The organism is Lentimicrobium sp. S6 (assembly GCF_013166635.1).
GTDB lineage: Bacteria > Bacteroidota > Bacteroidia > Bacteroidales > UBA12170 > UBA12170.
In genome coordinates this window covers 1-56,530 of sequence record NZ_JABKBZ010000035.1, presented here as the reverse complement: position 1 = coordinate 56,530, position 56,530 = coordinate 1, and the positions used below count along the sequence as shown (strand labels likewise).

Genomic DNA, 56,530 nt, shown 5'->3' with positions numbered 1-56,530 from the left:
TCTTCTGTTTTTGAGATATCTTCGTAATGTAGCATGTTTTGTACTTTTTGTGTGGTAACCTAAAGATACAATAAAACCAAGGGATTCCCAAGGTTTCATGCTGCATTTTTTCTCTAAAATGCTCAGTATATAACGGTGCGAAACTTCAGTTAATAAGCTATCAATATGACGAATTTCTCTTCCCAACAAATAAGAAATCTCCCAGGAGTAGATAAGGTTTTGCAATATGCTAGCATAAAGCCGTTGATTAAAAAATACAGTAAGAACTTGGTGACTGCTGTTATTCGAGAGGTGATTAGTAATTATCGGCGACAGATTTTAGCTGGAGAGGAATCTTTAAACATGGACAATATTGGAGAAGAATGTGTTTCTCGTATTCAGAAAATTGCAGAGCGAAGTTTGAAACCCATATTGAATGGTTCAGGAATTATTATCCATACCAATCTCGGAAGAGCTCCCTATGGAGAAGAACTTTTAGAGGAGGTCTTCGACGTGTTGAAAGGCTATAATAATCTAGAGTTTAATCTGGCGAAAGGAAGCCGAGGACAAAGAAACGATCATGCCAGCGAAATTTTAAAATACCTGACCGGTGCCGAAGATATAGTGATAGTAAATAATAACGCCGCTGCTGTTATGTTGATTCTTCGAGCCTTTGGTAGAGGAAAAGAAGCTATAGTATCACGAGGAGAATTGATAGAGATAGGCGGTTCTTTTCGCATTCCAGAAATTATGGCGGCATCAGATTGTGGAATGGTAGAAGTAGGAGCAACCAACAAAACCAAGGTGGCAGATTATGAAAAAGCCATCAATGAAAATACAGCTTTGCTTTTTAAAACTCATACATCTAATTATGTAATTAAAGGTTTTACTCAGGAGCTTTCTTTAGAGGAGCTCTCCGGATTGGGAAAGAAGTATGATATTCCAACAGTCTACGATATAGGCTCAGGCTTGTTAAGGAAAGTAGACGAGAAGGCTTTGATGAACGAGCCGGACGTGAAGCAAGCTTTAGCCTCAGGAGTCGATATGATTTGCTTTAGTGGCGACAAGCTGCTTGGTGGTCCTCAGGCTGGCATAATTGCCGGTAAAAAGGAGTTCATCCAAAAACTGAAAAAGGAGCCCATGATGCGCGCCTTAAGGGTTGGGAAAACCACACTCGCCATACTCGAAAAGGCTTGTTCTTACTATCTCAACGATCAGGATCTGTTCAAACATAATGTGCTCTTTAGAACCTTAAATACACCAAAGCTTGAAAGAAAAGAATCCTCAGAATATTTACAAAGTTTATTGGCTAAAAAGAGTATCTCTAGCAGCATAGAACCCAGCAAAGGTCAATATGGTGGGGGAACTTTACCCGATCTAGTTTTGGATTCCTATTCTGTGAAACTAAATTTAGGAAAAGGAAAAAGTACAGGAAAACAATTCTATCATGAATTGTTGAATCAAAAGCCTGCGCTATTGACCAATTTAAAGAGTGGAAGCATATATGTTGATTTACTCTGCCTGCAAGAGAAAGATTTAGATGATGTAGCCGAATTAATCAAAAAGGCATATAAAAAATTAGGTTTATGAAGCATTTAATAATGGGGACAGCGGGCCATGTGGATCATGGGAAAACTTCGCTGATTAAAGCTTTAACAAATATAGATTGTGATACCCACAAAGAAGAAAAGGAGAGGGGAATCACCATCAATCTGGGATTTTCTCATATCGATTTGCCATCGGGTCATTCTGTGGGTATTATCGATGTCCCCGGTCATAAAGATTTTATAAATACTATGGTAGGAGGCGCTTGTGGCATCGACTTCGTTTTACTGGTGATTGCTGCTGATTCTGGCGTGATGCCACAAACCAAAGAACATTTTAATATCATCAGAGCCTTAAAAGTGAAGAAAGCCATCATTGCGCTGAATAAGATTGATTTGGTGGATGAAGAAATTGCTGAATTGGCCAAGCTGGAGATTATGGAGTGGCTCGAGGGAACGGAGTTTGAAGAAGCCCCAATAGTAGGAGTGAGTAGTATAAGTGGACAAGGACTTGATGAGTTGAAGCAAGAAATAGAAAATATAATACCTCAAATAGAAACTCAAAAACAAGACCAATTCTTCCGCATGTTTATCGATAGAATATTTACGGTAAAAGGAATGGGTTCTGTGGTAACGGGTTCTGTTTTAAATGGAGAAATTGAAGTGGAAGAAGAGGTTTTTCTCTTGCCTGGAAATAAAGATAAATTACGATTAAGAGGAATCCAGCGTCATGGAAAAAAGGTGGAGAAAGTGGTGGCTGGAGATAGAGCCGCTTTTAACTTGACTGGATTAAAACCCGATGATTTTGAAAGAGGCATGCTTTTGAGTAATCAAGAATTGGAAAATACCTTGATGATAGATGCTTATATCACCTTATTTGAGAATTCTGTGGATTTGGGTATTTGGTCAACAGTAGTTTTTCATTCAGGTACTTTCGATACTCAAGCAAGGATGCATTTACTCGACAAAGATAAACTCAAACCTGGGGAGTCTGGGCTAGTTCAATTGGTTTTGGAGAAAGAAAGTGTATTGATTCATAAAGATAAATTCATCTTAAGAAACTCCTCTGGCGATAAGAGCATAGGAGGAGGAATTATCATCGATGCCAAACCTTTGCATCACCGTAAAAGAACCAAAAAGCTACTCCAATCACTGGAATTACTCGTCGATGGAATCCTCAATGAAGGAAAAACGGCAGAGCTGATTCTCATCGAGCTTAAGAAAGAAAACCTTCCTCTAAATCTACATTTATTGAAAGATAAATTAAAGATGACAGAAGAGGATTTGCTCCAAGAAGATAAAAATTTGAAAGGCATTTCTCTATATCCCAATCATATCTATATGGCGGAAATAGCGGAATGGGAAATCATTAAAAAAGTAAAAGCTTTAATACTAGAATTTCATGAGAAAAACCCCATGCTCACCAAGGGTTTAAACGAATTGGAACTTCTAGGAAAGTTAGGTTTAAATAAAAACAAAGTTTTCAAAGAATACCTTCCTCATTTATTATTAAAAATGGAGGAGGATAAACATATAAAATCCATTGCTATGACTTGGGCTTTGTCTTCGCATGAAGTCAAGTTGAGTAAAAAAGAAAAAGCAGATATAGAGTGGTTAGAGCAAACTATAAAAGATTATGGTCCTCAAAAACCCATCTATGTGGATATCAATCAGGCTGCCTATCAAAGAATGATAAGTAAAGACAAATTGGCTTCTTATATTGATTTCCTCATTCAAAATGGTAAACTGAGTTATTATAAAAATGAATATGCCCATGCTTCTTTGGTCATGAAATATCGCAAGGAATTACTTCAGGTTTTAGCCAATCATAAAGAGGGCTTATTCCTTCAACCACTAAAGCAGGAAACAGGTTTGTCAAAGAAAATGTTGCCTTTTTTGATAGAAATGTTTGAAGCAGAGAAAATACTCATTACTTCAGAACATAAAAAGGAAAACTATAGGACGCAAATTACGGAGTTTGGATTGAGAATACTTAGTATGTGATTTTGATTGGTTGCTCTAAGTAATATTGGGGAATAATAAAATATTTCTTATAACGTTATAAGAATGCTTAAGTATTCCCTAAATCATTTGAAATGAAAAAAAACATCAAAAACATTCCTATTCTGATTTCCTTTGTGTTAATTGTTTTTTCAAGTTGTAATCAGGCTAAAGAAAAACCATTAAGTATTGATATGATTTATGGAGATTGGGTTGGTGGCTTTAATTCTAAATTAGGGGTTTCAATTAGTCCAGATTCACTCTTTTGGACACTTAGAGATAAGTTTAGATTAACTCAAAGCTATCATTATAGAATATCCGAAGACTCCATTTTCTTATTTTCTGAAGATGGAATGATTGATAAACTTCTTTTGATGCCTAGGGAAGACATAATGGTTTGTTGTAATTATAAGACCTATATTGATTCTTTCCGAATTGATGAAGTAACTGCCTTGCGAAAAGTGATTAATAGTCAGAACTTAGAAGAAAGTAATTCTCAAATTAATAACTTAAAGAAAGATATTATCATTGTCCCAGAAAACCAGATAGGAATCTTCCTGATTGCATTTTCTCAAAAAGATGGAAATGAAGTGACTTTTGATAAATTGGGTAATAGAGTTTTTACTTTTAAGAATGGTTCGAATATTCTATTTTCTCAAGGCCAAGAAGATATTGAAAAAATGGCCTTTAATCAGTTTGAAGTCTATCAGCAAAGCCCAAATGGAGAATTAATTCTTTTTCCAATAATTGCTAAATGTGAACTGAAGAAAGGAAAGGAAGAGCAAGGTTTCATGGCTATTATGGAAGGTTTTAATCAAGAGCCCAGGAAACAACTTAATAAGCTAGTGGGTAAAGACGTTTCTGGAAATGTGTTATGGTTTAATATTGGTTCTGAAGCCGAAATACATAACAATCGTGATAGTATCATGTATAATGGAAAGTACCGTATACCGGATTATAAAGGTATTTGGAAGTGAAGCCTGAATGTTTTTATGGCTTCTAAATTTAAGATATCGCCGCATTCCTTTCATTCCTATTTGAGCTATAAAACTGGCGGCTTAAAAATTTTCATTTCTTACTTGTTTTTATAGAGATTTCGCTCCTCTGGAGCTCTTTTGCTAGTTTTTCGAACGAATAAATTGTGTTTCAATAATTGCTATTTTCAGAAATAAATATTTTTTCAAAGCTCCAGAGGAGCGCAATATTTATAGAAAATCTACAGCGTAGATTTTTATAGAGCCGCCAGAACCATCTTAGATTTGAAACGGGAAGTAGAGCGGCGATCTAGGTAAAAAAGAAAGTGTTTATCTCTCATTAGCTAGATTTAAACCCGACCTATATTCTCCCACAGCTCAAAAACTCATCAAAACGGAAATAAGCCCACAATTTGATCCTAATCCCTATTAGCTTACTTTTGCCAGCACATAATCACCAAAAAATATATCCATGAAAACAATAGATGCTAAAGGAAAGCTATGTCCTCAACCTTTAATCATGACAAAAAAGGCACTTCTGGATATGGAGGAGTCTGAAACACTACAAATTCTTGTAGATAATGAAAGTGCCAAGTTTAATGTAAGTCGATTTCTCTCCGATAATAAAATGGAAGTACAAGTAAACCAGGATAATGGAGTTTACGAGATTCTGGTAGTGAAAAAAGGAGGAAGCTTTGAGCAAAGTACTCCAGAAGAATATTGTGAAATTCCCACTTCAAACAAAGGCGATTACATGGTTTGCGTGAAAAAAGAAACTTTTGGGGATGGTGATGAAAAGCTTGGAAAAATTCTTTTAACAGGTTTTTTCAATACTTTACCCAATGTTTCTAAACTACCATCTGCTATTGTGTTTGCTAATATTGGAATTCATTTGGTTTTAAAAGATTCTATCGTATTAGAACCTTTGCTAGAACTTGAAAAGATGGGTGTGGAGATTCATATTTGTGGTACTTGCCTCGAGTATTATAATAAAATGGATGAGGTTGGTGTTGGTCGGATTTCAAACATGCTGGATATTTTAGAGAAAATCACAGCTGCTGGCAATATCATTTATCCTTAAGACTTAAATTATGACTTACGATTTATTAGCCTCAGGACAAGAAGGTGGCTGCTCAGCCAAGCTTCCTGCCAAAGAATTAGATAAAGCTTTAGCCGATTTGCCTCATATTACAGGCCCTGAATTAATGGTGGATATTAGTACCCACGATGATGCTGGTGTCTATAAGATAAACGAAGAAACGGCACTCATTCAAACTACTGATTTCTTTCCTCCAGTTTGTTCCGATCCTTATGAGTTTGGCCAAATAGCGGCAGCCAATGCTTTGAGTGACGTTTATGCCATGGGAGGCAAGGTGATTACTGCCATGAATATATTAGAGTTTCCTGCTGATAAACCTATGGAAGCATTGAAAGAAATCATTAGAGGAGGTCAGGATAAAGTAATTGAATCTGGCGGTTATTTAGTCGGAGGTCATACCATCACTGATAAGGTGCCCAAATATGGTTTGGCAGTGAGTGGATTGGTTCATCCAGATAAAGTGATTACCAATTCTAATGGAAAGCCAGGTGATGTTTTAATACTTACCAAGCCCATTGGTGCCGGTGTGATTTTGGCCGGCAAAAAAATAGGGGAGGTTAATCAAGAAGATTATCAAGCTTGTTTGGATAATATGAAGCTTCTGAATAAAGAAGGTGCCGAAGTGATGCAGAAATATGGAGTAAAATGCGCTACCGATGTCACTGGTTTTGGTTTAATTGGTCATGCCTATAAACTAGCCTTAGCCAGCGAAGTCTGTTTGCATTTGAATACAAAAGATATTCCCTTACTCGGAGGGGCTTTCGAATTGGCAGAGCTGGGTTGCTTGCCTGGTGCTTGCTTTAGAAATCAAGAATTTGTTGAAGAGTTTTGTCATTTTAGCGATGAGGTAGTTTACGAGCACAAAATGCTCATTCACGATGCTCAAACCTCAGGCGGATTATTGATGTGTGTCCCAAAAGATGCTGTAAATGATATACTTCAAGATTTGAGAAGTTCAGTTTATCCCCATTCTGCTGTTGTGGGAGAAGTAAAAGCTAAGGGTGATTTCTTAGTGGAAGTGTCTTAAGTACTTTGAGTTCATAAAGTGCCTAAAGTCCGTAAAGTTAATTCGTTAAACGAATCAGCTCTGGGTTTATTCGTGAAAATAGAAACTACCGTTGTTTTATTCTAATTCGTGCATTAGTGGCTAACAAGTGGTCGGATATCGAACTTTTTTACTATCATAATGACTTTGCGCCTTCGCGGCTTTGCGTGATAGTTTTAATCATAGAACATTCTTGTCCTTCAAATGGCAATCTCCTATCAGCATAATCGCTTTTTGCAACGCAGTAAATTCAAAACTAATGGACTTCTCTATTTTCTCACTCGAATAACTATAGGAACTCATAAACGAACGCGCTGTAGATTTCGTGAGTTCAGGTGTTTTTCGGGTGATTAAGCCTTTTATATAGGCTCCTCTCCATGCCAAATTCATCATCCAAGCTTTTGCTTCAATACTAGGAAATGGTTTGTTGAGGCTTTTGGCCATCATATTAAAAAATTCTAGGTAAGTGAGATCTTCTCCGTTTAAAACAAATCGTTCTCCATTGATATCAGATTCCATGAGCTCAATCATGGCTCTGGTCACATCTCTCACATAAACGTAGCCATTCATTCCGTGGCTATAATACTTCATACCTTTGGCCATCATGTTAAAGAATGAAGGGCTTCCTTTACTCCAATCGCCAGGGCCTAAAATAACAGAGGGGTTTACGATGACAGCATTTAGTCCCTCAGCAATTCCTCTCCAAACTTCCATTTCCGACTGGTATTTGCTAATAGAATAAGGCGAATCCTTATCGCTATCTTTCCAAGGTGTTTTTTCGCTGGCACTTTCTCCAGCTTCTGCTCTCCCTAGAGCGGCAATAGAACTCACATGAACCAACTTCTGAATCTTGTGGTATAAACAAGCATTGACCAGGTTTTTTGTTCCTTCAATATTAGCAGTCATCATTTTTTGCTTGTCTTTCTTCTTAAAAGAAACCATGGCGGCACAATGATAAACTTGTGTAATTCCTTTTAAAGACTCCTCAAGGGAAAAGTAGTCTAATAATTCAGCTTCTCTCCATTCTATTTTAGCAAGGAGGCTTATGGGGTCGGAGGAATAAAATGAGAATATCTTTTCTATTTGATTTAAAGAGGAGTGGCTTCTTTTTATAGCACAGACTTTGTCTTCTTTTTGTAAAAGATCAAAAAGTAAATGTGCGCCTACTAATCCTGTTCCTCCTGTTACTAGTATCATTTTTATATTCTCAATTATTTTTCGACTTGTGTTTTGAAATATTAATTATCTCCTAGATATGTTCGATATTATTGCTTGAAGCATGAAGTTTGAAGCATGAAGTGAACTGCTTCCGCCTTCCAACTATAGAGCTTGTAATCTTGTCTTTCTATTTTATATCCATCTGAGCTTGTAAATAATCCTCCGGAATTCCGATATCTATAAAGTAAGCTTCAGAAATAAAGCCCTGAACTTTAAATTGCTCCAAGCCAGATTCCATAATATCGGTTTCAAAGGAGAATTTCTTTTGGTCTTTGGCTAATTCAAAGATGCTTGTATTCAAAGCATAAACTCCACCATTAATCAATCCTTCCTCCATTTGTTTTTTCTCTTGGAAAGCTATGATTTGATTTCCTTTTAAAGTCACTGTTCCGTATCTGTCGAAGTTTGTCATAGCTTTTAGTGAAAGACAAAGGTCAGATTGAGTATCTTGATAATGGGTTTCCAAAGCTCTCAAATCTACTTTGAAAAAGGTGTCGCCATTGAGTAAGAAGAAATCTTTATTTTGTAAATGGGCCATAGCATTCTTAATGCCTCCTCCGGTTCCAAGCGGTTCATGCTCTATGGCATAAATGATTTTCATACCCATAAACTCTTGACCAAAATAGTCCTGAATCACTTCCCATTTATAACCTACCGCTAAAATGATTCGCTCAATTCCATATTGATGAACATCCTCTAGTAAATATTTCAAAAAGGGGATGCCATTGATCGGAGCCATTGGTTTTGGAATATCATTAACTACACCTTTTAATCTGGTGCCCAATCCTCCTGCTAAAATGATGGCTTCTTTGATCATACTATGAATCTATGGTCCAGGTTTGTAATCCTTGAGTGACGAACTCGTAACGCTTTACATTGCCCCCGATATCATCTAAGGCTCTAATTACCTGATGACGTGTGTTCTTTGGGCAATAGAAGAACATAAAGCCTCCACCTCCTGCGCCACTCACTTTACCGCCATTGGCTCCGGCTTTTATTACGCTATCGTATAAATGGTCAATTTCAGAATTGGTGATATTATCTGCCATTTTCTTTTTATGCTGCCAGCCAAAGTCTAGAATTTCTCCAATTTTTTCTAATTCACCTTTTAGTAAGGCTTCTTTCATGCTGGTGGCTTGTTGTTTAATCTTGTGCATGGCGTCGATAGAAGTCTGTTTCTTCTGATTCACATTGCTACGTTGGGCTTCAATAATTTGAGCAGAGACTCTACTTGTTCCTGTATAATACAAAACCAGATTGTGAGCCAATTCATTTAGAATGGTAGGTTTTATGCGCAATGGATTCACTATTACTTTATCATCACCATAAAATTCCATAAAGTTAACTCCTCCAAAAGTAGCCGCATATTGGTCTTGTTTTCCGCCTGCCATGTCTAAGTCTATTCGCTCAATTTCATAAGCTAGATGTGCTAAATCATATTCTCCAAGAGGTAATTTTAACCATTCTACAAAAGCACCTAGAATAGCGGTAACCAAAGTGGAGGAGGTTCCTAGTCCAGAACCAGGAGGTGCATCGACATAGGTAGTTAATGTAAAAGATAGGGCTTTCTTTGTAAAGTCTTTCACCACTCGGTTATAGATTCCTTTGAGCAAATCCAGTTCGCCATTAATCTCTAATTCTTCTATACTTTCTAGCTCAATATATTCGCCTTTATCTTCAGAATTTAAAACGATTTTCCCATCATTTCTTTCCTCAATAGTAGCATGTGCATACATATTGATGGTGGCATTTAAAATGGCTCCTCCATAAATATCGGAATAGGGAGATACATCAGAGCCTCCGCCTGCTAATCCTAATCGTAATGGTGCTTTACTTCTTATAATCATCTTGTCTTATTATGCTGTATGTTTTTGTTAGTTCTTATGATATTCTAATAGAACTTGAGGCAAATTTAAAATAGTTTATAGGAATATCGTCAATTAAATTGACATGTTTTTTAATCTTGCTTAGATGCATGCTGGCTAAGAAATAAGTCGATGACAATTCTCTACTCAATGCGTAGACAATTTTTTCTTTTTTATTGAATTTCCTGATACAAATCTAATATAGTTTTAGTCATGGTTGACCATTCGTATTTTTTCTTTTCTTGTAGCAAGTTTTTATTAAAATCTTCGGCTCTATTTTTAGCAAAGAAATCAAATAGCTTGTCAGCGATGGCTTGTGGTTTTGGTTCTACCACGTAGCCCACCTTCTCATCTGGGATGATTTCTGCTAAACCACCAACATTAGTTACCAGCATAGGTTTTTCAAAGTGATATCCTATTTGCGTCACCCCACTTTGAGTGGCTGTTTTGTAAGGTTGTGCAATAATATCTGCAGCTCCAAAATACAATCCAACTTCAGGATCTGGAATAAACTTGTTGGCTAGAATAACTTGTTCTTCCAAATTCAACTCTTTTATAAGCTTAGTATACTTTTCCTGATCTGAATAGAATTCCCCAGCTACAATTAACTTGATATTTTCTTTAGCAAAATCCTTCTTCGAAAACGATTCAATTAATAAGTCGAGGCCTTTGTAATCGCGTATTAAACCAAAAAATAAAACATATTTCTGTTTTGGGTCGAGATTTAATTTTTTAATGGCCTCCTCTTTTGATACTTTCTTGCCAAAATTATCATAAAGAGGATGAGGACAAAAAGCACGAGGTTTAGTTGTATTAAACTGATTTAACTCACTCAGTACGCTCTTCGACATTCCAACAAAAGCATCCACTCCTCCTACAAAATATTTTGAGAAAATACGATCCACAATATTTTTCTCATGAGGAATGATATTATCGAGGATGGAAATCACTTTGGTATGTTTGTTCTTTTTCACGATTCTACCAATAGAGCCAAAACAAGGAGCCATAAAAGGAAGCCAATATTTCATGATCAGAATATCAGGCTTCATCTCTTTTATCTTCTTTCCAACATTCAGCCAGTTAAATGGATTGATGGAGTTGACTGAGACTTCAATATCTAAGTCTTTTGGACCTTCCCAATCAGCATATTGTGTTTTTCCAGGAAAAAGGATGGAAGGATATTGTAATTTGAAGGTATGAATTTTAACTTGGATATTTTCTTCTTGAAATGCTTTGGCCAATCGTTCATTATAAACAGCCAATCCACCACGAAAGGGAAAAGCAGTTCCGAGTATCACTATATTCATATTCTTTTTGTCTTGCTTAATATGGGCGGTAAAAGTAGTGAAAAACCAAATAGGTTTTGGCAGAGATGTGATTTAGTGAATTCAAGTTTTTTGCATAAAAAAGAGGAGTCTGAATAAATCAAACTCCTCCATATATTTGAAATGGTATCCTGATAGGAGACCAATTTTCATTTATTTAATAACAACTCTTTCTTTGAATTGTGTAAGGCCATTATTGGCACTAATCACATAAATACCATCTGTTAAATTAGAGATATTTAAGCTGTTGTTTTCAGAAGTTAAGGTAGTGGTATAAACTATATGTCCAGCGATATCATAAACTTGAACTTCAAAATTACCTGCTTTTGGAAGATTCACTTGGAAGTTTCCATCACCTGGGTTTGGAGAAATTCTCATTTTATTTAATGCTAAAGAACCAATACCAGTACAATTGTGAACTGTGATATAAGATTCCTCAATCACTTCAACTTCATTATCGCCATTTATAGCAGATAGAGTCACTGAATAAGTTCCAGCAGTATGATAAGTGACCGATGGGTTTGCTTCATCAGAAGTAGCAGGGTCTCCACCTTCAAACGTCCACTGTAATTCTTCTGAACAAGTTGTGGAGCTAGAGAACTGAATCATTTCAGTATCGCAAATATCCACTTCGTCGGCTTCAAAACTAGCAGTTAAATCCATAACAGTAATATACCCTTCCATTATAGTTTCATCTTCTTCTACGTCGTTAGAAACTGTAAGGGTTACATCATAACTTCCAGGAGTTTCATAAGTTACAACTGGGTTTTCTTCATCAGAAGTAGCAGGCTCTCCGCCTTCGAATACCCAAGCATAAGTAGTAATGTCTCCAAATGAATTATTTGTAAACGTTACTGTACTTCCAGCACAAGGATCAGTCATGTCTGCTTCAAAATCTGCAGTCATTGTACTTCCACCATCACAATCGTTAGCTTCACAGCCAGCAGCTTCTAATGGATCGATAAAGTCACTGGGACTTGAAACAGGCCAAATGTCTTGTGCAATGATAGTGTGATCTGGAGCAATGATAATGTGTGTTGGGTAAGCTCCAATTTGGTAGGAAGAGCAGATGGCATTTCCACCACCATCTATTCCACTAATTGAAGGATAAAGTACACCTAGGTTTTCATCATAGGCAATGACTTGTGCGTCTGTGTCTCCGTTATCAACGGATAATATTGTTACATCATAATCTCCACAACCAAAATGTTCATAGGTTGCATTGAGAAGGGGTACTGATGCTGGGCAATACGCTCAAGTAGTAAAGAAAAAATCAATCACAACATATTTACCTTCATCTAATAAATCGAAGAGATTCCATGTGTGACCTTCTGTGTCGGTGGCTGTAAAGTCCACCGCTTCAGTCAATGGTGTTTGTGCAAACGATGTGTTCATCGTTAACGCAGCCAGCATGACAAAAGCAAAACGTAAAAGTTTTTTCATAAGGCTTAAATTAAAATTAGAACTTTGTAAATTATTTCTCAAAGATAACAGGAATATCGTAAATATCAAGGAAAGATTGGCCCCAAAACTGTTAAAAAAGAGCTGTAATCTATCTTGATTCAATTAGTTCTGTGAAGATTGAAGCTTGATTATCGTGATATCAATATTCTATTTGGCTATTTTCTCGGGATAAAATTCATATCATGTATCGGGTTTTAAATATAGATTTTGATAGATATTTATTATTTCCGTGCATTATTACTCATTTCATGCGTTTTTTACTTAGAAAATCAAAAATATTTTAACTCGTTTTAAATTACAAAAGTATTCAGTCAATCAGTATGTTACAGTGATTCTTATTTGGATTATATATAAATTCTATCAAAAAGCTCAATATTGTGAAAAATATAACAAAGTTGTTTGGAGTATACGATTCTTGAAACTAATTTTGCCCAATTGTTAGTAGAATAACAAGCGCTTAAATAGAATCAAATACGAAATAAATATAATTACAATGGCAAAAGTTAAAACGTTAGCAGATTTACGAGCAATGAAGAGTGAACTGCAATCGAAAATCCAACTCAGGGAGAACGCAGAAAATCCTGAATCAGTAGTCCAGATTAGAGTAGGTATGGCCACTAGCGGCATCGCCAGTGGAGCCAAAGAAGTATATCATTACTTCACCGAAGAAATGGCCAAAAGAAATATAAATGGTATTACTACTCAGGTAGGCGATATGGGATATTGCTATGCTGAACCAACTGTAGAAGTTTTGGTTCCTGGTAAAGATCCTATTGTTTTTGGTTATGTTGATGTGAAAAAGGCTGACCAAATCATTGAGAAGTATATCAAGCAAGGTGAGTTGTTGGACGGTATCATTCCTCCAAACTATCAAAACATTAATGAATAGTCAATAGGTTTATTAATCAGAAAAACAAAGCTAATGTCAGAATATAAAATGCATATGATGGTTTGCGGCGGAACAGGTTGCCGTGCTTCTCAAAGCGATACCATAGTTGAAAAAATGAAGAAAGAACTGGAATATAGAAATCTGGACGAAGAAGTTCAGGTGGTCATTACCGGTTGTTTTGGCTTTTGTGAAAAAGGGCCTATTGTAAAAATGTTACCAGACAACACTTTCTATACAGAGGTGAAGCCTGAGAACGTTACTGAGATTATTGATGAGCATATCATCAAAGGTCGTAAAGTTGAAAGCTTATTATATGTTGATCCTAATAAAGGAGTAACAGAACCAGATAGTAAGCATATGGATTTCTATAAGAAACAAATCCGTATCGCATTAAGAAATTGTGGTTTCATTAATCCAGAAGTGGTAGATGAGTATATCGCAGCCGATGGTTACGAAGCTTTAGGAAAGGTATTATCAGAGTATACTCCAGAGCAAACTATCGATATCATTAAAAAATCAGGTCTTCGCGGTAGAGGAGGAGGGGGATTCCCAACTGGTCTAAAATGGCAGTTTGCTGCCCAAAACGAAGCCGATAAGAAATATGTAGTTTGTAATGCCGATGAAGGTGACCCAGGTGCTTTTATGGATCGTTCTATTTTAGAAGGTGACCCACACTCTGTATTAGAAGCTATGGCTATCTGTGGTTATACCATGGGTTCAGATGAAGGTATTATCTATATTAGGGCTGAGTATCCTCTAGCTATTGAGAGATTACACGTGGCTATTAAGCAAGCTCGTGAATATGGTTTATTAGGAAAAGACATTCTTGGAACTGGATTTGATTTCGATATCACACTAAGATACGGAGCTGGTGCTTTCGTTTGTGGTGAAGAAACTGCACTTATCCATTCTATGGAAGGTCATAGAGGTGAACCAACTGTTAAGCCTCCATTCCCAGCAGAATCTGGCTATAATGGAAAGCCAACAAACGTAAATAACGTTGAGACTTTCGCTAACATTCCAGCGATTATCCTTAAGGGAGCTGAATGGTTCTCTTCTATTGGAACTGAAAAATCTAAAGGAACTAAAGTATTTGCTTTAGCTGGTAAGATTAATAATGTTGGTCTTATTGAGGTACCAATGGGAACTACACTAAGAGAAGTTATTTTCGAAATTGGTGGTGGAATTAAAGATGGCAAGAAATTTAAAGCCGTTCAAACCGGTGGTCCTTCTGGTGGATGTTTAACGGAAAAGCATTTAGATACTCCAATTGACTTTGATAACTTGATAGCAGCTGGCTCTATGATGGGGTCTGGTGGTATGATTGTTATGGATGAAGACGATTGTATGGTAGCAATGGCTAAATTCTACTTAGAATTTACTGTTGAAGAATCTTGTGGTAAATGTGCTCCATGTAGAATTGGTAACAAAAGATTACACGAAACACTACATAAAATTACTGAAGGAAAAGGGACCATGCATGATCTAGATTTACTTAAAAATATGAGTAATGTCATCAAGGATACTTCTCTTTGTGGATTAGGTCAAACTTCTCCAAATCCAGTTTTATCAATGCTTGATAATTTTTATGATGAGTTTTTAGCTCACGTATCAGATCATAAGTGTGAAGCTGGACAGTGTAAGTCATTATTGAAATACAATATTATTGATGAGGAATGTGTAGGCTGTACAGCTTGTGCTAGAGTTTGTCCTGTAGGTTGTATTTCTGGTGAAAAGAAAGAGGTTCATCTCATCGACCAAAGCATTTGTATCAAATGTGGAGCATGTATGGACAAGTGTAAGTTTAACGCCATTGAATTAATATAAGGAGGCTCGAAAATGGACATGATCAAATTAACAATAGATAATAAAGTGATAGAAGTAGAAAAAGGTACTACTATTTATCACGCAGCTAAAAAATTAAATATCGAAATCCCAATTTTGTGTTACATGAATTTGGAGCATTTAGATATCGAAAATAAACCTGGTGGTTGTAGAATTTGTGTTGTAGAAGTAGAAGGCCGTAGAAATTTGGCTCCTTCTTGCTCTACAAAAGCAGATGACGGAATGGTTGTTCGTACCAATACAATGAGAGTGATTAACGCTCGTCGTACTGTTATGGAATTCATTTTAAGTGATCACCCAAAAGAGTGTTTAACTTGTTCTAAATCGGGTCATTGTGACTTGCAAGATATGGCGCAAAAATTAGGAGTTCGTGAAATTCCTAATGAAACTACTTGCGAAATGTCGTCATACCGTTTAGACACTTCTCCAAGTATTATTCGTAACCTTGATAAATGTATCATGTGTCGTCGTTGCGAAACCATGTGTAACGAAGTCCAAACTGTTGGTGCGCTTTCTGCTATCAACCGTGGTTTTGAAGCAGCTGTTGGTACAGCTTTCGAAATGAACTTAGAAGCCAGTACTTGTACTTACTGTGGGCAGTGTGTAGCTGTATGTCCTACTGCTGCATTAACAGAAGTAGACCACACTCCTCAAGTGATTAGAGCAATTGCCGACCCAACAAAAACTGTTGTGGTACAAACTGCTCCTGCTGTTAGAGCTGCACTTGGTGAAGAGTTTGGAATGGAAGCTGGAACTTTAGTTACTGGTCAAATGGTAACTGCTTTAAGAGGTCTTGGTTTCGATCACATATTTGATACTGACTTTGCTGCCGACCTTACCATTATGGAAGAAGGTACTGAGCTATTAGGTCGTTTAAATGCACATTTAGCAGGTGATAAGAATGTGAAACTTCCTATATTAACTTCTTGCTGTCCAGGTTGGGTTAATTTCTTCGAAACTCAATTCCCAGATATGAAGGACATTCCTTCAACAGCACGTTCTCCACAGCAAATGTTTGGCCCTATTGCTAAAACTTATTTTGCAGGAAAATTAGGAATTAAGCGCGAAGATATGGTTGTGGTTTCTATCATGCCTTGTTTAGCTAAGAAATATGAAGCTCAACGTGACGAGTTTAAAGTAAACGGAAATCCTGATGTTGATTTCTCTATTTCTACTCGCGAATTAGCTCATCTCATTAAGCAAGCTAATATGGACTTAAATACCCTTGAGAAAAGTGATTTCGACCAGCCAATGGGCGAATCTACTGGAGCGGGTGTTATCTTTGGTGCTACAGGTGGTGTAATTGAAGCTGCTGCTCGTACTGCTTATGAAGTTCATACTGGTAAAACTTTAGAAAAAGTTGACCTTAAACAATTAAGAGGTATGGAAGGTATCAGAGCTGGTAGTGTTGACTTCGATGGTTTAGAAGTTAAGATTGGTATTGCTCATGGTCTTGGAAATGCTCGTAAATTATTAAATGATATTCGTGATGGTAAATCACATTTCCACGCTATTGAAATCATGGCTTGTCCTGGTGGATGTATTGGTGGTGGTGGTCAACCTCTACACCATGGCGATTCTGAGATTCTTCAGAAACGTGCTGCTGCTTTATATCGTGAAGATGCTGGTAAACCAATCAGAAAATCTCATGAGAACCCAGCTATCAAAGAATTATATGAAACATTCTTAGGTGAGCCTTGTGGTGAGTTGTCACACGAATTATTACATACTCATTATTTCGATCGCAAACGCAAAAGAGATATTGAAGAATAGTAATTAAAGTCTAGAGGAATCTAACGAATTAAGAATCATTTAAATTTGAAAAAATGTCAGAAACTAAAATAAAATTAAAAGAAAAAGACATCGCAAAAATCGTTGAGATTTGTGACTTTTTCGGCAACGAGCCAGGTGAGTTAATCAATGTTTTACACAAATGTCAAGGCGAGTTTGGTTACCTACCTGCAGAAGTGCAAGAAGTAGTAAGCGAGAACTTAAATGTAGCTTTAGCTAAGGTTTATGGAGTAGTTACATTCTATTCTTTCTTCACCATGAAGCCTAAGGGAAAACATCCAATTAGCATTTGTACAGGAACAGCTTGTTATGTTCGTGGTGCAGAAAATGTAATGGTGGAATTCGAAAAAGAATTAGGAATCAAGCAAGGTGAAACTACTGCTGATGGTAAATTCTCACTAAGTAGCTTACGTTGTGTGGGTGCTTGTGGATTGGCTCCAGTGGTTTTGGTAGGTGAAAAAACTTACGGTCGTGTTGCTCCTGATGGCGTTAAAGAAATTCTTGCTGAGTACGATGCTTAGAATAGAAGTACTTAAAGTTGACTAAAGTGCCTAAAGCCTGCCTGGCTTGCGCAGTCAGACAGGTACTTAGAGTTGACTTCTAATATAAATCCCAGGTCATGTTTTATGGCTTGGGATTTTTTATTTGGTCAAGAATATTTCGATCTAGAGTTTGTTTCAAAGTACCCTGAGCCTGTCGAAGGGTACGGGATAAAATTAGTATTTAAAGTGAGCTAAAGTGCCTAAAGTACTTAAAGTTTGCTTCTAGTATAAATCCCAGGTCCTATTTTAGGGCTTAGTATTTTTTTTGAACAAAAGTAACACAAGCAGTATTATTAATATGGCAGCAAATCCTTTTTGATAGAATAGATCATTTTCTAATTTGGATATTATGATTTGTTGGTTGTTAAGAATTTCCCCTATTTTTTCATTTTGCACATGAAATCTTAATGATATAATTTCTTCATTATTAGTCAAGTTTTGTGACAAACGATTTATTTTCCTGAGGAGGAATCTTTCGTCAACTATAATTTCGTAAGGAGGAGGTGGGGATTGATATCTTTGTGTTCCTGTTAATTGAAGTGAATGACCACAACAGTCTGCAAATAAGCTGTCATTTTTATATTTTGATGCATAAATAAGCCAAAAATCAAATCTTTCAGGGTGTATGGTTGAAGAATATTTGTTTCCCATGCTAAGGGTTGCGATTTCGTCAACACTACCTTTTATGTTTTCTGTTACCTCAACCTTATAATATCCTTTGGGATAATTAACTTCAATTATTCTCCCTGTAAAAATATAGTCTGCTCTTTCATATTCAGAATATTGTAGGTTTGTTTTGCAATCATAAGAATAAGCGATTGAAATTGTACTAAGAATAAAAATGAGAATTAATATTGACTTTTTCATTATTAAAATGTTGTGATTATCAATCAATATATCAAGCCATAATTACTCTCAAAAGAATAAGTAATCAATGTTTTAGTTTGGACATGAACCAAATTGTAAATAGATGATTTTTCTAAAATTTGAAATTTTGATTCAGTTGTTTTTCTTCCTGCTTCAAGCTTCTAACTTCCAACTAATTTCCCTCTTTAAACCCCTTTTAAATTAGCCTAGAATCTGTGTTATCTGAACAATATAATCCACTAAAGCCTTAACTTTGTCCCCGAAAAATTTAATATATAATGCGAACAATACAAAACCTATTAGAACCCCTTCAGGCTAAGCTGCATACTGGATGTACCGATGTGGCAATTCCTGAATATGCATTTGGCTCCGATTTAATGAGTGATGTGCTGACCTTGGAAGACCAAGTACCTCTACTCATTACTGGGCTTGCCAATACTCAAAGTATTCGAACGGCTGAAATGGCTGATATCGAAATTGTACTTATTGCTAGGGGAAAAGAAGTCACCAAAGAAATGATTGATTTAGCCAACGAGAATGATATTGTTTTATTATCCTCCCCATTTTCTCTTTATAAAGTATGTGGAATTTTATATCAAAATGGATTAAAAGCTCTTTATTAGTACATGGAAACTTTAAAACTGAAATATTCGATTAAAGATGGTGATTTTTCTAATGCAGGAAATGCCAGCAGCAATATCAAAAAAAATTTGAAGATGTTGGGTATCGATGCTGCTGTGATTAAGAAAATGGTAGTCTCCGTTTATGAAGCAGAAGTGAATATGATTGCTCATGCCAATGGGGGTAAGATTGAAGTTTTTATCGACGAAGAAAAAATAAAAGCTATACTTGCAGATGTGGGTCCTGGAATTCCTGATATCGATCAGGCCATGAAAAAAGGATATACAACCGCCTCAGAGGAGGTAAGACAAATGGGATTTGGAGCTGGTATGGGATTGCCCAATATCAAAAAAAATTCCGATGATTTACAAATAGAATCTATAGTAGGAGTAGGAACCACTTTAACTATTACATCATATTTTAAAAGCTAGGACTTATCATGATAAAAAACGAGGTATTCAATCACATGATACAAATTGACGAAGTCCAGTGTATTGGTTGTTCGCATTGTGTGAGAGTATGCCCTACAGAGGCGCTTCGTGTTTGGAATGGAAAAGCAACACTCGAAGATCCAAAGTGTGTAGATTGTGGCGATTGTGAACGAGTTTGTCCAGTAAAAGCCATTGTTGTAAAAGAGGATTTAACAGAATTTCATCTGGATGAAACGGTTCATGTGGCCTTATTACCTGCAGTATTCTGGGGGCAATTTTCTCCAGACATCTCTAGAAGACGAATTACCAAGGCCATCTTAAAAATGGGTTTTGATGATGTTTTTGAGGTAGAAGAGTCTGTAGAATACCTTTCCGAAGAGTTGGAGAATTATTTATCAGACAAGAAAGGTCAGAAAACTATTTCTTCCTTTTGTCCAGCAATTGTTCGACTCATTCAAACTCGTTTCCCCGAATTAGTTTCTTCTATAGCTCATCTTAAATCGCCAGTAGATATTTCTGCTTTGCATATTTCTCGTTCCATTAAGAAGGAAAAAGGAGAGGATGCCAAGTTCCAAATATTCTATGTGACACCTTGTGCCGCTAAAGCAGCAGCCATCAAAAACGCGCATAACGAAGAGGAAATTCCTATCACTGGTAGCATCAATATGGATGTGTTTTTTAATAAAGTTACACAGCTTTTGCAAGGAAACGAGGAAGAGGAGGCTGAAGATATTGAAGATCATTTAAGTGGGAAAAGTGTTGGGTGGAGTTTACGAGGAGGAGAAAGTAATCATCTTTCTGGTCGTTGTTTAAGCATCGATGGGATGAACCACAGTATAGAATTCTTAGAAAATATCGATAAAGATGATTTTAAAGATATTGACTTTCTCGAACTCAAAGCTTGTGATCAGGGTTGTGCTGGAGGAATACTCAATCCTCAAAATAGATTTTTATGTGTAGAAAGCTTGAAGAAACGCGCTGAAGGAAATCAACAAAAGCAGACTCCTCTTCCTAAACTATTATTGGAGAAAAAAGACTTGCAGTTAGAGGAGATAGAAGAAATGTCGGTTTTGGCTTTGGATAGTAACCCCAGTCAAGCACTGAAAATGATGAATAAAACACGCAGGATGATGTGCTATTTGCCAGGTTTCGATTGTGGAGCTTGCGGAGCACCCACTTGTAAGTCTTTGGCCGAGGATGTGGCCAAAGGAAATGCCATTTTATCCCATTGTGTGTTTATGCAGCGCGAAATGGAAAAGCATCACCGCCTAAGCCCAGAGCATGCTTTTAATATTATTGAAAGCATCTGGGGAAAAGATAGATTAGATAAAGATTGTAATAAAAAAGGAGCCATAAATGACTATTCGTGATATAGTAGAAAAATTAGAACTGAAGGTTTATTCCGGTGAAAAAGGATTAGATAAACTAGTTGAATCAGTTTATTGTAGCGATTTATTAAGCGATGTGATGGGGAATGGAGATGAAAATCAATTATGGATTACACTCCAAACTCATAAAAATGCCATGGCAGTAGCTGCTTTAAAAGATATGAGTGGAATTTTATTGGTGAATAATCACCAACCCAATGCCGATACTTTGGAAGCCAGCAACGAAGAAGACCTTCCTGTTCTAGGTAGTGATAAACCTGCTTTTGAACTCTGTGGCCTCATTTATCAATTGATGGAAAAGTCATGATCAAGTTTAGGGCCGATTTGCACCTTCATACGGTTCTTTCGCCCTGTGGAGATTTGGACATGAGTCCGTCTCAACTAGTGGAGCATGCGCATTTGCGCGGTATTCAAATCATGGGTATTACTGATCATAATTCTACCAAACATGCCAGATTGGTGCGTGACTTGGCTGCTAAAGTCAATATCTTTACCCTTTGTGGAGCCGAGCTAACTTCTAAAGAGGAAGCCCATCTTTTATGTTTTATGCCCAATGATGAGAAACTCCAACTACTGCAAGATTTTATTGATGAAAACATCCTCAAAATCCCAAATAATCCAAAATACTTTGGAGAGCAATTGGTGGTGAATGAAAAGGAAGAAATCATTTCGGAGGAGGAATATTTATTAATCAATGCCATTGATAAAGACGTAGACGAGATAGGGGAGTTTGTGATGCATAATGGTGGATTCTTTATACCTGCTCATGTGGATAGACCCGCTTTTAGTTTGACAAGTCAATTGGGTTTTATTCCTCCAGATATAAAGTGTACAGCCATTGAAATTAGCAAACGAAGCAGTGAAGAAGAATTGCTCTCTCAGTTTCCGTATTTAAAAGGAAGGAGCTTCATTCAATCCTCCGATGCCCATTATGTGGAAGACATAGCCAGTGCTTTTACTAATTTTTATTTAAAAGAAGCTAACTTCGAAGAAATGAAAAAAGCCTTTTCGAAATTAGATGGGCGTTATTGCGAAATCCCAAAATAGAAAATTACGAATGAAAGACTTATCTCTACATATACTCGATATCGCTCATAATTCCATCAGAGCAAAAGCAAAAAATATCACCATAAAAATCTCTGAGGATGTTATTAAAGATCGTTTGAGTATTTCTATTATAGATGACGGAAGTGGGATGAGTAAGGAACAAGTGGAATCGATTACCGATCCATTTTTTACTACACGGACCACAAGAAAAGTGGGTTTGGGCATTCCCTTAATCAAGCAAAGAGCCGACGAGTGTAATGGAAGTTTTAGTATTGAGTCGGAATTAGGGAAAGGAACTGAGCTTGATATGAATTTTCAACATTCTCACCTAGATTTGCCAGAATTAGGAGATATTGCAGGTGTCATTTCTGGTCTATGTTGTTCCTGTCCTGATATTCGCTTTATTTTCGATTATAATAATGCTAATGTAGTATTCCACTTCGATACAGAAGAAGTCTTAGAAGTGCTCGATGGGCTTCCTATAAATACTCCGGAAGTGGAAATGTTTATTAAGGAGATGATTGAGGGGAATTTGTTGAGTGAATAAAGAGCCTTGAGTACTTAAAGTTTAGAAAGTGCCCAATCAAATTTAATCCGAACTATTTACATGAGTTGTTTCTCTTGTTACTAATAGAATCTTCAAGGACTTTATTATATCGAATATGTTCTTTCGTATTCCATTTAGGAGAAAATATAAAAGCTGTATCGTTATAAGATTTAGCTGATTGATAGTCTCCTCTATTGAAGTAATAATGGCTAAGTTGGAAATATGCATAATAACAATAGGGATCCAGCCTAACCATTTCATAATACCAATTAAGTGCTTCTTGATAATCCCCTTCGTTTTTATACGAATTGGCAATTTGATTCACGTATATAAGCCAAACAATTTTCCAAGTATTGTCCTCTTTCTTTGTTGTACAGTAATAATAATTACGGATAGTATCATTGGAGTTTTTCAATATGGTTGTTGCTTCTGTCTCGAAAAGTTTGAAATTTTTGTGAGGATGGTCTAAGTCTATTTCTCTTGTTGTTCCAATGATAAATACGTCAGCAGTATCAAGAAGCTCAGCTCTGTTACTATAAACTGTCTTATAAATATCTAAACTAGTATAAAATTTACTTTCATAGGACAATAAATTATATTCTTTACTAAGATCTGTTCCTTTTTTAAATGAGTGAAACTTCTGCACAACAGTGATAGCATCATCTGTTTTTTGACAAGAATAAATACTGAAGATCAACAGAAAGATGATGACTAAGCTTTTCATAGATCCATGTGATATATTGTGTTATTTCTTAAAGAGTATACATACAGCCTGCGCACTAACCCCCTCTTCACGTCCTTCAAAACCCAATTTTTCAGTAGTTGTAGCTTTAACAGAGACCTGATTTATCTCAATTCCGAGAACTTTAGCGAGTTCGGCTCTCATTTGCGGGATATAGGGTTTTACTTTTGGTTTTTGTAAAGCAAGGGTAGAATCTATATTTGAAATCTCGTATCCTTGTTTTCTCACCAGCTCGTTTACTTTTTTCAATAGAATTCTGCTGTCAATTCCCTTGAACTCCTCAGAAGTATCCGGAAAATGCTGTCCGATGTCTCCTAAAGCCAATGCACCCAATAATGCATCACAGATGGCATGAATCAATACATCAGCATCAGAATGACCTACGCAGCCTTTATTGTGAGGGATTTCTATTCCACCTAAGATGAGCTTATATCCTTCTGATAATTGATGTACATCGAATCCTGTTCCTATTCTCATGCTATTGTTTTTTGCAAAGGTAAAATTAATTTTTTCAGACATAAAAAAAGTGACCATCTAAAAGACAGCCACTATATGTTTTTGAACTTTAAGTACTCTAAGTACTTCTTTTACTCAATATCATAAGTAAGAGTAAATCTCAAAGTATTCTTTAGAGGGTTATTAGGGTTAGTTGCGATGAGATAAGAGAAATCTAATCCAAATACATTATAACGTAAACCAGCACCTAATGTGAAATACTGACGATTACCTTTGCTTGGAGACTCATAGAAATAACCACCACGTAATGCAAACTGCTTGTCGTACCAATACTCAGCACCAACAGCAATATTTATTTCTTGTAATTCTTCTTTGAATGGAGCATCGTAGAATGATTGAATCATACCTTGTAATGGAGATACGTTATTATCCTTGTAAGGAGGAACTAAATCACCTACTTCAGAACCTTCAGGTATGTTGTCACCTTCTTTATAATATACAGGAGGAGTTGGAACCAAAAGCTTATTGAAATCTAAACTTAAGGAGAAGAAGTTATAATCGTCTAAATCCATAGAGAAGGTTGTTCCAATTTTTAAATTTGTTGGGATGAAATCCTTTTCAGTAGAACTGGTATAAGAAATCTTATTACCAATATTATAAATACCACCACCAAGGCCCCAAGTTCCACGACGACCCTGAGAAAAACGTAAAGGTTTAGTGTAAAAAACAGTAACATCAGCAGCAACTGAAGTACCTGCACGAGATTCAACGCCACCAACATCTTGTCCTAAAGTAAGGTTAGAGTAGATGAATTTACCTGTTACAGCAGCTGAAAAGTTCTTGCTTAATTGTCTGGCATAGGCTACGTCAACTGCAAACTCATTTGGTTTGTAAGTACCTTGAGATACACCTTCGTCATTGGTAAAGGTGATACTACCTAAAGAAAAATATCTTAAAGAGGCCGAAACCACTGATTTATCATTAATTCTACCATAACCTGAAACATATCCTAGTCCAATATCATCTACCAATCCTTTTAGCCATGGCACATAGGATACATTAAAACCAACTGAATTTTCAACAAATGCTAATTTTGAAGCATTCCAATAAATACTATTTCCATCGGGTGTAGTAGCTGCACCAACATCACCCATACCACCTGAACGGGCGTCTGGGCCAATCATTAAGAACGGAACAGCTGTGGTAATGGTTCCCCATTCTCTTTCAGCCCCGGTCTCTTGTGCAAAAGTCGTCTGATTCAATCCTAGAATCACTGTAGCTAACAGTAAGATGCTTAATACTTTTTTCATTATAGTGTTTAATTTTATACTCTAAATTTTATTAATTATGCTAAAAGCGTGCAAAGGTAACGAATTTATTAGATGTTTATTTTACTACTACCAATTTTTGTTTTTGATGTACTTTTTCACCTTTGCTATTGGTTGCCTCAAGGATATAGGTATATAATCCCGTTTTAAGACTTGAAACAGCCTGATCACCAGTAGTAATGGCAATAGGTTCAATGCTGTTACCGAGTACGGTCACCTCTTGTTGATAGGTCCAAATTCGTTTTCCACTAATATCATATAAGAAAATTTTAACTAATAATTCAGTTTCATCAGGTTGATTATGATTAAAAACAAACTCTGTATAATCAATGAATGGGTTTGGATAGTTGCTAACATCTGAAATTGCAATAGACCGTGAAGCAATAACAATAAATGAAATGGATTTGCTAGAAGCATTATCATACATGTCCCATGCTTTCACAGTGAGTTCGTGTGTTCCATAATCCAAATCGTTTAAATTATATTCTATTCTACCCTCCTTATAGGAGTTGTCAATAGCTTGATAATAATCATTTAAATATAGATTTTCTTGATTGTCGATACTGGCTTTTATCTCTTTTCCAAAGCCTAATTCTATATTGTTGATCCCATTTTCATCATATAAGTCAACCATCATCAAAGGTTCAGTGGTGGTTGGATCTCCACTTTTAAATTGATAGGTATCTAAATGAACATTAATCTCCGGTCCTTGTAAATCATTTTCAATAGTATGGTCAACTCCACCAACAATGAAGTCTATAAAACCGCCATTTGCATCATAATAATGCTCTTCGTCCAATTCATCTGTAGCATAATAACTAATTTTACCATTGCCAAAAGAGGAGGGTATATTAGTAGGAACCACGAATGAGAATTCGAATTCACCATCTTTTGCACGTGCCTGTCCTTTGTAAATCAAATGATCGATAACCTTAAAAGTGGCTTTATAGCTTTCCGAATCATTTGCTAATGTAGAATAGCTAGAAGCTTTCCCGTATACTTTAACATCCACAAGGCCATTGAAATCAGTGGCTGTTTGGTGGCTAGAATTAGTTACCTTTCCATTTACATGAACAGTTTGGCGAGCTTTTAAGGTGTCTAGTGAACCTTCGTTCACATCTTGTCCGTTGATGTGGGTTGTTTCTACATTATACTCAGGGTAAGCCATTTTTAATGCAGGGTCACCCAGTAATACGAAATTTAGATTTCTTTCTTTATTCCCACTCTCATTTTTAGCATATTTGATGATTTCACCCATTCTATAATGAGAACCATCCTCTTTTCTGGAGAATGCGATTTCATGAAATTTTTCGTTTAATCTGAAATTATAGGAAGCATAAGCCAAACGAGTGGTGGTAAATAGTGCTACTCCGCCCCCAAATCGATTTAAAACCACGTGCTCTCCAGCTGATACATGACTTGGATCGTCAAAAGGACCAAATTCACAGCTGGCTACTATCCAAACGCCTAATTTATCATAATTTTTCCAGCTGATAATGTCTGGAATTTGAAGGATTCTTTCATCTGTTAATGCGATATGACCTCCATGGCCAGTGTAGTTAAAGAATAGTACTCCTTCTTCTACATTTCTATTAATGGCATCAGTTACATCTGGGTACCTATATCCATTTGTTGTTCTTTGGCGAACATAACTGTCGAGAAATAGTTTGTCAACATTAAATTCTGGATGAGCAATTAGAAAGGTATCTGCAAGCCTATTACTATCATTGAAGTGCAAATTACTGTCTTTGTCATCGGCAATAAAGCAAACCTTATTTCTCCAATCACCCATCTGAGGTTTCATGTTTGTTGCATAATGAATGGTTTTGTCTACCATTACTGTGGCATCCTCTAGGTTGTTTACAGGAAACCTTCCAATTGAAATTTGTATTTCTCCTAAAGCAGAATCACCGTCTGGTTCTCCCATGATACCAAAATAATCATCGGTATTAAAGGTATTAGTTAATGAAATACTTCCATGTGACTGGTATACTGGAACGATATTTGTGTTTTCGGGCAACACATTTCTATAATCGTAGGAGGCATCACCAAAAAGCAATAGATATTGAGGTTTGTCATCAGGATTGCTATTGTTGTTATAATGATACCTTAAAAAGTTTCTGATGGCTGTTGGATCTTGTTTTCCAGAAGAAAACTCATTATAAATTTGTTCTGTTGTTAATACAATAGTATTTAGGTCGTCTTTTTCCATGTGGAAATCTGCCAGTCTCTGTGCTTGTTCCAGAAACTCATCAACTGTTACGATAACCATGTCAAATGGAGAGATTCCCTTTAGATTTTGGTTGCTAACTTCACCAATAAATTGAGGTGTCAATAAACCTTCAAAATCGAATGCTGTATAATATTTGTTCCCAACAAGATCGTGCTTAAATATCAGACTGTCATCAGTCATATGAGTATATGTAAATTCTTTTGGAGCATAGGCATCACTAATATCCCAAACTTTGGTATTGGAATTGGCATTAGCAATTTTAAACTCATAAACTTTGCTTATGCTTTGAAAACCAAAATAACTAAAGGCAATCTGGTGGTTGTGCATCACTAGGTTTCTGTAGGCTGAAACTTCAATATAATCTAGCCAAGCATCGGCGTTAGCATTTGGTTTAGAATAAGTAATATTAAATGCGACCTTATTTTCATCAGTTTGATAAGTGAATTTTTTATCATCGATAGCGGCCATGGTATGGCTTCCTATAGGTTCTGGAAGGTTGAATTCTACCGTTTCAGCACCTAGAGGGTCGATAAATAATTTGGCACTAGCTGAAGAACGGTTTGCAGCATAAATTTTTGCTTTCACCGACTTTTCATTATTGAAGTTAGGAAAGTCAAAGACAAGATTTAAAGTTTCGTTTTTATCAAAAGATTCACCGTACCATACTCTACCAGATTTCACAAAATTGAATAAATTTTCATCATGAACTTGATAATCTAGAAAGTCAGTAACTGTTTTAATAGGTTCTGCAGAGCTGCTTATTTCAGTTTGAATTCTTAATCCTTCACTGCTACTGACTGTGATATAATAATAGTTGAGATCGGCATATGGGTGATGGGTATAAGCAAACATTAGGATGCTTTTATCATATTCCCAAGTATCCGCAGTTTTAGCATAAAATCCGACATAATCACCTTCGTCAAAACTTCCGTCTTTACCATCCTCTACCCAAATGGCATTTTCTGTTAATGAATTGGAAACTTCTATTTCGTTGGGCTCAGGTAAAACTCCCTCTAGGCTACTGTAGATTTGAATATAATCAGGGTTTATTGAAGTGACATCAAATCCCATATCTATGAAGTCTTGATAACTTAGCTTGTAAACTCCATCCTTTTCAATGCCTACTTTATACCATTGGCCTTCTGCTAAGACTGATTGAGCAGAAGAGTTGATATACCAGCCTGTAAACAAAACCAGTATGAATATTTTTATTGATGAGAACGTATAAATTTGTTTCATTTTCTATTATTTTATAACGACTAACCTATTTGATTTTGTTGCTTCTTGTCCATTTTCAGATCGAACCAAGACTTTGTAAACATAAATCCCTTTGGAGATTTTGTTTCCCATTTCATCGGTTACATCCCATTTTATTTCATTATTTCTATAACTATCAGTAAAGAAATTTTCTTCCAAACGAGTGACAAGTTTACCATCTATACTATAAATGTCAATTAGTACATTCATGTCTCCGTTAGCTTGATTGTGCTCAAAGGAGAAGGTAGTGTAGTCATAAACAGGATTCGGATAATTAAAAAGCTGTTCTAAGGCCATACTGCCAGAAGAAGCTACCACGAAGTCGATACTAGCTTTGGAAGAATTATTATAAATATCCCATACTTTTAGTTCAATGGTATGATTGCCCTCTGGAATATTAAAAAATGGAAATGAAATGGCTCCGCTTTTGTAACTATTGGCATCTGCTAAATAATAATCGTTGAGGATTTTCACATTAGTGCCATCATTGTTTAATGTTGCAGTAATATCATGCCCAATTCCGTTTCCGGTGGTGTTTATACCATTGTCGTCATTTACAAATGCTAATAATATCGGATTTTCGTTAGTGATTCCGCCATTCACAAAATTAATATTATTAATGAATAGTTGGATTTCTGGTCCATCATCATCCTCAGTTGAGTTTTCTTCAAAACCACCTATAATGATTTCTTTGTCGAAGCCACTGGCATCTGTTTCGTTATTTTCAGCATAAAGACTAATTTTTCCTTCACCATATTTATAGGCGATGTCTTTAGGAACAATAAATGTGAATTCAAACTTGCCATTAACCACATCAGCTTTTCCTTTGTACAATATGTTTTTTTGCAGTTCGAATTCGAAAACAGAACTTCCAGGGTCGTTTGCTAATGAGCTAACAGGGGTAGGCTTGTCATAAATAGTTGGATAAATATCACCATTATAATTTGATAAGAGATTGTCATTGGCATCAAGTACTTCGCCTTTGATTGTAATATTTGATAAAGCTTTAATAGTATCTGTTTCAGAACCTGTGTTGTTATTAATGATGGAGTTTACTTGTAAATAGTTTTCGGGGATGGAGATTTTTAAAGCAGGATCGCCTAGTAAAACAAATTTGCTTACGTTAACTCCACTGCCACTAGCCAATTTTGTTGATTTTAGGATGTCACCCATTCTTAAATATTCACCATGTTGTTTTTGGAGTGCTGCTTTATAAAAATTCGTACTGACAATAAAATTTGAACCAGCAAAAGTAGCCCGCGAGGTAGTAAACAATGAGATTCCTCCCCCTTTATTATTAAGGAATATTCTTTCACCAGCGCTAACCCTAGCAGGGTCGTCATAACGTGAGAACTCACAAGTCGCAGTTAAAAAGACTGGTAGTCTATTTTGGTTAGTCCACGATTCTATATCTGGCATGTCTAGGAATCTCTCTTGACCCCATCCCACTTCTCCTCCATGGCCTGTATAGCTTATAATTAAGGCACCTTTATCCACTCGTTCATTAATGGCTTCATTTACCTTGGAATATCTTTGTCCAGCTGGTGTAGATTCTTGTATATATGCATCAGCATAAATTTTGTCAAGATTAGCAGTAGGGTATATCGTATCAACCAACTTACTTAATCTATCAGCATCTCGAATGTGTAAATTTCCATCTTCGTCGTCAGCAATAAAACAAATTGTATTTCTCCAATCTGACATGACTTCATCACTATAGCTTCTATAGTGTTTTACTTTATCAACCATGTCTTGGGCTTCGGCAATGCTAACTACTGGAAACCTACCTATTCCAAGATCAATTTCACCATTAATAATATCACCACCTTCCCATTCATCCATAAAACCAAAAAAGTCATCTGTTGCAATAGAATAAATTGGATTGAAACTTTCGTAGGACTCCCAGGTTGGAACCATATTGTTATTGTTTTCTTCTCTTAGAAGATAGTCCATACTGGCATCGCCAAAAAGTAATAAATATTTCAGTTGATGATCAATCAAAGAATTTTCATAGGCGCTTCTTACAAAATCTCTTATGCCACTAATGTCTTGTCTTCCACTACTAAATTCATGATAAATGGGTTCGAGTGTGGTTACATAAACATCTAATCCGCTATTCTCCCTATGGAAATCGGCCAACTCATTGGCTTGTTCAATAAATAGAGGATGTGTGATGATGATATAATCGTGATTAATCTCTGCATGTAGATTTTGATTCGGAATTTCTTTGTTGAATGTAGCTTGAAGAGCAGTGCCTGGTTCGTAAGCAATAAACTCCACTAAACCATCAGTTGGAACCTTATAACTTAAGGTTGTAGAGGTGGAAGTAAAGTTGATATTTTTAGGAGATACAGGATTTGAAATGTCCCATATTTCCATATGATTAGCTTTTTCAGTTTGCATTTTAAACTCTGTAATTTGACCTTCTTTTATACAATCTTTATTGCGGAATAAAAGCTGATTCCCATTATAGATTAGTTTTCTTTCCACATTTATTTCAATATAGTCTAGCCAACCTACACTTCCTGACAAGGGTTGATTATAATTAACATCAATGGATATAGCGGATGGAGTAGTAGAGGGTGAAAAACTCCACTCGATATCACCTCCAACCGCATAGCTAGGATAACTGCCAGAAGGAATGGCAGAGATGCTTGTAGATTTAGTTTCTCCTAAAGTTTTTACCGTGAAACGACTGGGAGTAGTAGAGCGAGCAGCAAATACAGAATTAATATAAACTGAAGAGCCGGAAACAATATTGTCAAACTGGAAATTATAGGTGTAGTCTTTCACAAATTCGTATTTGTCACCAAACCATCTTCTACCAGAGTTGATTAGATTATAGGTTTCATCTTCTATAAAATCATAATCGGTATAGGTAGAGACACTTGCATTAGCACTAGATGAGTTGGACTGGGTTGTTACTCTAATTCCATTTCCTTCGCTTAATACCAAGTAATAAAATGATTCTCGAGCGTAAATATTCAATCTATGGTGAAATGATTCATTTGATGCATCATAGGTCCAGTTATCTGGACCTTCTCCATAAAATAATAAATAATCACCGGCATCAAAACTCCCATCGCCTCCATCAATCATTTTTATAGCAACTTCTGGAATATCTGGGTGTTTATAAGTGGCATTAGACTCGTCTAACATGGCACCAAAACCATATACCTTAATATTGGAGGAGGTGAAACCAGAAAAATCAATTCCAGAACTGGTGGTTTGTTCATAAGAGATTTTGTATATTCCATTTTGGCTTAATTTAAACTGAAACCATTTCCCGTCCTTCATTGCTGATTCAGTAGCGAATGTATTATCAACTGATTTGGTGGTTGGGTTTTCAATGGTTTCTTTCTCATATTTCAAATCGAAAGATGATAATCTATTCACCACATTTGGAAGTGAATTCTTAGAAAGACATGGAAAAGATATTCGAGCAACTTTATTAGTCCCTTTGTCAATAATTCTAAATTTTACTAGATAGTCTTTTGTTAATTCTGTAGTTAGATTCTGGAACGTAGAGGATTCTACAGTTTGAGAATTTTCAATAATATTTGTTAGGAATACTTGATTAACTGTTTCATTTGATTCCAAAGAAATGTCAATGCTGTAATATGGAATTAGGCCAGTATTGCTCATATCCTTAGCACCATTGAAAAATAATGTAGGGTGGAAGATGGCATTCTCAATTGAAGCTTGTTCCCATTCAATCTCAATGTGTTTTGTTATAGATTGCGCCAACAAAATTTGAGAGAAAATAAGTGATAAAAAAATGATAAAGCTATTTTTCATTATCATAAAATTAATTTTTTGTTTTTTAAGTTAAAATGGAACTCAATATACTGTTCCTTATTTTTGAAAACGCCTTTTATAGTTTTTTATTATACATACTCAAAAAAAGAGATTTATGATATAGACAACTCTAATCCTTTTTTTGTTGTCAGTTAGTAATAAATTAACAAAATAATTTTACTTGAGTATTGTTTTGTTTTTGCTTAAATTTGTTTTGCAAAAATTTAGCAATTATTAACTAAACTTGGTTCTTTTAAAAAAAAAACTAAAATGTTTCAAAGTGCAAATGAAACAAAAAAATGGCAACTTAGTATAATGATTAGTAAAGGATTTATAAGGCTATTTATAGAAATATCTAAAAACCTTTATCAATCAAAAAATAATTTGTAATATTGTTTTCTTTAACGACAGAACCTGTTCTAATTTGATAGACCACATGAACAACAGACTAACGAAAATCTTATTCACCTTGCTAATGGTTGCCCTTACTGGGGTTTCACAGGCGCAAGACCCTCATTTTTCGCAGTTTTATGCAAACCCATTATACCTCAATCCGGCGCTTGCTGGATCTGCATTGACACCTCGATTAACCATGAATTATAGAAATCAATGGCCTTCTCTTGATGCTAACTTTGTTACCTATGGAGCTTCCTATGATCAATATATGCCATCCATCAATAGTGGAATTGGTATTTCTTTCATGACAGATAGAGCTGGACAAGGGGTTTTGGTAAGCGGAGGAGTGAGCGCCTTATATAGTTATAGGCTGAAAATAAACCGAGAAATGTTTGTGAATTTTGGTGTTAAAGCTAGCTTTTTTCAAGGCCGCTTAGACTGGAATTCTCTTACTTTTGGAGACCAGTATGATCCCATAAGAGGTTTGGTTTTTGAAACTGAAGAAACACAGCCATCTTCAACAAGTAAAAGTATCGTCGATTTTAGTGCGGGTGCGGTTTATACTTTTAAAGATATTTTCTTTGGAGGTGTAGCTGTTGATCACATAACTCAACCAGCAAATGGTTTCTACGATGATAAATTGAGTAAGCTTCATATGAAAGTTACTGTTCATGCAGGTGCTGTTATCGATTTACGTAATAAAAGGTACCGTGGAGCAAGTTATGATCGTATCACAGTTTCTCCAAATATTATCTATCAACAGCAGCAAAATTTCCAGCAAATTAATTTTGGAGTATACTTAAATAAGAATCCTTTCGTTCTTGGTATGTGGTATCGTCATGATGTGACTAATGCAGATGCCATTATTGCTTTATTGGGATTCCAATATAAAAATCTTAAATTTGGATATAGTTACGATATAACCATATCTAAATTGCAAAATGCTACAGGTGGAGCTCATGAGATTTCTCTGGGTTATACCTTTGATACTGGGTCGCAGTATCGTTCCAGAAGAACAAGACTGGATGCGATACCTTCGCCTAGCTTTTAATGATGAAATAACAAAAATGAATTTATATAATGTATAGTCTTAGAAAAACAATAGGCTTAGTTTCAGCGGCGATGATCATCATCGCCTTTAGTTCTTGTGGAGGATCTGAAGGTTCTCAGACTACTGGCTGGAATTATAATGATGCTGAAAATGGCGGTTTTGAGGTTAGCGATTTTGTTGAGCAAGAACCTGGCCCAGGATTAGTGTTAATTGAAGGTGGTACTTTTGTAATGGGAACAACACAAGACCAGGTAGTTTTTAATACTAATAACTATCCTCGTCGATTAACTATTCGCTCCTTTTACATGGATCAGGTAGAGGTTTCCAATGTCGATTATTTGGAGTATCTATATTGGTTGAAGAGAGTGTATGGTGTTAACTATCCTGAAGTTAGACGTAAAGCTTTGCCCGATACTTTAGTCTGGAGATCTAGACTTGGTTATAATGAGCCGTTAGTGGATAATTATTTGCGTCACCCCGCTTATAAAAACTATCCTGTAGTTGGAGTAAATTGGTTACAAGCTAATGATTATGCAAAATGGCGTACGGATAGAGTAAATGAACTTAGGTTGATCAGTAATAAGGTTCTAGATATGGATATTGATCAACAGGATGAAAATAATTTTAATACTGAAGCATATTTGTCTGGACAATACGAAGGTTTAGTAAATGAGCCACCAGAAAATTTAAACCCTAATGGAGATGGTACTAGAATAGTAAAAATGGAAGACGGTGTTTTGTACCCAGATTATAGACTTCCTACAGAAGCTGAATGGGAATATGCGGCTTTAGGATTAATTGAGAACACTTTGTATGAAAGAATCAGCCAAAGAAAAACTTATCCTTGGAATGGTAATTATACACGTACTTCTGATAAGAAATATTATGGTGGATTTGTAGCCAATTTCAAAAGAGGTCGTGGTGATTATATGGGAGTTGCAGGTGCTTTAAATGATGGTGCAGATATCCCTACAGAAGTTGGAACCTATTTCCCTAATGATTATGGTCTTTATAATATGGGTGGTAATGTAAGTGAATGGGTGCTTGATGTATATCGTCCTCAAAGTTTAGATGATATTGATGATTTAGCTGGTTATCGTGGTAATGTATTCCAAACTAAGGTGACTGACCAAGATGGTTTTATTGCTCAAAAAGATAGCCTAGGTCGAATAAAATACAGAGATATCACTATTGAAGAGGCTGAAGGAAGAAAAAATTATAGAAAATCTGATAATATAAATTATTTAGATGGAGACTTTACCTCTTCTGTGAGAAGTGACGAAACTTGGTTGAATATGCCAGATTCATTGCAAACAAAAACGGCAACAGGTTTAATGTATGATTATGGAAATTCAACCATGATTAATGATGACGTTCGTGTATATAAAGGTGGTAGTTGGAAAGATCCTGCTTACTATTTAAGTCCTTCATCTCGTAGGTTCTTAGAGCAAACAGAAGCGACTAACTTTATTGGATTTAGATGTGCTATGAATCGAGTAGGTAGCCCTATGTCAGGTCGCAAATAAAAGATAATATTTATTATAAAGGTCATTTTGAGAAAGTTTCGACTGGTTTCAAAATGACTTTTTTTATTTCATGATGATGATAGAAACATTATATGAACAATTTATAGAATCCTCCGGTGTTTCTACCGATACCAGAAGTTTACAACGAGGAGAGTTGTTTTTCTGCTTAAGTGGTGAGAGTTTCAATGGCAATAAATTTGCTCTTCAAGCGCTTGAAAAAGGTGCTCGAATAGTGGTTTTAGATGATGAGAAGTATTTTACTAACCAAAGTAGAATGATATTGGTAGAAGATAGTCTTAAAACAATGCAAGAATTGGCTTCTTTTCATCGTGATAAACTAGATATTCCGGTTATTGGAATCACCGGAACCAATGGGAAAACCACCACAAAGGAGTTACTGGCTGCTGTTTTATCCTCACATTTCAATATTTCTTATACTAAAGGCAATTTGAATAATCATATAGGTGTTCCTTTAAGCTTGTTGAAGGTAAATGCCAAGCATGATATGGCCATCATAGAAATGGGGGCCAATCATTTGGGTGAGATTGCTGAGTTGTGCGATATTTGCAAGCCAAACTTAGGCGTCATCACTAATATTGGTCATGCACATTTAGAAGGTTTCGGTTCTTATCAGAATATAAAAACCACAAAATTGGCTTTGTACCGTGCTGTAGAAAAAGTAAAGGGCTGTGTTTTTGTTAATGCAGATGATGAGGTTTTGATGGATTCTTCAACCGCTTTAAGAAGAAATACATATGGTATTGGTTCCAGTTCTCAAACTCAAGTCGAATTAAGTGCTTCAAACGTCTCTTTAGTATTTGAGTGGAACAAGTTTAAAATTGAAACACATTTATTTGGTAATTATAATTTATATAATGCAGCAGCTGCCATAGCAATTGGTGAATATTTCAAAATTCCTCAAGAAAAAATTGTCCATGCATTGGAATCCTATATGCCATCGAATAATAGATCTCAAATAGAGAAGGGGGAAAATAATGAATTGATTATGGATGCTTATAATGCCAATCCAGATAGTATGAAGGGTGCCTTACAGTTTTTTAAAAATGTGGACTTCCCAAATAAGATGGTGGTTCTTGGCGATATGCTTGAACTTGGTGAATTTGAAGAAGTGGAACATTTAAAGGTTTTAAATGATTTAATAGAGTATTCATTTGATATAGCATTGCTTGTGGGTGATGCTTTTCTCCAATTCGAAGCATATTATCCTGAATTTAATTTTTTCAAAACTAGTGAGGAAGCAAAACAATATCTGATGATCCAGGGGGTGAAAAGTTATAAAATCCTATTAAAAGGTTCCAGAGGTATTAAATTAGAGGTTTTAAAAGAAGTTTTATTATAATGGAGAGGTATAATGCCATTGGAGTCATGTCAGGAACCTCTTTGGATGGTTTGGACATTGTCTTTGCTGAATTTTTCTTTGATGGAAATAACTGGTTTTATCAGTTCGGTGATTATATCGAAATACCCTATTCAAAAAAATGGCAAAATAAACTATCCAATTTAGCCCAAGCCTCTGCATTTGAATTTGCAAGAACTCATGTGGACTTTGGTCACTATATGGGGAAGAAAGTAGATGCTTTTATTAAAAGTCATCGGCTTGAGGTAGATGTCATTGGTGTTCATGGGCATACTGTTTTTCATCAACCAGAGTTAGGTTTTACTAGCCAGATTGGTGATGGCTCAGCTATAGCTAGTCGAACTGGTCTATTGGTAGCTAATGATTTTAGAAGCATGGATGTAGCTAGAGGAGGGCAGGGAGCACCTTTGGTTCCCATTGGTGATGCTTTATTGTTCTCTAAATACTTAGCTCGATTAAATCTTGGAGGGTTTTCAAATATTTCTTTTGGTGGTGTTGATGATATTAATGCATTCGATATTTGTCCAGTGAATATTGTGATGAATGAGATTACCCGTAAACAGGGCTTAGAATACGATGAAGATGGTAAAATAGCAAGAAATGGTCAGTTGGTTCATGAACTCCTCCATAAACTCAATCAGCTCGATTACTATCAGCATAACGGGCCAAAGTCATTAGGCAGAGAATGGGTGGACGAGTGCTTCTGGCCTTGCTTGTCAACTAATATTTCTGATGAAGACTTATTGAGAACACTAGTGGAGCATACCGCAGACCAAATAGCTTATTCTTTGGCCTCCTCAAAAATAAATTCAGGAAAAGTTTTAATTACTGGAGGTGGGGCCTATAATTCTTTCTTAATAGAAAGAATTAGGGCGAAAATATCTTTAGAGATTGTGATTCCAGACCCTATACTCGTCGAAATGAAAGAAGCTTTGATATTTGCTTTCTTGGGTGTTTTAAGAATTCGAGAACAACCCAATATCTTAAATAAAGTAACTGGGGCAAAACGAGACAGTATTAGTGGGGCGCTCTATAAAGGTGTTTAGCCTATTTTGTTGATTTTTCTTACTAATTTTTCTCCATTTTCAGTTTCCATCACTAAGAAATATAAGCCATTAGGGAGCTGGCTGAAATCAATTTTGGTATTCATTTTGATTTCTTCTATCATAATGGTTTGTCCTTGTTGATTTATGATTTTTAATTGCTGAGCATGATCAGTATTTGTAATCTTAACATTTAAAACATGAGTAACTGGATTTGGATAAATGCTTAATAATTCTTTTTCTTCAATATCCTCAACTCCTGTCGACTCATAAGCACCAGTAAAATATAAGCTAGCTCCAAGCGATCCTTTAGCTACTTCTTTAAAGTATTCCATATCCATATGCTCAATATTGTCATTTGGAGTATGGGCATAGGGAGTTTCATTGTATTCATAAAGTCCTGTAATTACATATCCTTCCTCCATAAAAGGAACATAATCGGTTGCATAGGCATAGCTGATTTCAGTATTTAAACTTGAATATAATTCCATCAAATTAGAGAGCGTGTCAGTAATAGCTGCAGAAGCCGCATTATTACTATTAGGAGCGCTCTCGTCTCTCTCACATACAATAATGTCATTGGTCATTCCATTTACGCCACCAACGGCATCAATATTAAACACTAATTTTATGTTGTGTGATTCAGGAACAACCACATGGTTTACATAATGATTACTCCCGACAAGTCCTACTTCTTCAGCACTAAAATGAATGAAGCGAACAGAATATTGGGTATCAATATCTTTTAGCATCCTCGCTATTTCCATTACAATAGCAGTTCCTGTTCCATTATCATTGGCCCCAGGGCCATTTCTGGTATCATAATGCCCATCAATAATCACATATTTATTGGGATAATGAGTTCCGGTTTTAGTGATGATTAAATTATAACATTCATTCCCAGAATAGCTAAAGGTATCAATGCTAATGTCTTCATATCCCCATTCCTCATAACTAGATTTTATCCAATTGAAAGAATTAACTAAAGCTTCTGTGCCTGGCTCTTTTGAGCCAAAATCAACATGTTGTTGCAGGTTGACCTCCAAAATGTCTAAATCCATGGTTTCAACTATGGTTTCGTAATAGGAATTTGATTCTTGGGCTTTGCTTTGGAATATTAGTAGCAGGCTGAATAAACCTAAGGAAAATATGCTTTTATTAATGCAATTTGAAATATTCATGATAACGTACCTTAATTTTAGTTTTAATATTTCGGCAAATATATTGTTTTCTCGTTTAGGTATGGAGTTTGATCTAGAGGAACCGATAAAAAACAAAACCCCGAAGCTCAATAGGACTTCGGGGCTTTTATATAATCAGAAGATGGTTTATTCTTCTGTTGAATAGTCCATAGCAGCCATACGTTTATAAGAGTTTAAACGTCTTTTTGCCATATCCTCAGAAGCTGCAAATAATGCATCAGCATCTTTAGGGAAGGCTTTCTTCAATGAAGTATAACGTACTTCGTTCATCAAGAACCCTTGGAACTTACTCCAATCTGGTTCTTTAGAATCTAATACGAAAGGATTTTTTCCTTGGTCTTCTAATCTTGGATCGAAACGATACATGCTCCAGTAACCAGCTTCTACAGCTGCTTTCTCTACGCTTTGTGTATCTGTTAATCCGCCTTTTACTCCGTGAGCTATACAAGGAGAATATGTGATGATTAGAGATGGACCAGGATAAGATTCTGCTTCTTTTAAAGCTTTGAAGAATTGATTTTGGTTAGCACCCATTGAAACTTGAGCAACATAAACGTAACCATAAGTCATAGCCATCATACCTAAATCTTTCTTACGAATCTTCTTACCAGAAGCAGCAAATTTAGCTACAGCAGCAGTAGGAGTTGCTTTTGAAGATTGTCCACCAGTGTTTGAGTAAACTTCGGTATCCATTACCAAAACATTCACATCTTCACCAGAAGCCAATACATGGTCTAATCCGCCATATCCAATATCATAAGCCCAACCGTCACCACCGAAGATCCAGTTAGATTTCTTAGAGAAATACTGGCTGATAGCCATTAATTCTTTAGCTTGATCATCATCTGCACCAGCAAGAACTTTCTTTAATTCGTCAGAAGCAATTTTAGACTTTTCACCGTCATTTTTAGTTTCTAACCATTGTGTGAAAGCAGCTTTTCTAACATCACTAACATCACCCTCTAAAGCTTCATTGATTTTCTTTTCAACTCTATCGCGTAATTTATTGATACCTAAAGACATTCCGAAGCCATACTCTGCATTGTCTTCGAATAAAGAGTTAGCCCATGCTGGACCTTCTCCATCAGAATTTTTACAATAAGGAGTAGCAGGAGCAGAACCACCATAGATACTAGAACAACCAGTAGCATTAGCAATAGTCATGCGATCACCATATAATTGAGTGATAGTTTTGATATATGGAGTTTCACCACAACCAGCGCAAGCTCCAGAAAACTCGAATAATGGTTGAGCGAACTGAGAATTCTTAACATTTTTAGTTTTGTCGAAACGATCGGTCTTGTATGTAACGTTCTTAACCATATAATCCCAGTTTTCAGCCTGAACCATTTGGGTTTCTAATGGCTTCATTACTAGTGATTTTTCTTTGGAAGGACAAACAGCAACACAGTTATTACAACCTGTGCAGTCTAAAGCAGAAACTTGAATTCTAAATTGTAATCCGGCTATTTCTTTTCCCTTAGCAGCTAATAAATCAACGCCTTCGCCAACATTTCCAGCTTCAGTATCGTCTAATAAGAATGGACGGATAGCAGCGTGAGGACAAACGTAAGCACATTGGTTACATTGTATACAGTTTTCAGAAACCCATTCAGGAATTTCAATGGCGATACCACGCTTTTCATAAGCAGCAGTTCCAGCAGGGAAAGTACCGTCTTCGCGACCTGTAAATACAGAAACAGGAAGTTGATCACCTTTAAGGTTGTTAACAGGCTCTACTAAGTCTCTAATGAAAGCAGGAATGCTCTCGTCAATGATAGCTTGTTCTGCTTGTATGTCTAAATTTGCCCACTCAGCAGGAATTTCCACCTTGGTAACATCACCACCATTGTCAACAGCAGCAAAGTTCATGTTTACGATTTTCTCACCTTTGTTTCCATAGGATTTTACAATCATTTTCTTCATTTGTTCCACCGCCAATTCGTAAGGAACTACCTCAGCAACTTTAAAGAAAGCAGATTGCATAATAGTATTGGTTCTATTTCCTAGACCAATTTCTTTAGCTATTTCAGTAGCATTGATGATGTACATGCTAATGTTTTTCTCAGCCAAAGTCTTTTTGAAATGTGGAGGAAGATGATTCATTGTTTCTTCCACGTCCCAAATACTATTTAATAGGAATGTGCCATTTTCTTTGATGCCAGCTAGCATATCATATTTTTTCAAATATGCAGGCACATGACATGCAACAAAATCAGGAGTAGTTACTAAATAAGTAGAGCGGATAGGTTGGTCGCCAAAGCGAAGGTGAGAAGCAGTAAAACCACCAGATTTTTTTGAGTCATAAGCGAAATAAGCCTGAGCATATTTGTCAGTATTGTCACCAATAATCTTAATAGAGTTTTTGTTTGCACCTACTGTTCCATCAGCGCCAAGTCCGTAGAATAATCCTTCAAATGTTCCTTTTGGAGCTAGAGAAATAGCTTCACCAACAGGAAGAGAGAGGAAAGTAACATCATCATTAATACCTAAAGTGAATCTGTTTTTAGGTTCAGGCAATTGTAAATTCTCATATACTGCAACTATTTGAGCTGGAGTAGTATCTTTAGAACTTAAACCATAACGACCACCAACTACAATAGGAGCATTTTCTTCACCGTAGAAAATATCTCTTACGTCAAGGTATAATGGCTCACCATTAGCACCTGGTTCTTTTGTTCTGTCTAAAACAGAAATTCTTTTCACTGTTTTAGGAAGTACTCTTCTGAAATATTTCTCAGAGAATGGGCGATATAGGTGAACAGAAATAAGGCCTACTTTTTCACCATTGGCCACTTTATGGTCAATAACTTCTTTAATGGTTTCAGTTACAGAACCCATTGCAATAGTAATGTCTGTAGCATCTTCAGCACCATAATAAGTGAAAGGATGGTATTCTCTTCCAGTTAATTTAGTGATTTCTTGCATGTATTCTTCAACTACGTCAGGAATAGCATCGTAGAATTTATTAGCAGCCTCACGAGATTGGAAATAAATATCTGGATTTTGTGCTGTTCCGCGTGTTACAGGGTTTTCTGGATTTAAAGCATTGGCTCTAAAAGCAGCTAAGGCTTCTTGATCAACAAGAGGAGCTAAATCTTCGTTATTTAGTATTTCAACTTTTTGAATTTCGTGCGAAGTACGGAATCCATCAAAGAAATGTACAAAAGGTACACGAGTTTTAAGAGAAGCAAGGTGAGCAATACCCGCTAAGTCCATTACTTCTTGTACGCCACCAGTTGCTAAGAATGCAAATCCAGTTTGACGGGCAGACATCACATCAGAGTGGTCGCCGAAAATAGAAAGTGCTTGAGCAGCAAGGCTACGTGCACTTACATGGAATACTCCTGGTAATAATTCGCCAGCAATTTTATACATATTAGGAATCATCAGGAGTAGACCCTGAGAAGCTGTATATGTTGATGTAAGAGCACCAGCTTGTAAAGAACCATGAACGGCTCCAGAAGCACCACCTTCTGACTGCATCTCAGATACGGTCACGGTCTCTCCAAAAATGTTTTTTCTGCCACCTGCTGCCCACTCATCTACATATTCTGCCATGTTAGATGATGGTGTGATAGGATAGATAGCAGCAACTTCGCTAAACATATAGGCGATATGTGCAGCTGCATAGTTACCATCACAAGTGATAAATTTTTTCTTATTTTCCATCTTATATAGTATTTAAAATATCAATTTTATGCCAAAGCAGTGCTCCGCTTTAGCGGATGCAAATTTAATAAAATTAAGTGTGAATTTTGCGTAGAACGCGTAAGAATTGCTAATTTTCAGCAATTTAGAAAGGATATAGATTGTATAATGATTTCAAACGATTGCGATAATATAGAGTGCTGATATGGCAATAGTTAAAACATCCTTAATTTTGAAAAGGAGCTTAATAATTTGTATATTTACAATCCAATAAAAAAACTAAATATATAAAGATATGAGTAAGTTGAAAACAAATTATATGGGCATAGAATTAAAGAACCCCATAGTAGTTGGAGCTAGTAATTTGGTTACCGATTTAAATCATTTAAAGAAACTAGAAGCAGCAGGAGCAGGAGCAATTGTTTATAAATCATTGTTTGAAGAACAAATACAGCTAGAGAACTTTTTTGAAGAAGAAGCTATGGCGGAGTATAATAATCGAAATGCTGAAATGATTAATATATATCCTGATATGAAGGATGCTGGGCCTGTAGATTTTCTTCTTAAACTGAAGAAAGCCAAAGAAGCTTTGAATATTCCATTGATTGCAAGTTTAAATTGTGTTTATAAAGAGACATGGGTAGATTATGCCAAGGAAATTGAGAAAACAGGAGTTGATGGTATTGAACTCAACTTTTATGCTACTCCAAGAGAGTTTGGTGTATCAGGTCAAGAGATTCTAGAAGAACAATTGAATATTACTTCTGCTGTAAAAGAGGCTTTAAAAATTCCAGTTGCAGTAAAACTGAGTCCATACTATACCAACACCCTTCGTTTTGCACATATGATGGAAGGCGCAGGAGCTGATGCATTGGTATTGTTTAATAAATTATTCCAACCAGATATAGATATTGATACTGAGGAATTGACTTTTAATTTTAACAAGAGTGGTAAAGGAGATTATCGCCAGTCACTAAGATATATGGGAATGTTACATGGCAAAATGAAAGCTACCCTAGTTGGAAATAGTGGAATTATCGAGGGTAAAGATGTCATAAAAATGATTTTAGCTGGAGCTGAAGCTGTTCAAGTGGTTAGTACACTTTATCAGAATGGTTTAGATTATATTACAACCATGTTAAAAGATATGGAAGCTTGGATGGATGGAAAAGATTATAAATCTTTAGATGAATTTAGAGGTAACCTCTCCAAAGACAACCTAAAAGATCCTTACGCTTACACGCGTGCACAATATGTGGATATTTTAATGAAAAAAGTAGAACTCTATAAGGTGAATACGATGGTATAATGACGGGGTCAATACTATTTTAAAAGGCAAAACTCGAAAGGGTTTTGCCTTTTTATTTTAATACAATAGTGTAAAGCGCTATGTTTTCTTATAAAGTAGTTTTTGATTTTCCTAATCCGAAGCATTCTTTATACTTATCTAGCTCATTAACTAATTTGATTGGTCGGAATAATAAAATTCCACTTGAAGAAATTCTTTCTTTTATTAGGATTTCAAACTATAGGATTTTTAATATTTAGGTTTACAAAATAACACCTATTTATCCTAGCTTTTTCCTAATTTAGCCGTTTCAAATACCAACATTATGGAATCCATCAGAGAAATATATAAAGTAGGAAAAGGACCATCAAGTAGCCATACCATGGGGCCTCGAAAAGCGGCTATTGCATTTTTATCAAAAAACGAAAAGTATTCAAGTTTTAAGGTGACTCTTTTTGGAAGTTTGGCATTAACTGGTAAAGGCCATTTAACTGATCAAGCCATTGAGGAGGTTTTTGAAGATAAAAAACTAGAAATTATTTGGAAACCTGAAGAAAGAAAAGAGTTTCATTCCAATGCCTTATTATTTCAAGCCTTTGACGAGAAAGATAGTCTACAAGCTGAGAATTTAGTTTATAGTGTTGGTGGAGGTAGAATAGTAAATGATGCCGATAAAGACGAAATGCAAATGGCTGCAAACCTTTATCCTTATCGCACCATGGCTGGGATATTAGATTGGTCACAGCAAACCGGTAAATCCTATTGGGAGTATGTATTTGAGGTGGAGGATAACGATTTTAAAACATTCTTAGCTGATATTTGGACCCAGATGAAAGCCACCATCCGAAATGGTCTAGAAAATGAAGGGGTTCTACCTGGCCCTTTAGGTATTAGAAGAAAAGCCAGCTCTTATTATGTTCGTTCCAAGACCATGGGGCGTCATTTACAAAATACATCTAAATTATTCGCATTTGCTTTAGCAGTAAGTGAGGAGAATGCCAGCGGTGGAACTGTTGTAACTGCTCCTACTTGTGGTTCCTGTGGGATTTTACCTTCTGTTCTTTTGTTTCTTCAGGAATCTTACCAATTTACCGATCAAAAAATAATAAGGGCCTTAGCAACAGCAGGTCTTGTTGGGAATTTAATTAAAGAAAATGCTTCCATTTCTGGCGCTGAAGTAGGTTGTCAAGGAGAGGTTGGAGCGGCTTGTTCTATGGCTTCTGCCGCTGCCGCACAATTAGTAGGTGGAAGTACTGGGCAAATTGAGTATGCTGCAGAAATAGGTTTGGAGCACCACCTAGGCCTGACTTGTGATCCGATAGCGGGCTTAGTTCAGGCTCCATGTATTGAAAGAAATGCACACGGTGCTGTCAGAGCCATAGATGCCGCCAGCTTCGCTATTTTGGGTGATGGCACGCACTTGGTCAGTTTTGATGAAACCGTAGAGGCTATGAAACAAACAGGACATGATTTGCCTAGTTTATATAAGGAGACTTCTCTTGGAGGTTTGGCCAAGTTTTCAAAGAGGAGAGAAGGTTATATGTAAGCCTTTTAATGTTCTATGCGGAATATTCATAAGGTTGTTTTTTGAATCTTGAAAATGAATTTTGAGCATTTTAAAAAAATATTATTTTTGCAAGCCAAATTATATAATGAAATCTATTATGAAGAAATCACTTTTGTTCAGCTTAATATTTAGTCTTTTTGCTCTTGTTTCCTTTGGTCAAGATGTTTTTACCTCAGAAAATGATGAGGGTAAATGGGGCTTCGTAGATAATGATGGAAAAGAAGTCATTCCTCATGTTTACGAGAAAGCAGATTGTTTTTATATGGGCTATGCTTCGGTAGTTTTAAACGGAAAAATGGGTCTAATAGATCTGAAAGGAAACGAGGTGGTGCCATTTGAATATGATAATGACTTGATGTATTTTGAGGGTGGTTTAGCCGTGGTAAAGAAGGGAGAGAAATTTGGATATGTGGATTTAACTGGAAAAGTTGTTATTGAAATAAAATTCGACGAAGCCGAGGATGTTAACGATGGGAAATTGAAGGTAAGAATGGGTGAAAAATGGCTTTTCTTAGATAAAGAAGGAAATAAAATACAGTAATTATATTATTTCATTGATTTTAAAATCGCTTTATTAATTCTTTTGGCAATTCCTGGGCCTTCATAAATAAATCCTGTATAGACTTGAATTAAATCAGCCCCAGCCTCTATTTTTTCAAGTGCGTCTTTTGCAGTATGAATTCCTCCAACCCCAATAATAGGGAATGCTTTTTTACTCTTGGTAGCGAGGTATCTAATCACTTCGGTAGACTTGTTTTTTAGAGGAGCTCCACTGAGTCCACCGTTTCCTATCGATTCAAATTCGCATTCTAAGTTTTCGCGTGTAACGGTGGTGTTCGTAGCAATTACGCCGTCAATCTGGGTTTTCTTAATGATATCGATTACTTCATCAAGCTGTTTCTCGTTTAAGTCTGGAGCTACCTTAAGTAAAACAGGTTTACGTTTGGCTTTCTTATTATTGGCTTTCTGTACTGTAAAAAGAATTTCCTCTAAAAAGTCTTGATCTTGTAATTCACAAAGATTAGTCACATTGGGGCAACTTACATTCACCACAAAATAATCCACATAGGGAAATAACCCTTCGAATACAGCTAAATAATCTTGTACAGCTATATCATTTGGTGTTGCGGTGTTCTTGCCTAAATTACCTCCTATGATAGCCTTGGTTTTTCTCTTTTTTAAATTCTTAACAGCGAAATCGATACCGCCATTATTAAAGCCCATTCTATTGATAATCGCATGATCTTTAATCAAGCGGAATACTCTTGGTTTGGGATTTCCGGGCTGGGCTTTTGGAGTTACGCTACCAATCTCTATATGACCAAATCCAAATTCTGCCAACTCGTTAAACATTTGTGCATCCTTGTCAAACCCTGCAGCAATTCCAACAGGGTTTTTAAACTTGATGCCAAAGACTTCTCGTTCTAAGCGACTATCTTTAACTGCATAACATCCTCTCACTATGTTTTTAATGCATGGAATAGCAAATCCAATTTTCAAGGTCTTTTTGATCAAATGATGAACATTCTCAGCATACATTTGGAAAAGAACTGGACGAATAATGAGTTTATACATTTTTTGCAGTTTAAAAAACACAAGATTTTAATAGCTAAAATCTTGTGTTTATTTTTTTTATTTTTCTGTTGAAGTCTCTTCTTCAGAATTTGCTTCTTCTTCTTCTTTGGTCGCTTCTTCTAAATCAATCAGTTCATTTTCGATTAAAAGATTGTACCAGCTAATTAATTTCTTGATATCAGAAACGTATACTCTTTCTTGATCATAGTCAGGAAGTATTTCAAGCATCAATCCTTTTAACTCGTTTGCAGAACTTTTATGACTGATGGTTTTCTTTCCGTCTTCTTTCTTATAAATACTCTTAAGAACTTCTTTCAAAGGAACATCATCTAATTCAGTGAATATGCTAATCTCTTCTAAAGAGCTAATTCTTTCGTGTGAAAATGCAGGGATTCTTCTTCCGTCTAATAAAGATTCTACTATCAATCCTGATTTAGATTGAGAAATCATTTTGTGTAATCCGGGTTTACCGGCTATCGATAAAATTTTGCTTAAATCCATATGCTTTTTTTGATTTGTGCCTGCAAAAGTAGTAAAATTCGATAATTTCGAAATAGCCACTAATTATTTAACGTATAATAATTGATTTTTTTTCTAATTCACTACATTTGCAAGCAAATCAAAATCTCAATGAAGAAACGCACACTGATTTTTGTACTTTTTGATATACTCTTTGTATTTATTGCCTTTATGTTGGCTGCTTATTTTAAGACAGGCAAGGAAAAGGCGGTATTTAATTATTATTGGGTGCCTTTTTTAATATTTGAAGCGGTATGGATAGGTTCGTCTGTTATTTTTGGGAAATATCATCCTAATAAGGCTAAGAATAGCAAAGCTTATGTGTTGTCTATTATAAAAAGCAATCTCTTTATCCTATTTTCTATCACTTTTGTTATCTTTTTTGCTTCTTTGAGCTATAGTAGGTTAATGATTGTTTTAACAGTTGTCTTTGCAACAATTTTAGAGGGCGTAGCGAGTTCTTTCTTTGTTCACAACCGAGAATTGAATAAGGAAATGGATGACTTGGAGCGCTTTCAAAAGATTCCAAAATTCAAAAAAGAATATGAATATCCAACTTTTGATGAGCAAGCCAAGTCAAGCGAGGGATTGGAGCAAAAACATCAATTGATACAAAGTGAAGTGGGTAATGAGGTGCTTAAGTTTATTGATGAGCATATTCCTTTGGTAGACCCAAGTCTTATGTTGGTTTCCACTTCAACTAAATTCAATATTTATAATCAACCTAAGGCAGAGTATAACTCAGTAGTAAATTTAAAGAGAATCAATGATATTCTTCGAATCAATAAGTTTTTTGAAGCGGTGAACGCCAAGCTACCCATGGGAGGTTTGTATCTTAATTATGTGGAAACCTATACGCTCCGCAAACAAAGAATATTGAAAAAATTCCCACCGGGGATTAACTGGGTTGTATATAGTATCGATTTTGGTTTTAAACGTATTATGCCAAAATTATGGACTACAAAAAAAATATATTTTATTTTAACGAAAGGAAGGAATAGGGTGATGTCAAAAGCCGAAACTTTCGGTAGACTTTATAGTTGTGGATTCGAAATAGTAGAAGAAAAGTTGATAGGCTCTGATTTATACTTTGTGACGCGTAAGATTGCTGAGCCGGTATTTGATTCCAACCCAACCTATGGTCCTTTAATTAAACTTCGTCGCTTTGGTAAAGGAGGAAATAAAATTGGAGTTTATAAGATGAGGACCATGCATCCTTATTCTGAATATTTACAAGGCTATATTTACGATAGGAATAAATTACAAGATGGAGGGAAGTTTGCCGATGATTTTCGTGTGACATCTATTGGTAAATTTATGAGGAAATTTTGGTTAGATGAGCTTCCGATGTTCCTCAATGTGTTTAAAGGAGAGATGAAAATTGTTGGTGTAAGGCCATTAAGTTCCCATTATTTTAATCTTTATTCCGATGAATTAAAAGAACGTAGGTTAAAATATAAACCAGGCTTAGTTCCTCCTTTCTACGTAGATATGCCTGTGACTTTAGAAGAAATTATGGCGTCTGAAATGAAATACCTAGAAGCATACGAAAAACATCCTTTTAGAACCGATGTGAGTTATTTCTTTAAAGCATTTTATAATATTCTCATTAAAAAGGCTAGGAGTAATTAATTTATGAAGCAACTACTTCAACAAAAGAAACTATTTAAAATACTATTCTGGCTTTGGGGATTAACTATTTTTATATTGTCTTCTTTACCCAATATTCCAACACAAAAGATAAATATATGGAATGAACCTTTCCGTTTGGATTATCTGGAACACTTTGGAGTTTTTGCCATTTGGGGGACTTTCTTTATCGTATGGAAATCTAGTATCGATGGCGTTTTTCCATTTAGAAAATACTTTTGGGCAATAATTGGTTTAGTTATTTTTGCATGTGCCGATGAAATACATCAAATTTGGATTCCTGATAGGACATTTAATCCTTTAGATTTGATTTATAATGTGGCAGGTTTATTGACCACTTATTTGCTAGTTCCTGCTTTTTTGAAACAGATTTATAAAAAATAGCTATCTTCAAACCCTCATGATAGAATATTTCATTCATAAAAACAATATTGGAGATTCTTGGGATGATTTTGTAAAATCTCATCCCAGAGGTAATTCTTTTCAAATGAGTTTGTTTTATGAATTTTACATACACACTAGTGAGTTTCGTCCTTTTTATTGTGTGGCAAAAGATAGCAATAGTAAAAAGTTACTGGGAGGATTCCTATTTGTGATTCAACGAAAAAGTAAGCGAATCCCAGATAGGTTTTTTAGGCGATCATTAATTGTTGGAGGACCTTTGATTCCTACCAATGGGGAGAAAATACTCGATGGATTACTGAAAGTCTATGCTGATTTTACTAAACACAAAGCTATTTATTCTGAAATTAGAAATTTACACAGTTGGAGCCATCAAATAGATGTTTTCTTGAGGAACGGCTTTAAATATGAGGCGCATTTGAATTATCAGATTCCTCTGACTAATCGTGATGTGGAAGCTTCATTTAGTAAAAGTAAACGTCGTCAGATTAAAAAAGCCATAGCCAATGGAGCTAAAATCATTAAAAAACCAGATATTGGCCAAGTCAATCAGTTTTATGAGATTCTAGCCGATTTGTACCGCACAAAAATTAATAAACCACTTCCTGATTGGCATTTCTTTGAGAGTTTTTATAATCATGTGGTTCAAAAAGGTCATGGGAAATACCTTTTGGTGCATTATGATGGGAGGATAGTAGGAGGGATTATGTTGCCTATTTATCAGCATAAAATGGTATATGAGTGGTATGTGGCTGGATTAGATCAAGAGTGTAAACCCGCTTATCCTTCAGTAATGGCTACATGGGCAGGTATAAAATATGCCATGGATAATGACTTCACAGGTTTCGATTTTATGGGTGCCGGAGTACCGTCACATTCTTATGGCGTTCGTGAGTTTAAAAGTAAATTTGGAGGAAGAATCCTCAATTATGGCCGTTTTACCAATAGCCATTACAAAGTTTTTCATTGGTTCATTAAAATGTTCCTAAAACTATTTTCTAAAAATGCATAATATGAAGAAATATATAATAGGATTGATATTGATGTTTTCGGCTTTGATTAATATACATTCTCAAGTGGTGTATGAACATATTAGCAATGAAAATATCTATGATTATTTAGATGAATTGGCAACTGAGGGTTGGATAGAAATCAATAGTGTAATAAAACCCTATAGCAGAAATTTTATCGCAGAGAAACTGGAAGAGGCGGAAGGATATCGTAACGAAATGTCTCAAAGACAATCTAAAGAACTTGATTTCTATTTGACAGGTTTTACCTTGGAATTACATGATAGGTTGAGTTTAAATCCTAAGGTTAACTTTCTTAAGAAAACTGACGGGTTTGGAATAGATATCAATCCCTTAGGAGGATTCTATCAAGATAAATTATTTAGCTTTCAAATACAGCCAGTCTACGGTTATAATATGTTTAATAACGATAATGGAACAGAGTCTTTTAGTTATGGTGGGCTGCAAGGTTATGGATATATAGGCGAGCATGTTGGCGTTTATGCCAGTCTCCGAGATCATCATAGTACAACTATTTTTAATAAGACGGATTATTTGACTCCCATGTCTGGAGGGAATTTTAAGTATAGAGACGGAGGAGTGGATTGGAGTGAGATGAGAGGAGGAGTTACTTTTAGTTGGAATTGGGGAGAAATAGGCGTGATAAAAGACCATTTTGAATGGGGAACCAATACCCACGGCGCCAATATCTTCTCAGGTAAGCAGCCATCGTTTGCTCAAATAGCTATTAAGTTAAAACCTGCTTATTGGCTCGAGTTTAATTATGTTCATGGCTGGTTGGTGAGTGAAGTAGTGGATAGTGCGCGTAGTTATTGGGATGGTACAAGCAATGATCCTCGTTATCGCTCCGTATTTCGCAAAAAGTGGATGACAGCTAATATGTTCACTGTTCGTCCCATAAAAGGATTAAATGTTTCCATAGGAAATAGTATTGTTTATAGTGATGTGGATCATCCAGCCTTCTGGATGCCCATATTTGTTTACAAACCTATAGACCATACATATAATGCTACAGATAGTTATGGGCAAGCAGGACAAAATTCTCAGCTCTTTGCTGATGTTTCTGTGAGGTTGATCAGGCATTTGCATTTATACGGCGCTTTATATTCTGATGAAATAAAGTTCGATAGAATGAAAACGGATTCTCTTCATAATTTCTGGAGTTGGAAAGGCGGTTTTCAGTTAAGTAATTTCGTGGTGAATAATTACGAGATAGGATTTGAGTATTCAAAAACTTTGCCTGGAACTTTCCAGCATCCTATTTCTACAACAACTTTTGAGTCTAACAATTACAATATGGGTTATTATTTGCGCGATAATAGCGACGAAATATATTTCTATTGTAAGTTTAAACCCATTAGAGGCCTGCATATAAAAGGGGAGGCTTTTATTGCTCGCCATGGACCTGATGAGAAATATGAAGACGGAAATGTTATTGTTGCTGTACCATTTATGGAAGAAGTATCTTGGAAGAATACTACTTATGCTTTGAACATTAAATATGAAGTAGTAAATAATGTATATGTTTGGGCCAATGCCACCATTAGCAATATTGAAGGAGATGAGGAATTGGTAAAAAAATGGACGCCAGAATTTTATATTGGAAACCAGACTACATTGTCAGGTGGGTTTAATATTGGTTTCTAATGCACGAAATAAATGTGATATTTCGGCATCAGGATGTGGCTCCTAAGGAATTAGTTGGACAAGTAGCTGTTGTGATAGATGTGCTTCGTGCAACTTCTGTCATGGCCACAGCTTTGGCAAATGGTGCCACAAAAGTAAAGACGGTTCAAACTTCTCAACAGGCTCTAACTCTAAAAACTCAAAATACTAATCTACTTTTGGCTGGCGAGAGAAATGCCATAAAGTTAGCGAAATTTGATTTTGGTAACTCTCCTCTTGAAATGCGTAGCGAGCTTATTGATGGAAAAGAAATAGTTCTCTGTACATCCAATGGGACTCAAGCGGTAGCAATAGCCCATCGTGCTATAAAAGTTGTTACAGCTGCTTTTGTAAATATGAAAGCAGTAGTTAAACGATTAGATTTATTAGAAGAGGATATCACCATCATTTGTTCTGGAACTAATGGGCAATTTAGTCTAGATGATTCATTAGCAGCAGGTATTTTAGTTAACAGGTTGACAAGAACTAAGGGCTATAAACTGAGTGACAGTGCACAATCCATGGCATTAGCTATTAAAGATGAAAATAAGCTTCAAGAGAGTTTGAAAGACTGTTACCATTTAAATTTATTAAGGGCTAAAGGATTTAAGAATGATGTGGATTATTGTCTGACTTTGGATAGCCTTAATGTGGTTCCACAATTGAAGAATGGTTATTTCGTGGTTTAAATTACCTTTGCAAAAAAAATATTGAAATGATACAATTAGGAGAATATAACGAGCTAGCGGCAAAAAGACAAACAGATAATGGATGGTATTTGGTTGATGATGAGGATTATGAGGTTCTGATGCCCAATAAATATGTGCCTGAAAATTGTGAGGAGGGTACACAAGTTAAAGTGTTCGTTTATAAAGATTCTGAAGATAGAATTGTAGCTACTACAGATACGCCTTTGATTCGTGTCAATGAGTTTGCTTTTTTACTAGTAAAAGATGTCAATTCATTTGGTGCTTTCTTAGAGTGGGGTATGGAAAAGGACTTATTGGTTCCATTTAGCGAGCAACAACATAGAATGTCAGCAGGTGATACCGTGGTGGTGCGTTTAGTTTTAGATGAGAAAACTGAACGACTATTCGGTACTACCAAGCTCAATAAATATCTGGTTACAGAACATATCGTAGTTAAGGAAGGTGAAGAAGTAGATGCCATTATTATTGATGAATCAGACTTGGGTTTTAAAGCTATTATTGAGGATGCGCATCAAGGATTACTATATAAAAGTGAAACTTTCAGGACATTGGAAATAGGAGATAAACTAAAGGTTTGGGTGAAGAAAATCCGTCCAGATGGTAAAATTGATTTGAGTCTACAGCAACAGGGCTATGAAAGTATTGAGCCAGCGGCTCAGAAAATTCTAGATAAATTAGAGAAAAATGATGGTTATTTAGCACTTCACGACAAAAGTCATCCCATGGAAGTAGCAGAATTTCTTCATATGAGTAAAAAAGTATTTAAAAAAGCTTTAGGGACTCTTTATAGTAAAAGGCTTATTGTATTGGAAGATAAAGGGATACGATTGGTGAAAAAATAAATTTGAAATAATAGTTCTAAAATGGCTTGTATTTTCAAAATATCTCTATATTTGCAACCGCTAAGGACGAAAAGGAATTAGCAAAGTGCAAAATTTAATGGGGGCTTAGCTCAGTTGGTTCAGAGCATCTGCCTTACAAGCAGAGGGTCGCTGGTTCGAATCCAGCAGTCCCCACTAAAAAAGCATTTAAAACTTAGGTTTTGAATGCTTTTTTTTTGTCTAAAACCTTGGATAAATGCAAATATCATAATTCAGAAAAATATTTTAAAAATCTGATTCGTATATTTAAAAATATTCTATATTTGCACTCGCTAAGGACAAAAAGGAATTAGCAAAGTACAAAATGTAATGGGGGCTTAGCTCAGTTGGTTCAGAGCATCTGCCTTACAAGCAGAGGGTCGCTGGTTCGAATCCAGCAGTCCCCACATCAAGCACTTATAACATTGTTATAGGTGCTTTTTTTTATTTGCTCACACAGAATTAAAAGTTAAATTTAAGCAAGTTCGATATTCTTATACCAACCTAAGTGAAATCCCTTAGGTTGAAACACTCAAGTTAATAGGTTTTTCCCCCATTAGAATGCTGTTATGATAAGGTATATTTGTTCCATCAGATTTTTGAAAATCTAAGTTCTTTTTGTTTTGACACAAACCCGAATATATATACGATTATTTTGGATTTATTGATATCATAATATATTATTAGTTAATAATCGGATTGCAATCATTTGTAACATATAGATTGTACTTTTGTTTTTGATAAGGGCTGGTTTTTTGAAACCTGCCCTTTTTTTATGATCAAAAAAACCGATACATTTCTGCATCGGTTCGTGAGTTATGCATATTTGATTAGAGTGTATTTAAATCAAAAGAAAGAATAGTCCCGCTTTTTTCCATCTTTTTAATGTCATTATATTTTCCAAAAGTATTGGTTCCATTATCTAGATTTGGCATCCAGAAGAGGATGTTTGAAAATGGATCTACTGTGTAAGAAGGGTTTTCTTTACTGAACTTCATGGGGATAAAGCCTTTGATATCTCCATCTAATTTAGAAACTATTGCTAAGCCTATCCCTCCTCTTTCTTTATCCTTTGTCATTAAAAGGACATATTTTTTAGTGGCTTTAGAATTTTTAAAACGCTCAGAAATGGCTTTGATATTATCTCCTAAATCCACAGCGTTTAAAACACCCATTGCAGCCATTTCTTGCATGTCTGAGTTTAGCTCTTGTTTGGCTTCATCCATTCCTTCTTTGTATTCTGTGACATCTTTTCGGTATTCTGCGAGATCTGCGTCATATCCTTTAGTTTCTACATAAGCTTTGTCAAGAGCATCCATTCCTTCACGCATATTTTGATCGTAAGATTCTACTGATGCAACTATCGCTTGTGATGCCGCTACTTGTGCCAAGCCACCCATAACCTTTAATGTGGCACCAAGTACATTTCCGGCTACATTTAGAAAGCCAGCTCCAGGAGCAGGGTAGTATTTTTTGTATATTGTTTTACCATCCCAGTCTAATTTTAATAAGTTTTGATCAGAATATAAAGCCAAACCATCCTCAAAAGAATCTAATCCTTTTGCTTCGTCACCGCCATCAAATTTAATTTTGTCTATATTGAATTGCTTGGCTTCTAACGTGTTCGTGTTGAATTGTATAATGTATCTTTTTGCGGATGAGTAGAAGTAAACTTGGTCTTTGTGTTTGGTTTTTAAAAGGAAATCATCTCCACCCGTTTTTAGTTCTTTGTTAATGACTAATTCTTTTGTCTCATAATTATAGATGTTGGCTCCATGGGGAGATGAGATAAGTAGTCCACCTTTAACTTCTTCGAATTCGTATGGCCCAGGGAATATTTTGATTGATTTTTTCAGTTCTAAGCTCCCTTCTTCTTGATTGATGATGTTTAAGAAAAAAGTCTCAGCCATATAGGATTTCGTAATGAATGCGATTCCATTTTTACAGAATCGAGATTGTATGTAACCTCCTTTAAATTCTATTCCTTTTTCGCCCCATTTTGTAGCTCCGGTATTATAATCAACAAATTGTAGCTTGTGTTTTTTCATGGCATTATTGTCACTGGCAGGAATTAATATCATACCTTCTTTTTCAAAAATCAGGTTTTTTACTGGGCCAGTAACTTTTACTGGTTTATCCCAGCTTAATTCGCCAGTTGAGACTTTAAAAGAAGACATATATCCACCGCTAAAAACGTATAGATTTTCACCCTTAATATCTGGGAAAATATTTGAATACAATACTGAGGCTGCTTTAAAGAATCCTTCTTGATCGCCAAACATGCTTGGGTATTGTATGTTCCAAACAATTTCCCCACTTTTATTAAAGTATATTAACCTGTCATGAACAGCGGTAAAAACACCACCTTTACTATCTCCAACAGGATTACACATTAAGCCTTTAGCTTCCTCATCTTCTTCAATACTGATAAATCCACCTGCAATCTCTTTATCATGGTCAAGGTCTAAATCTTGCTTCCAGAGGAGTTTTCCACTCGTTAAACTCACCATCCAAAATTGCTCCTTATCGTTCATTTGAGTATAAACTAAAAAATTATTACCAGCTCTTACCGGGTAATAGGCATCAATATTTTGGGTCACATTAAAAACTATGGGGAATCCTTATCTTAGCTGACAAAAATTAAGTTTTGGAATTAACAATATTACAAGAGTTTTTACCCGCATTTATCTTAGATTATTTTGAGGTAAAAGAGTTTTACA

The 56,530-nt window shown here is 35.8% G+C and carries 45 protein-coding genes and 2 tRNA genes; 30 read left to right on the top strand and 17 right to left on the bottom strand.

Annotated features, from left to right (window positions below; genetic code table 11):
• Positions 1–165: 165 nt before the first annotated feature.
• From selA to selD, 5 genes are all read left to right on the top strand, one after another.
• Complete coding sequence (gene selA / locus HNS40_RS12590) at positions 166–1,569, top strand: L-seryl-tRNA(Sec) selenium transferase (protein WP_172281312.1); 1,404 nt, start codon at positions 166–168, stop codon at positions 1,567–1,569.
• Positions 1,566–3,527, top strand: a complete 1,962-nt coding sequence (gene selB, locus HNS40_RS12585; RefSeq protein ID WP_172281310.1) for a selenocysteine-specific translation elongation factor — start codon at positions 1,566–1,568, stop codon at positions 3,525–3,527. The genes selA and selB overlap by 4 nt, the downstream gene beginning before the upstream one ends.
• A 92-nt stretch (positions 3,528–3,619) precedes the next feature.
• Positions 3,620–4,501 (top strand): hypothetical protein, encoded by an 882-nt coding sequence (locus HNS40_RS12580; protein ID WP_172281308.1) that lies wholly within the window; start codon positions 3,620–3,622, stop codon positions 4,499–4,501.
• Positions 4,502–4,970: 469 nt separating this feature from the next.
• On the top strand, positions 4,971–5,579 hold the full coding sequence (gene yedF, locus HNS40_RS12575) for a sulfurtransferase-like selenium metabolism protein YedF (RefSeq protein WP_172281306.1): 609 nt from the start codon (positions 4,971–4,973) through the stop codon (positions 5,577–5,579).
• 10 nt (positions 5,580–5,589) lie between these two features.
• Positions 5,590–6,624 (top strand): selenide, water dikinase SelD, encoded by a 1,035-nt coding sequence (gene selD / locus HNS40_RS12570; RefSeq protein ID WP_172281303.1) that lies wholly within the window; start codon positions 5,590–5,592, stop codon positions 6,622–6,624.
• A gap of 198 nt (positions 6,625–6,822) precedes the next feature.
• On the opposite strand, the gene HNS40_RS12565 is transcribed toward selD, so the two are convergent.
• The 6 genes from HNS40_RS12565 to HNS40_RS12540 all read right to left on the bottom strand — a co-directional run bounded on the left by HNS40_RS12565 (position 6,823) and on the right by HNS40_RS12540 (position 12,493).
• Positions 6,823–7,839 carry an NAD-dependent epimerase/dehydratase family protein gene (locus tag HNS40_RS12565; protein WP_172281301.1) on the bottom strand — a complete coding sequence of 339 codons (1,017 nt, stop codon included), beginning with the start codon at positions 7,837–7,839 and terminating at the stop codon, positions 6,823–6,825.
• 148 nt (positions 7,840–7,987) lie between these two features.
• Entirely contained in the window at positions 7,988–8,677 is a 690-nt protein-coding gene (locus HNS40_RS12560) for a nucleotidyltransferase family protein (RefSeq protein WP_172281300.1), read from the bottom strand.
• Position 8,678: 1 nt separating this feature from the next.
• On the bottom strand, positions 8,679–9,707 hold the full coding sequence (locus tag HNS40_RS12555) for a dehydrogenase (RefSeq protein ID WP_172281299.1): 1,029 nt from the start codon (positions 9,705–9,707) through the stop codon (positions 8,679–8,681).
• A gap of 191 nt (positions 9,708–9,898) precedes the next feature.
• Positions 9,899–11,032, bottom strand: coding sequence for a glycosyltransferase (locus HNS40_RS12550; protein WP_172281298.1), 1,134 nt, complete (start codon positions 11,030–11,032; stop codon positions 9,899–9,901).
• 171 nt (positions 11,033–11,203) lie between these two features.
• Positions 11,204–11,956, bottom strand: coding sequence for a PKD domain-containing protein (locus HNS40_RS12545; protein WP_172281297.1), 753 nt, complete (start codon positions 11,954–11,956; stop codon positions 11,204–11,206).
• Positions 11,957–12,304: 348 nt separating this feature from the next.
• Positions 12,305–12,493, bottom strand: a complete 189-nt coding sequence (locus tag HNS40_RS12540) for a hypothetical protein (RefSeq protein WP_172281296.1) — start codon at positions 12,491–12,493, stop codon at positions 12,305–12,307.
• Between the two features lie 514 nt (positions 12,494–13,007).
• Between HNS40_RS12540 and HNS40_RS12535 the strand changes: the two genes are divergently transcribed.
• Genes HNS40_RS12535 through HNS40_RS12520 form a run of 4 tightly spaced genes read left to right on the top strand, consistent with a single transcriptional unit; the run spans position 13,008 to position 17,560 of the window.
• A complete protein-coding gene (locus HNS40_RS12535) occupies positions 13,008–13,403 on the top strand; it encodes a ferredoxin (protein WP_172281295.1) in 396 nt (131 codons plus the stop codon).
• A 33-nt stretch (positions 13,404–13,436) separates the two neighbouring features.
• On the top strand, positions 13,437–15,230 hold the full coding sequence (locus tag HNS40_RS12530) for an NADH-quinone oxidoreductase subunit NuoF (protein ID WP_172281294.1): 1,794 nt from the start codon (positions 13,437–13,439) through the stop codon (positions 15,228–15,230).
• Positions 15,231–15,242: 12 nt separating this feature from the next.
• Complete coding sequence (locus HNS40_RS12525; RefSeq protein ID WP_172281293.1) at positions 15,243–17,021, top strand: NADH-dependent [FeFe] hydrogenase, group A6; 1,779 nt, start codon at positions 15,243–15,245, stop codon at positions 17,019–17,021.
• A 53-nt stretch (positions 17,022–17,074) separates the two neighbouring features.
• On the top strand, positions 17,075–17,560 hold the full coding sequence (locus HNS40_RS12520; protein ID WP_172281291.1) for an NAD(P)H-dependent oxidoreductase subunit E: 486 nt from the start codon (positions 17,075–17,077) through the stop codon (positions 17,558–17,560).
• Positions 17,561–17,827: 267 nt separating this feature from the next.
• Here HNS40_RS12520 and HNS40_RS12515 read toward each other — a convergent pair whose 3' ends face one another.
• Positions 17,828–18,448, bottom strand: a complete 621-nt coding sequence (locus tag HNS40_RS12515) for a hypothetical protein (protein WP_172281289.1) — start codon at positions 18,446–18,448, stop codon at positions 17,828–17,830.
• Positions 18,449–18,726: 278 nt separating this feature from the next.
• Here HNS40_RS12515 and HNS40_RS12510 point away from each other — a divergent pair, with 278 nt between their 5' ends.
• From HNS40_RS12510 to HNS40_RS12485, 6 genes are read left to right on the top strand one after another with little or no spacing between them, the layout of a single operon-like run.
• Positions 18,727–19,071, top strand: coding sequence for a hypothetical protein (locus HNS40_RS12510; RefSeq protein ID WP_172281287.1), 345 nt, complete (start codon positions 18,727–18,729; stop codon positions 19,069–19,071).
• A 3-nt stretch (positions 19,072–19,074) separates the two neighbouring features.
• A complete protein-coding gene (locus tag HNS40_RS12505; RefSeq protein WP_172281285.1) occupies positions 19,075–19,500 on the top strand; it encodes an ATP-binding protein in 426 nt (141 codons plus the stop codon).
• Positions 19,501–19,508: 8 nt separating this feature from the next.
• Entirely contained in the window at positions 19,509–20,870 is a 1,362-nt protein-coding gene (locus HNS40_RS12500) for a [Fe-Fe] hydrogenase large subunit C-terminal domain-containing protein (RefSeq protein WP_172281283.1), read from the top strand.
• Positions 20,857–21,195 carry a DRTGG domain-containing protein gene (locus tag HNS40_RS12495; protein ID WP_172281281.1) on the top strand — a complete coding sequence of 113 codons (339 nt, stop codon included), beginning with the start codon at positions 20,857–20,859 and terminating at the stop codon, positions 21,193–21,195. The genes HNS40_RS12500 and HNS40_RS12495 overlap by 14 nt, the downstream gene beginning before the upstream one ends.
• Positions 21,192–21,935, top strand: a complete 744-nt coding sequence (locus HNS40_RS12490) for a PHP domain-containing protein (RefSeq protein ID WP_172281279.1) — start codon at positions 21,192–21,194, stop codon at positions 21,933–21,935. The genes HNS40_RS12495 and HNS40_RS12490 overlap by 4 nt, the downstream gene beginning before the upstream one ends.
• Before the next feature lie 10 nt (positions 21,936–21,945).
• Entirely contained in the window at positions 21,946–22,482 is a 537-nt protein-coding gene (locus HNS40_RS12485) for an ATP-binding protein (protein ID WP_172281277.1), read from the top strand.
• A gap of 52 nt (positions 22,483–22,534) precedes the next feature.
• Here HNS40_RS12485 and HNS40_RS12480 read toward each other — a convergent pair whose 3' ends face one another.
• The 5 genes from HNS40_RS12480 to porU (HNS40_RS12460) form a co-directional block, all read right to left on the bottom strand.
• The gene (locus HNS40_RS12480; protein ID WP_172281275.1) at positions 22,535–23,206 is read right to left on the bottom strand and encodes a tetratricopeptide repeat protein; all 672 of its coding nucleotides are present in this window, start codon (positions 23,204–23,206) and stop codon (positions 22,535–22,537) included.
• 21 nt (positions 23,207–23,227) lie between these two features.
• The gene (ispF, locus tag HNS40_RS12475; protein ID WP_172281273.1) at positions 23,228–23,701 is read right to left on the bottom strand and encodes a 2-C-methyl-D-erythritol 2,4-cyclodiphosphate synthase; all 474 of its coding nucleotides are present in this window, start codon (positions 23,699–23,701) and stop codon (positions 23,228–23,230) included.
• Between the two features lie 110 nt (positions 23,702–23,811).
• On the bottom strand, positions 23,812–24,990 hold the full coding sequence (porV, locus tag HNS40_RS12470) for a type IX secretion system outer membrane channel protein PorV (protein ID WP_172281271.1): 1,179 nt from the start codon (positions 24,988–24,990) through the stop codon (positions 23,812–23,814).
• 76 nt (positions 24,991–25,066) lie between these two features.
• Entirely contained in the window at positions 25,067–28,480 is a 3,414-nt protein-coding gene (gene porU, locus HNS40_RS12465; RefSeq protein WP_172281269.1) for a type IX secretion system sortase PorU, read from the bottom strand.
• Between the two features lie 6 nt (positions 28,481–28,486).
• Positions 28,487–32,302 (bottom strand): type IX secretion system sortase PorU, encoded by a 3,816-nt coding sequence (gene porU / locus HNS40_RS12460; RefSeq protein WP_172281267.1) that lies wholly within the window; start codon positions 32,300–32,302, stop codon positions 28,487–28,489.
• Positions 32,303–32,732: 430 nt separating this feature from the next.
• Between porU (HNS40_RS12460) and HNS40_RS12455 the strand changes: the two genes are divergently transcribed.
• From HNS40_RS12455 to HNS40_RS12440, 4 genes are all read left to right on the top strand, one after another.
• Complete coding sequence (locus HNS40_RS12455) at positions 32,733–33,743, top strand: type IX secretion system membrane protein PorP/SprF (RefSeq protein WP_172281265.1); 1,011 nt, start codon at positions 32,733–32,735, stop codon at positions 33,741–33,743.
• 29 nt (positions 33,744–33,772) lie between these two features.
• Positions 33,773–35,269, top strand: coding sequence for a gliding motility lipoprotein GldJ (gldJ, locus tag HNS40_RS12450; RefSeq protein WP_172281263.1), 1,497 nt, complete (start codon positions 33,773–33,775; stop codon positions 35,267–35,269).
• A gap of 76 nt (positions 35,270–35,345) precedes the next feature.
• Positions 35,346–36,629 (top strand): UDP-N-acetylmuramoyl-tripeptide--D-alanyl-D-alanine ligase, encoded by a 1,284-nt coding sequence (murF, locus tag HNS40_RS12445; protein ID WP_172281261.1) that lies wholly within the window; start codon positions 35,346–35,348, stop codon positions 36,627–36,629.
• The gene (locus HNS40_RS12440; protein WP_172281259.1) at positions 36,629–37,693 is read left to right on the top strand and encodes an anhydro-N-acetylmuramic acid kinase; all 1,065 of its coding nucleotides are present in this window, start codon (positions 36,629–36,631) and stop codon (positions 37,691–37,693) included. The genes murF and HNS40_RS12440 overlap by 1 nt, the downstream gene beginning before the upstream one ends.
• Here the strand turns inward: HNS40_RS12440 and HNS40_RS12435 are convergent.
• Together HNS40_RS12435 and nifJ are read right to left on the bottom strand one after the other, a co-directional pair.
• The gene (locus HNS40_RS12435; RefSeq protein WP_172281257.1) at positions 37,690–38,871 is read right to left on the bottom strand and encodes a M20/M25/M40 family metallo-hydrolase; all 1,182 of its coding nucleotides are present in this window, start codon (positions 38,869–38,871) and stop codon (positions 37,690–37,692) included. The genes HNS40_RS12440 and HNS40_RS12435 overlap by 4 nt on opposite strands.
• Before the next feature lie 147 nt (positions 38,872–39,018).
• Positions 39,019–42,564, bottom strand: coding sequence for a pyruvate:ferredoxin (flavodoxin) oxidoreductase (gene nifJ, locus HNS40_RS12430; RefSeq protein WP_172281255.1), 3,546 nt, complete (start codon positions 42,562–42,564; stop codon positions 39,019–39,021).
• 274 nt (positions 42,565–42,838) lie between these two features.
• Between nifJ and HNS40_RS12425 the strand changes: the two genes are divergently transcribed.
• The 3 genes from HNS40_RS12425 to HNS40_RS12415 all read left to right on the top strand — a co-directional run bounded on the left by HNS40_RS12425 (position 42,839) and on the right by HNS40_RS12415 (position 45,939).
• Positions 42,839–43,852, top strand: a complete 1,014-nt coding sequence (locus HNS40_RS12425; RefSeq protein ID WP_172281253.1) for a dihydroorotate dehydrogenase-like protein — start codon at positions 42,839–42,841, stop codon at positions 43,850–43,852.
• Between the two features lie 304 nt (positions 43,853–44,156).
• On the top strand, positions 44,157–45,377 hold the full coding sequence (locus HNS40_RS12420; protein WP_172281251.1) for an L-serine ammonia-lyase: 1,221 nt from the start codon (positions 44,157–44,159) through the stop codon (positions 45,375–45,377).
• Between the two features lie 118 nt (positions 45,378–45,495).
• The gene (locus HNS40_RS12415) at positions 45,496–45,939 is read left to right on the top strand and encodes a WG repeat-containing protein (RefSeq protein WP_172281249.1); all 444 of its coding nucleotides are present in this window, start codon (positions 45,496–45,498) and stop codon (positions 45,937–45,939) included.
• Between the two features lie 5 nt (positions 45,940–45,944).
• Here the strand turns inward: HNS40_RS12415 and HNS40_RS12410 are convergent, their stop codons facing one another.
• Positions 45,945–46,973, bottom strand: coding sequence for a quinone-dependent dihydroorotate dehydrogenase (locus HNS40_RS12410; protein WP_172281247.1), 1,029 nt, complete (start codon positions 46,971–46,973; stop codon positions 45,945–45,947).
• A 57-nt stretch (positions 46,974–47,030) separates the two neighbouring features.
• Complete coding sequence (locus HNS40_RS12405; protein WP_172281245.1) at positions 47,031–47,474, bottom strand: DUF5606 domain-containing protein; 444 nt, start codon at positions 47,472–47,474, stop codon at positions 47,031–47,033.
• 129 nt (positions 47,475–47,603) lie between these two features.
• Between HNS40_RS12405 and HNS40_RS23590 the strand changes: the two genes are divergently transcribed.
• From HNS40_RS23590 to HNS40_RS12365, 8 genes are all read left to right on the top strand, one after another.
• Positions 47,604–49,124, top strand: coding sequence for a sugar transferase (locus tag HNS40_RS23590; protein ID WP_305847159.1), 1,521 nt, complete (start codon positions 47,604–47,606; stop codon positions 49,122–49,124).
• Positions 49,125–49,127: 3 nt separating this feature from the next.
• Complete coding sequence (locus HNS40_RS12395; protein WP_172281243.1) at positions 49,128–49,526, top strand: VanZ family protein; 399 nt, start codon at positions 49,128–49,130, stop codon at positions 49,524–49,526.
• A 16-nt stretch (positions 49,527–49,542) separates the two neighbouring features.
• Positions 49,543–50,556 carry a GNAT family N-acetyltransferase gene (locus HNS40_RS12390; RefSeq protein ID WP_172281241.1) on the top strand — a complete coding sequence of 338 codons (1,014 nt, stop codon included), beginning with the start codon at positions 49,543–49,545 and terminating at the stop codon, positions 50,554–50,556.
• 1 nt (position 50,557) lies between these two features.
• Positions 50,558–52,222: a hypothetical protein gene (locus HNS40_RS12385; protein ID WP_172281239.1), complete on the top strand. Its 1,665-nt coding sequence runs from the start codon at positions 50,558–50,560 to the stop codon at positions 52,220–52,222.
• Positions 52,222–52,929, top strand: a complete 708-nt coding sequence (locus HNS40_RS12380) for a 2-phosphosulfolactate phosphatase (protein ID WP_172281237.1) — start codon at positions 52,222–52,224, stop codon at positions 52,927–52,929. The genes HNS40_RS12385 and HNS40_RS12380 overlap by 1 nt, the downstream gene beginning before the upstream one ends.
• Before the next feature lie 26 nt (positions 52,930–52,955).
• Positions 52,956–53,792: a S1 RNA-binding domain-containing protein gene (locus HNS40_RS12375; RefSeq protein WP_172281235.1), complete on the top strand. Its 837-nt coding sequence runs from the start codon at positions 52,956–52,958 to the stop codon at positions 53,790–53,792.
• Between the two features lie 99 nt (positions 53,793–53,891).
• Positions 53,892–53,966: transfer RNA gene (locus HNS40_RS12370), tRNA-Val, on the top strand.
• A 176-nt stretch (positions 53,967–54,142) separates the two neighbouring features.
• Positions 54,143–54,217 (top strand) — tRNA-Val (locus HNS40_RS12365).
• A 423-nt stretch (positions 54,218–54,640) separates the two neighbouring features.
• Here HNS40_RS12365 and HNS40_RS12360 read toward each other — a convergent pair.
• On the bottom strand, positions 54,641–56,410 hold the full coding sequence (locus HNS40_RS12360) for a hypothetical protein (RefSeq protein WP_172281233.1): 1,770 nt from the start codon (positions 56,408–56,410) through the stop codon (positions 54,641–54,643).
• Positions 56,411–56,530 lie beyond the last annotated feature (120 nt).

Excerpts from the sequence above, each read along its gene's own strand:
- selA (WP_172281312.1), top strand. The coding sequence starts at position 166 with ATGACGAATTTCTCTTCCCAACAAATAAGAAATCTCCCAGGAGTAGAT.
- selB (WP_172281310.1), top strand. The coding sequence starts at position 1,566 with ATGAAGCATTTAATAATGGGGACAGCGGGCCATGTGGATCATGGGAAA.
- HNS40_RS12580 (WP_172281308.1), top strand. The coding sequence starts at position 3,620 with ATGAAAAAAAACATCAAAAACATTCCTATTCTGATTTCCTTTGTGTTA.
- yedF (WP_172281306.1), top strand. The coding sequence starts at position 4,971 with ATGAAAACAATAGATGCTAAAGGAAAGCTATGTCCTCAACCTTTAATC.
- selD (WP_172281303.1), top strand. The coding sequence starts at position 5,590 with ATGACTTACGATTTATTAGCCTCAGGACAAGAAGGTGGCTGCTCAGCC.
- HNS40_RS12565 (WP_172281301.1), bottom strand. The coding sequence starts at position 7,839 with ATGATACTAGTAACAGGAGGAACAGGATTAGTAGGCGCACATTTACTT.
- HNS40_RS12560 (WP_172281300.1), bottom strand. The coding sequence starts at position 8,677 with ATGATCAAAGAAGCCATCATTTTAGCAGGAGGATTGGGCACCAGATTA.
- HNS40_RS12555 (WP_172281299.1), bottom strand. The coding sequence starts at position 9,707 with ATGATTATAAGAAGTAAAGCACCATTACGATTAGGATTAGCAGGCGGA.
- HNS40_RS12550 (WP_172281298.1), bottom strand. The coding sequence starts at position 11,032 with ATGAATATAGTGATACTCGGAACTGCTTTTCCCTTTCGTGGTGGATTG.
- HNS40_RS12545 (WP_172281297.1), bottom strand. The coding sequence starts at position 11,956 with ATGACTGCAGATTTTGAAGCAGACATGACTGATCCTTGTGCTGGAAGT.
- HNS40_RS12540 (WP_172281296.1), bottom strand. The coding sequence starts at position 12,493 with ATGAAAAAACTTTTACGTTTTGCTTTTGTCATGCTGGCTGCGTTAACG.
- HNS40_RS12535 (WP_172281295.1), top strand. The coding sequence starts at position 13,008 with ATGGCAAAAGTTAAAACGTTAGCAGATTTACGAGCAATGAAGAGTGAA.
- HNS40_RS12530 (WP_172281294.1), top strand. The coding sequence starts at position 13,437 with ATGTCAGAATATAAAATGCATATGATGGTTTGCGGCGGAACAGGTTGC.
- HNS40_RS12525 (WP_172281293.1), top strand. The coding sequence starts at position 15,243 with ATGGACATGATCAAATTAACAATAGATAATAAAGTGATAGAAGTAGAA.
- HNS40_RS12520 (WP_172281291.1), top strand. The coding sequence starts at position 17,075 with ATGTCAGAAACTAAAATAAAATTAAAAGAAAAAGACATCGCAAAAATC.
- HNS40_RS12515 (WP_172281289.1), bottom strand. The coding sequence starts at position 18,448 with ATGAAAAAGTCAATATTAATTCTCATTTTTATTCTTAGTACAATTTCA.
- HNS40_RS12510 (WP_172281287.1), top strand. The coding sequence starts at position 18,727 with ATGCGAACAATACAAAACCTATTAGAACCCCTTCAGGCTAAGCTGCAT.
- HNS40_RS12505 (WP_172281285.1), top strand. The coding sequence starts at position 19,075 with ATGGAAACTTTAAAACTGAAATATTCGATTAAAGATGGTGATTTTTCT.
- HNS40_RS12500 (WP_172281283.1), top strand. The coding sequence starts at position 19,509 with ATGATAAAAAACGAGGTATTCAATCACATGATACAAATTGACGAAGTC.
- HNS40_RS12495 (WP_172281281.1), top strand. The coding sequence starts at position 20,857 with ATGACTATTCGTGATATAGTAGAAAAATTAGAACTGAAGGTTTATTCC.
- HNS40_RS12490 (WP_172281279.1), top strand. The coding sequence starts at position 21,192 with ATGATCAAGTTTAGGGCCGATTTGCACCTTCATACGGTTCTTTCGCCC.
- HNS40_RS12485 (WP_172281277.1), top strand. The coding sequence starts at position 21,946 with ATGAAAGACTTATCTCTACATATACTCGATATCGCTCATAATTCCATC.
- HNS40_RS12480 (WP_172281275.1), bottom strand. The coding sequence starts at position 23,206 with ATGAAAAGCTTAGTCATCATCTTTCTGTTGATCTTCAGTATTTATTCT.
- ispF (WP_172281273.1), bottom strand. The coding sequence starts at position 23,701 with ATGAGAATAGGAACAGGATTCGATGTACATCAATTATCAGAAGGATAT.
- porV (WP_172281271.1), bottom strand. The coding sequence starts at position 24,990 with ATGAAAAAAGTATTAAGCATCTTACTGTTAGCTACAGTGATTCTAGGA.
- porU (WP_172281269.1), bottom strand. The coding sequence starts at position 28,480 with ATGAAACAAATTTATACGTTCTCATCAATAAAAATATTCATACTGGTT.
- porU (WP_172281267.1), bottom strand. The coding sequence starts at position 32,302 with ATGATAATGAAAAATAGCTTTATCATTTTTTTATCACTTATTTTCTCT.
- HNS40_RS12455 (WP_172281265.1), top strand. The coding sequence starts at position 32,733 with ATGAACAACAGACTAACGAAAATCTTATTCACCTTGCTAATGGTTGCC.
- gldJ (WP_172281263.1), top strand. The coding sequence starts at position 33,773 with ATGTATAGTCTTAGAAAAACAATAGGCTTAGTTTCAGCGGCGATGATC.
- murF (WP_172281261.1), top strand. The coding sequence starts at position 35,346 with ATGATAGAAACATTATATGAACAATTTATAGAATCCTCCGGTGTTTCT.
- HNS40_RS12440 (WP_172281259.1), top strand. The coding sequence starts at position 36,629 with ATGGAGAGGTATAATGCCATTGGAGTCATGTCAGGAACCTCTTTGGAT.
- HNS40_RS12435 (WP_172281257.1), bottom strand. The coding sequence starts at position 38,871 with ATGAATATTTCAAATTGCATTAATAAAAGCATATTTTCCTTAGGTTTA.
- nifJ (WP_172281255.1), bottom strand. The coding sequence starts at position 42,564 with ATGGAAAATAAGAAAAAATTTATCACTTGTGATGGTAACTATGCAGCT.
- HNS40_RS12425 (WP_172281253.1), top strand. The coding sequence starts at position 42,839 with ATGAGTAAGTTGAAAACAAATTATATGGGCATAGAATTAAAGAACCCC.
- HNS40_RS12420 (WP_172281251.1), top strand. The coding sequence starts at position 44,157 with ATGGAATCCATCAGAGAAATATATAAAGTAGGAAAAGGACCATCAAGT.
- HNS40_RS12415 (WP_172281249.1), top strand. The coding sequence starts at position 45,496 with ATGAAGAAATCACTTTTGTTCAGCTTAATATTTAGTCTTTTTGCTCTT.
- HNS40_RS12410 (WP_172281247.1), bottom strand. The coding sequence starts at position 46,973 with ATGTATAAACTCATTATTCGTCCAGTTCTTTTCCAAATGTATGCTGAG.
- HNS40_RS12405 (WP_172281245.1), bottom strand. The coding sequence starts at position 47,474 with ATGGATTTAAGCAAAATTTTATCGATAGCCGGTAAACCCGGATTACAC.
- HNS40_RS23590 (WP_305847159.1), top strand. The coding sequence starts at position 47,604 with ATGAAGAAACGCACACTGATTTTTGTACTTTTTGATATACTCTTTGTA.
- HNS40_RS12395 (WP_172281243.1), top strand. The coding sequence starts at position 49,128 with ATGAAGCAACTACTTCAACAAAAGAAACTATTTAAAATACTATTCTGG.
- HNS40_RS12390 (WP_172281241.1), top strand. The coding sequence starts at position 49,543 with ATGATAGAATATTTCATTCATAAAAACAATATTGGAGATTCTTGGGAT.
- HNS40_RS12385 (WP_172281239.1), top strand. The coding sequence starts at position 50,558 with ATGAAGAAATATATAATAGGATTGATATTGATGTTTTCGGCTTTGATT.
- HNS40_RS12380 (WP_172281237.1), top strand. The coding sequence starts at position 52,222 with ATGCACGAAATAAATGTGATATTTCGGCATCAGGATGTGGCTCCTAAG.
- HNS40_RS12375 (WP_172281235.1), top strand. The coding sequence starts at position 52,956 with ATGATACAATTAGGAGAATATAACGAGCTAGCGGCAAAAAGACAAACA.